The organism is Haloarcula salinisoli, assembly GCF_019599405.1.
Taxonomy (GTDB): Archaea; Halobacteriota; Halobacteria; order Halobacteriales; family Haloarculaceae; genus Haloarcula; species Haloarcula salinisoli.
On record NZ_RKLQ01000001.1, the window covers coordinates 1,381,553 to 1,436,732 of the forward strand.

The window sequence follows — 55,180 nt, forward strand, 5'->3', positions numbered from 1 at the left end:
GACCAGCACGCCGCGGAACTCGCGTTCGGCCTGCCGGATGGACCAGCCCAGATCGACGTTGCCGTTGTCGCGGACGTTCTTGACCTGGACGTACACCTCGTCGCCCGGCTCCCAGTCCAGCGAATCGAGCCGCTGGTCCAGTTCACTGCGGTGAAGCAGGCCGGTGACGCTGTCGCCGATGTCGACGAAGACGCCGAACTCGGCGAAGCCGTCCACGTTGCCGCGGTAGTATCGACCAATGTTCAGCTGGTCGGCGCTATTCCCTCGGAACTCGAACAACGCGTCCTCCTCGTGGAGGTCACAGATGTGTCCGTCGACGGATGTGCCGCAAATGATACACGAACCCATTGCCCGATGCAAGCAGGTGGGGCCTAAAACTGTTGTCGAATTCGCCGCGCGAGAAAATCCCTGATTACCGACAGCTCACTCGAAGACCTCACTCTCCGATTCGAGCAGCTCCAGCCCGTCTGCGACCGCTCTGGCCTGTTCCGGGAACAGCGCGACCTCTATCTCGCTGCCCTGTTCGTCCTCGAAGGCGAGTTTCACGCGTTTGTCGCCATACTCGCGAACGTCGACCCCTTCGATGTCGTACATCTTGACCGTCGCCTGTTTGTTCGACGGGCCGACGTTCTTGACGGCGCCGTCCTTGAGTTCGAGCATGAAGTCGTCGATGTCCAGCGTGAGCATACCTCACCTTTGCGCTCCGGCCTAAAATCCGCTCGCACTCGTACTGCCGGCTATAACAAACTGACGTAATTCGCCACCCCAGGGGGGCGAATATCTTTACGAACTTATACCCGGCAGTATCCCGAGCGCCGTCAGTGCGTCGAAGCCCCGGAAGCCGTAGCCAAAGATGATTGCAGCGGGGAGGGTCCCAACGGCGACCGCTTTCGGCAGACTGAGCTCGTGGACCACGGCCGTGCCGACGACGTATAGTGCCGCGCCCCAGAGCGTGACGACCACGCGCAGCTCCGGGAACGGAAGTCCCGCGACGATGCAGGGCGCCATCGCGTAGCACATGACCTGGACCGTCTCGCTGATACCGCCCCGGTCGGGCGCGGTGGGGACGAGCAGGAGCGTCTGTATCGCCGCGGTAAGATGGACCGTTATGGGCGCGACGAAGACGATGATACCCAGGAGGGCAAGCACGGCCACGCCCGGCGTGAAGTCGCCGATGGCGGGGTAGGGAAAGGGCCCGGTCGAGATGACGCCGCGGCTCGCGAGTTCGACCACGAGGAAGCGGCCCAGTTCCTCGACGAGGACGACCAGCGACGCGAAGATGAGTCCCGGCGCCTGGTCACCGGGGGCGATGCCGGTCCGGAAGAACCGTCGCGGTCTGCGGAGGACTTCCGCCCAGGCGCGCACGATGGCCACCGGTCCGCGGTCACGCCCCGTCCCGGTGGTCTCGACCCACTGTGTCACGGCTGTGTGTGGGGACTCGGTCAGTAAGACAATTGCGAGTTCCGCTCCGGTATCAGAAGGTGTCAGTCACGGCGCTTGCCTGGCTAATCGTCGGCGCCTTCAGTCGTGGCACCTGCGGAGCAGCTGCTCACGAGTGCGGGCACACGGCCCTCACGGCTAATCATCTGCTCCGACGTTCTCCGTGCTCTCCAGACACGGCGGGTCGGGTTCGATGTTGGCGTACTGCACAGCTTCTTCGCCCAGTCGCGCGACCCGCTCGTCGATTCCCTCGTCGGTAATCGCGCCGTTCTCGACGGCGTCGCGAGCGCGTGGGACGGCCGCCTGATGGGGGATAACCCAGCAGTTCAGCGCCCGACAGACCGACCGGAGGTGTTCCAGCGCGGTGATGGGGAACCCGCCGCCGGCGACGGCCAGCAGGCCGACGGTCTTGTTCTCGAACTCGTCGAAGCCGCAGTAGTCGAGTGCGTTCTTCAGCGGCGCCGAGTACGAGCCGTGGTAGACGGGCGTCCCGAGGAGTATCGAGTCGGCCTCGCGGATTGTACGGGTAAGTTCGGGCGCGTCACCGGCCTCGCGGTCGTCCGCGTCGAAGACCGGCAGCTCGTACTCTCGCAGGTCCAGCAGTTCGGTCTTGCCGCCGGCCCCGGCGGCCGCATCGAGGGCGCGTTCGACGGCGACGCGGGTGTAGCTCCCGTCGCGGAGACTCCCCACGACGCCGACGACGTGTGGTCGTGCCATACGTCGACGCAGACAGCGACGGTCCAAAGTGGTAGCGGAAATTCCGGGGCTGCTTGCCGAGCGAGACCATCGGCCGCCAAGCGGTGGCTCACTTTCGTAGGCCTGGCGCTCGTAGTACGATTATGCGACCAACGGTCGCGGATTTCCGACCGGACATCCCGTATCGACTCCGGCACCTCATCGGACCGCGGTTGACCAGACTGGCCAGGCGGGTCGGCCGGCCGGAGTTCAGGCTCCATCGGTCGGGCTACGCCGGGACAGTCGACGTGCCGATGAACGAGTTCGAGCGGGCGCTATCTACCGGTGGCTTCGCGTGGGGACCGGTCAGCTGGTACCATCAGCCGCCTGTGGGGGCGGACCCGAACGGGAGCTGGACCTACCGCAGAGTCCCGTTTTCGGACCGTCAGCTCCACGTTATCCTCAGCAGACGCGACGACGACCGTATCGACGTCTACGCCCACTGGGAGTACAACTGGCGCCGCCATCCGGTCAAGCACGCGAAACAGCTCGGTATCGACCGAGAGGGCGGCTCGACGTCGATGCAGGCGTGGTTCGACAGCCAGGGTATCGACTACGACTCACGCTCGCGGACCCGGCGGAAAGTCAGTCACGCGGTCCGCCGCGTCGCCGCGTCGCTGCTCGGTCGCGGGACCGGCGAGTAGGGGGGTCGCCAGTCCCCCCGTACATCGGTTTTATCCCTGATGTACGGTAACATACATCTATGGCCGACCAGCCTGTTGGACCCGAGGTGGCCGGGGAGAACGTCGCTGGTGAGATACCGGTCGAGGAGCCCGAAGCAGTCACCGACGAGGCTATCGTTCACGACGACGAGACCGAACTGGAGCGGACCATCGGGCTCGTCGGCGGGCTGGCAATCGGCATCGGGACCATGATCGGGGCCGGTATCTTCGTCTTCCCCGGTCTCGCGGCCAGCACGGCCGGGCCGGCCGCCTCCCTGTCGTTCGCTATCGGGGGCGTCATCGCGCTTCTCGTCGCGCTCCCGACCGCCGAACTGGCGACCGCGATGCCACGGAGCGGGGGCGGCTACTACTTCGTTTCCCGGAGCCTGGGAACCGCCGCGGGCGCGATTGTGGGCCTCGGACTGTGGCTGGGGCTGGTGTTTGCCTCCGCGTTCTATCTCGTCGGGCTGGGCCACTACGCGACCGCTGTGCTGGCCGAGGTCGGCATCGAACTCGGCGTCAACCCGGTGGTCGCTATCGCGCTCCTGTTTGGAGTCGTGCTGACGGCGCTGAGCATCGGTGGAACCGAGAACACCGCCACACTCCAGAACTACGTCGTCGGAATTCTACTCGTGGTACTGACAGTGTTTCTCACGTACGGCGTCCTCGATGCACTCGGCGTGTTCGGCCGGGAAGCTCCCCCCAGCGTGTTCTTCTCACAGGGAACGTTCCCGGTGTTGACCACCGCTGCGCTCGTCTTCACCTCCTATCTCGGGTTCGCTCAGGTCGCAACTGTTGCGGGTGAGATAAAACAGCCGAGCCGGAATCTCCCGCGCGCGATGATCGGGTCGGTCCTCATCGTCACCGTGTTCTACGTGGTGACCATCTTCGTCGCGACGAGCGCCTTCGGCGCGGACCGGCTGGGCACCTTCGGCGAGACTGCCATGGTCGAGGTCGCGCGGGAGTTCCTGGGACTGCCCGGCGCGGTCGCGATACTGTTCGCCGGCCTGCTTGCGACCTTCTCCAGCGCGAACGCCTCGATACTTTCGGCCTCCCGGGCCGTCTACGCGCTGAGTCGTGACGCCTTGCTCCCCCGACGAGCGAGCGAAGTGAACCTCCGCTTTGGCACGCCACACGTGGCCCTGCTCGCGGCCGGCGGCCCGATTCTCGTGCTCGTCGCGACCGGCGAGGTCGAGCTCCTCGCGGAGGTCGCCTCCTTTCTGCACCTGGTGATGTACGGCCTCATCTGTGTCGCGTTGCTGGTGTTGCGCCGACGGAATCCGGAGTGGTACACCCCGAGCTATCGGGTCCCAGGGTATCCGGTCGTCCCCGTCGTCGGGGCGCTAGCCAGTTTCGGCCTCGTCGCGTTCATGCAACCGGCCTCTATCGTCGTCGGCGTCGGGGTCATGATTCTCTCGTATCTCTGGTACCGATACTACGCGAGCGGCGTCAGGCTGCAAGGAGCCATCTGACAATGACAGACCGACCATCCATCCTCGTCCCGATACGCGTCCTCGACGGTGAATCGATTCCCGACGGCGTGCCCGAACTCCTGGCGAACGCCCACGTCGTCCTGCTGGGGTATCACGTCGTCCCGGACCAGACCGCGACGGGGCAAGCGAAGATGCAGTTCGAGGAGCGGGCAAACAGGCGACTGGACAGGTACGAGTCGACCCTCGAAGAGGCGGGCGCGACCGTCGAGCGACGGCTGGTGTTCACCCACGACGGGCAGAAGACACTCGACAGAGTACGCAAGAAATGCGACTGTCTGGCCGTCCTGGTCCCCAACGGGACGAGTCCGCCGGACGACGTCCTCGTCGCGGTCAGAGGCACTGCCGGCGTGAGCCGACTCGCAGACGCAGTCGCTGGCCTGTTCGGCTCGACGGACGTCACCGTGACCATGTATCACGTCACCGAGACGAACGAGACCGACGACGATATCGAGACCTTCCTCGATGGGGTGAAAGACCGGTTGACCAGCAAGGGAATGGCACGGTCGGCAATCGAGACGCGAGTCGACCCCGAACAGAAACGGCTGAAAGCGATCGCGACGGCGGCCGAGGAGTACGACGCCCTCGTGATGGGCGAGTCCGACCCATCGCTGGCGACGTTCGTCTTCGGGATGCCGGCCGAGCAAATCGCCGACAGGTTCCTCGGCCCGGTGCTCGTGGTCCAGCGCGAGCACAGCGAGTCATCCTGAGCCGGTTACGTCCGGCTCAGTGTCGCCACACCGTCCGTGAGTGTCACCAGCCCGTCGTCGTCCAGGTCCGAGAGCAGGCCCCGGAGCCACTCGCGTCCGTACTCGCCCTCGGGCGCGTAATCGACCCGCACCCGCGGACCGAGTTCGTCGAGCGCCAGTTCGTCGTACTCGTTGAGCACGCTGATGACGCGCCCCCGCATCTGTCGGCGCGACCCCTCGAAGGTCGGCTGGGTGGGGACGTCCGGCGCGGTGAAATCGCCCGACTGGTAGGCCGAGCACCACTCGCGCCACGGGCACTGTGCGCCGTCGCAGTCCGGCGTCTTCTCGCAGGCCACCCCACCCAGTTCCATGATGGCGTTGTTCCAGACCTCGGAGCGGCCCTCGGGCATGAGTCGCTGAGCGGTTTCCTCGAAGGCACTGTCGTCGTCGGGCACGTCGAACGCGCGGTAGAGCACACGCTTGACGTTCGTATCCACCACGGCGTTTCCGTTGTTGAACGCGAAGGAGGCGACGGCGTTGGCGGTGTAGGGGCCGACGCCCATCAGCTCCGAGAGGCCGTCCGGGTCCCGTGGCCACTGCCCGTCGTGGTCCTCTACTACCTGTCGGGCGGCCTCGTGGAGGTACTTCGCGCGGTTGTTGTACCCCAGCGAGTGGTCGGTCCAGAAGCCCACCACGTCGCCGCGGTCGGCCGCCGCGAGGTCCGCGACCGTCGGCCACTGCTCAAGGAAGTCCTCCCACGCCGCGACGACGCGGTCGAGCTGGGTCTGCTGGCTCATCACCTCCGAGACGAGAATCTCGTAGGGGTCGTCGGTCTGACGCCACGGGTAGTCGCGGTGGTCGGCCTCGTACCACTCGACGAGGGCGGTCTGGACCGCTGGGACGTCGTTCGGGAGATGGTCGTCTCCCGCCTGCTCACTCATTGGCGGCTCTTTGGACCTCGATGATTTGTGTGTGGTGGTCGAGTCGCAAGTCGTTTTTACGGGCTGGCCCTTCGAACAGGCATGACCCTCGACGAACTGCAAGACGAGATGCAGGACCGGTACGCTGACCTCGACGACGACCTCTCGGTGTCGCTGGACCGGGAGACGCGCAACGAACTGGCGATGCTCTCGGTCGCGCTGGACCCCGAGGACACCGACGAGCTACTCCGCCGGGCCGTCCATATGCTGTTCCAGTCGACCGTCGAGCGCGGGACCCTGGATTTCCACCTCCGGTCGGGCTACGACTGTACCTACGACGAGTTCCTCTCGGGGATGACCTTCGACGAGATGGCCGGGGGCAACCAGTTCCCACAGGCACAGGACAACGACGACCGGCGCTACCAGTTCTAGGCGAGCATCGCGACGACCAGTGCGCTCGCGCCGCCAAGGACGACGGTACTCCAGATAGCGACGCGCCCGGCGAAGCTCCGGTCGGGCCCAGGAGCGGTCATCGCGGCCTTGACGGCGATGCTGGCCGCGGTGGCGAGCAAGATAGCGAGCATCGCCGTCGTCTCGTCGATGGCGCCACCGCGGTACAGCAGGACGGCGGAGGTGGTCGCACCGGCACTGGAGACCAGCCCGGAGAGCACAGAGGTGACGTAGAGGCCGGCGGTGCCAAAGCGGGCGCTGGCGACGCTGCCGACGACGACCACCAGCAAGAAGACGCCGCCAAACGCCAACACGCCACGCAGCGAGAACGGGCTGGTCAGGTCCATCTCGACTTCCTCTGACCAGTCGGCGGTGTAGGCCGCGACGGCGACGCTTCCGACGATGACGGCACCCAGCGGGACGAGTGGCGTGAGCAGGAGCCCGCTCTCGATGGTGAAGACGACGGTGATGAGCAGGTTCCGCAGCGCCATCGCGGCGTCGGCGAGCAGGATAGCGGCGACGGCGTAGGAGGAGGCGGCGGGCTGCTGTCGGACGTGGTCTATCATCGTCCCCACGACGGCCGTCGAGGAGGCCAGCCCGCCGAAGAAGCCGGTGACTGCGATACCGCGCCCGCCGTAGGTCTGGACGATGGCGTAGTTGACGAAGCCGATGCCCGCGACGAAGACCACCATGAGCCAGACGACGCGTAGCTCGATAGTCACACTGAGGATATCGCCGGGGATGCGTACTGGGTCGGTGGGCAACAGCGGATAGATGACAAAGGCGAGGATAGCGAACTCGGTTCCGGAGCGGAGTTCCTGCTTGCTGAGCCCCCAGGCGAAGCTGTGTAGCTCCCGCTTCAGAACGAGCAACAGCGACGAGAGGACGGCCACAGTCACGCCCTCCAGGATGTATCCCGCCGCGACGACGGCGCCGACGCCGTAGGCCACGAGCAGTGAGACGGAGGTCGTCAGCGAGAGCGTCTGTTCCTCGGCTTGCAGCCCCTGGACGGCAAGCAGGATGCCCTGGACGATGACCAGCACCCCGCCCAGAACGAGCAGGGTGTCGCGTTCGGTGACGGTAAAGACGGCCGCCAGCAGACTGACCAGCGCGAACGTCCGGATGCCCGCTGACTTCTGGGACCACTCCCGTTCGAGCCCGAGGAACATCCCCAGCGCCCCCGCGAGCAGGATTCGCAGAATCCCCTCGTCTATCCCGGGGGCGGCCAGCTGTATCGAACTCTGCACGGGAGACCTACGGCCTGGAGCGACTAAGCGTGTCGGCCGACGAGGTAGCTTTTTCCTTCACCCAACTGAATCCCGAATCATGGCTGAGTACGACGTGGATATCAACTGGCCACGCGCGTTCTGGATTAGCTTTGGCGTCGTGCTAGCCGCCACGATACTGTTCGTTACGTACTCGTTTATCGGCACGTTCGTCTTCGGTATCTTCATTTACTACGCGACGCGGCCGCTCTACCGCCGGGTCCAGCGCCGTGTGAAACAGCCGACGGTGTCGGCGCTGCTCTCGCTGTTCTTGCTAGCATTGCCGGTACTGGTCTTGCTGTACTACACGTTAGCCATCGCGGTACAGGAGTTCAGCCGCTTCGCCCAGACGACGGACGTCGGACCTTACGCCGACGCCATCGAGCCGTACATCAACGTCTCCGAGGTGGTCCAGAACCCCCAGACACTGCTCTCCGACGCGGGTGGGCCGGGGACCATCGTCGACACGCTGGGGCAGTTCGTCGGCTATCTCGGCGTCGTCGGGACGGGGCTCATCCACGCGTTCGTGATGTTCGCGCTGGCGTTCTACCTGCTCCGAGACGGCCCGCGCTTTGCCGAGTGGGTCAAGGGCTTTCTCGACCACCGCGGTGTGCTCGACCACTACTTCCACGAGGTCGACCGGAGCTTCCACAAGGTGTTCTACGGGAACATCCTGAACGCCATCGTCACGAGCGCCATCGGTGCGATCGCCTTCAGCGTCGTGGATTTCGTCGCACCGGCCGGTCTCTCTGTGCCCTACCCCGCCCTGACGGGAGTGCTCGCGGGGGCGGCGAGTCTCATCCCCATCATCGGGATGAAGATCGTCTACGTGCCGATGGCCATCTATCTGGCCGTCACTGCCGGCCTCGACGGCGAAGGCTGGTGGTTCGTCGCGCTCTTTGTCGGGGTCGCCTTTGTCGTCGTGGACACGATACCGGACCTCGTCGTCCGGCCGTACGTCTCCGGTGGCGGGTCACTCCCGCTCGGGCCGTTCGGGCGGGCAGAATCGACGCCCGAGGCCGACTCGAACCCCGGGCTGCACACGGGGACGCTGATGTTCGCGTACGTTCTGGGCCCGTTCCTCTTTGGCTGGTACGGGCTCTTCCTCGCGCCGATGATACTGGTGCTGGTCGCACACTTCGCCAGATTCGTCCTGCCAGTCATCGTCGAGGGACAAGCCCGCCCCAGCGGCGTCGACCCGACGAACCTCGTGGGTGAGGAAGTGGGTGACCCGGAGATAGACGACGTGCCAGCGGCCCAGCGGGACGAGGACTCGGCTCCCACGCCGGGTGCCGAAGACCCCTCCTAGGCGTCGGCCTCGGTATCGACGTACTGGTTCTCCCAGTCACGGCGAGCGTCGAGTTCACGGCGGCCACGGCGGGTCAGCGTGTAGAAGTTGGTCCGTCGGTCGCGCTGTCCCTTCTCGACGAGGCCCTTGTCGACGAGGGTGTCGAGATTGGGATAGAGCCGGCCGTGGTGAATCTCCTTCTCGTAGTAGGCCTCCAGCTCCTCCTTGATAGCGAGGCCGTGGGGCTCTTCGTGGCCCGAGATAACGTAGAGGAGATCCCGTTGAAAGCCGGTCAAATCGTACATCGTCTGCGTCTACTCATATATCAGGGACAGAACCATTTAAATATGTCGGATTGGCGAGTTTCCAGTCCCAGCGCGTGGCCGAGACTGGTCGTAGCGTGCTTCTGAATCCAGACAGGGGGATATCGAGTGGTCGCGGAGACAGTTCAGTTTCCCGTCATACGGCGGGCTTGTGAGCGGCGGTCCTGTTATCTCCCGGCGCAATCTTTTGCTGGTATGCCAGAGAAAACGCTGTTCGAAAGTGAGCAGTTGATGGGTTGTGAGTCCGTCACGTAGTACCTGCGGACTCGCGGATACGCTGGAATCAGGCTCCGAGGTGACGCTGCGTGCGGGCGACCAGTCCGTGACCACGAGCCCGCCGAGCGAAGTGGAGCTAGAGTGGCCAGAGAGCGCGAGTCGGGGCAGCGAACTCTCCATCGAGTAACCTGGGGCGCGTCGCTGGTTCGTTACTGCAGCTACGTCGTACCCACGGTCGCGTCGCTGTCTGACATTTCTCAGCGAAGTAAGTGGAAAGCGGCCGCCGAAAATGCGGCCGCTTGCCGCCCTGAATTGGTCCCCGCTGACGCTTCGGCCCTCCAAGCGAAGCGTCACTGGATAGAAAGTGAGTGAGTGACTTAAAAGTACCGGCCCTCTGTCGATATGGACGCTGTCTGAAACGTTTCGGCCTTGCAAGTGACGGGCGAGCGTAATCGACTCGATGCCAGATGACTGTCACTGGCCCGTGCGCTGTGAGTGTTCTGTTCGTACATACAGCGGCCCGCAGGGGCGTTTCCACGCGGTTGTGCCGGGGGTGCCGACGACCGCGACTGCTGTGCAGCGGCCGGACAGTCACGGATTCTCTCGCCGTTTGACCCCGTTCAGGTAGCCAAATTCGGGACGGACTCGTGTCTGCGGGCAGTATCTGACCGAGCGCTCGGAACACGTACCTGGTTTGGGACTGAGGAATTTCCTCGTCAAATGTCTTGAGACCACAGGTCGAAGTGATGACATATGAACGGCCTCGAACTGGCGCTTCGCCTGTCGGCCGGCCTCTTGCTCATCCTGGCAAACGGGTTTTTCGTTGCCATCGAGTTTGCACTGACCCGCGTCCGGCAATACTCGGAGTCGGAATTCGATTCGCCGGGGTTACAGCGAGCCTGGGGGATGACCAGCGATCTCGAGATATATCTTACGAGCTGCCAGGTCGGTATCTCCGCGACGAGTATCGCCGTGGGAATCGTCGCAGAACCAGCGCTTGCGAGACTCATCGACCCGTTCTTCGAGAACACGTTGCTCGCGTCCATCGGTGCTGGTGGCGTTCTCGCATTTCTCGTCATCAATCTGCTTCACCTGACACACGGAGAACAGACGCCGACGTATCTCGGCGTCGAACGGACGAAGTTCGTCGCCCGGTACGGTGCGACACCGCTGTACTGGTTTGCCAAAGCCCTGTACCCGGTCATCTGGGTCGGTGATGGCGTCGCCAAGTGGACGCTCCGACGCTTCGGTATCGAGATGACCGGTGCGTGGCTCGAAACTGAAACCGACCGCGTCGAATCCCGGGCCGACCTGCGCCACCGGCTCGGGTCCACGCTCGATAAGGGCGATATCGCCGACGAGCGAAAAACTGAGATACTCAACGCTTTCACCGTCGGTGAACGGCCCGTCAGTGACGTCATGACCGACCCTGGGGATATCGTGTTCCTCTCGACGAGTGCGTCCGTCGAGACCAACCTCCAGCGGATCGGGAACAGCCCCCACACGAGGTTTCCAGTGATTGGAAACGACCCGACGGACTTCCGAGGCATCGTCTACGTCCCTTCGGTCGTCGATGCGATAGACGAGTTGCGACGTGGCGAGGTCACCGTCGAGGATATCGCCGCGGCCCCGATGACCATCCCCAGCGACACGCCGATAAGCGACGCCGTCGACCGGTTTCAGGACGAACACCAGGAACTCGCGCTCGTGTTCGAGGAAACCGAAGCCAATATCCTCGGGCTGGTGACCGCGACAGACGCACTCGAAGCGATAATGGGAGAAATCGAAGACCCCCTCGATATCCAACGTCGGGAGTGACACCTTCGAGCCGAAAGAGGCTTGAGTATGAATATGATATGAATATGTATGACTCAAGGCAAGGAGCGTAAAATTGGTCAACGGGGGCAAGTCACGCTGCCGAAAGAACTACGAGAGAAACTGGGTATCCACGGAGGTGACGAGGTACTGGTCCACGAGGAAGACGGGAAAATCATCATCGAAAGGCCCCTGTCCCGTGAGGAACTCGCTGAGGGATACCGGCGACGCGCAGCGGAATCCGAAGCCATCGCCGAGGAGATGGACAGTGTCTCACGCGAGGCCGACGAGTACCTCGGTGATATCCCTGAGTGGTAATCTATGGACGTTCGCCGTGGAGACATCGTCATTGTTTCGCTCGACCCGACGGAAGGTTCCGAGCAACGGGGAACACGACCCTGTCTGGTCGTGCAAAACGACATCGGGAACGAGAACGCACCGACGACTATCATCGTTCCGCTAACGACCTCGCGAGGGGACGACCTGTATCCGTTCGAGGTATATATCTCGGCAGCGCAGTCCCCACTTCGAGAGGATTCGGTGGCTCTCTGTAGTCAGATTCGCACGGTTTCGGTCGACCATCGTATCAAAACCGATATCGGCTCCGTCCCTGAGTCTCGTATGGACGAAGTCGATGAGGCGCTCGAATACAGCCTCGGTCTGAAGGAAGTCTAGCGGGACTCCCGTTGCTCGACCTTGTTCAGCTCGATGAGCAGGCGAAAGGTTGCCTTCACGAGGTTGGCGTCGACGTCGAACCGTTCTGCGTTCTCGCCGGCGCGGTCCATGACGGCCTGTTCCTGTGACTCGTCGGTCGTCGGGAGTCCCTGCTCCTGCTTGACCTCTGCGATAGTGTCGGCGACGTAGGTCCGCTGGGCGATTTTCTCGACGATTTCACGGTCGATAGTGCGTATCTCCTCGCGCAGTTCATCCAGTGACATCTCTTCGGGGTTCGAGCTCATTGTGTCTGTGTTCCCTCCGTTTGCGTGGTCGTCAACAAGGTTCTGCCGGGTCGTTCGTCCCAGTACTCCCTGACCTGTTCGAGCGCCTGGCGGTCGCCGACGGCGGTAAAGGACGGGCCGGTCCCCGACAGCGAGACGCCCTCGACCTGCGAGATACCCTCGACTATCGGCTCGGTGTCGAAGCCAAGCGCGGCACAGAAGGCCAGTCCGTTGACGGTCATGGCGCGCTGGTAGTCGCCGTCCAGCGCCAGGTCCTCGACGAGCCGGGCCATCGGCGCAATCTGCCGGCAGCGGTCGACGTCCGCGTCCGCCGAGAAAGACTGCTCCGGGGGCGTCCAGACGAGGACGTCCCAGTCCACTTCCTCCCGGGCCAGCAGGTCGTCGCTCTCGTTGTCGGTGACTGTGACACCGCCCAGCATCGACGCAGAGGCGTCGTCGAACGCGCCCGTTATCGTGACACCGACGTCGCGGGCGGCCATCACCCCCAGCCGCGCCATGTCCTCGCGGGTCATCCGGTCGGTGGCCTCGAGCGCGGAAAGCGTCGCCATCACTGTGGCGTTCGCGGCCGCGCTCGAACTCTTCAGCCCGGAGGCCATCGGCACCTCGCTCTCGGTTCGGACCGTCCCCCCCGATACCGCGGGCATCCCCACGGCCCCGCCGTGGGCGTCGATGACGTACTCGACGCAGCGCTCGACGAGGCGCGTATCGGCGTCGGGCGCCCCCGCGACCTCGCCGGTCACGTCCTCACGCTCCGTGGACAGTTCCACGGTCGCAGTGGTGTACTCGTCGATAGCGAACGCCGAGCCCCGTCCCGTCGCCAGCGCGTTCAGAACCGTTCCGGCCGCCGGCGCTCGTGCTTGCCCTTCCATCGGTCATTGGTCTCGCCCGCCGGTATTTACCATCTGCGGTAGTGACTACCCGTCTGTCGACGAGACCGCCCGCCGGGGCCGTCGCTCCGGACGAACCGCGCGGCGAGCGAGCAGGAACCCAATCCGACAGCGCGCCGTTTTTGCCACCGGAGGGTGAACTACTCTGTATGACCAACCGTTCGGACATCCCGCCCGAAACCGTCTCGGTGGAGCTAACCGAGGACGGCATCGCCGTGGAGTACCTCGACGGCCGGACCGCCTTCTACCACGGCGTCCCCACCAAAGCCGAGGAGAGCGTGACCACGGCACCGGGCAAGGACACGCACGTGCTCATCACCGACAAGACCGAAACGTCGGGTGTCATGGTCTACGTCAACGACCTCCGGACCCACGACGACATCATCGAGAAGAGCGGCGTCGGCCGCGTCATCTTAGAGGACGGCGAGGAGGACGAACTGTTCCCCGGCGTCACGGTCACAGACCACCAGATGCGCGTCGAGGTGACCGTCGACTACGACGTGACCGACGGCCGCGTGTTCGTCTTCGAAGAAGACGAAATGGGCGAGCGCAGTTTCGAGATAGTGCCGGCCGAATAGACGAGAATCCGGCGAGGGGATTGTGGAGGTCGCTTGGCGGGGGGTAGCGTTATTATTTCTCCCCTTCTTTTGACGTATAATGGGCGTGCAGTTCCCGTTCGTCTCGGGTCTGATGTTCGGGGCTACGGCGTTGATACTGGCGGCTGCGGCCGTCGCCTATCGACACGACTCGGTACCCGGAACGAGGATGTTCGTCGTGTTCATGTGCTGTGCGGCCCTCTGGGCCGTGACCTACGGAACCCAGCTATTGTTCACAGGGCTCGACGTACAGCTGTTCTGGACGAACCTGCAGTACCCCGCCGGCCTCTTTACGTGTATTACCTTCGGCATCTTCGTGTTGCACTATACGGGTCGTGAGCACAGACTGACGCGGACACGGCTGGCGGTCGCGTCGGTGCTCCCGGCGGTCACGTCGGTCGCTGTCTGGGTCCCAGGCTACCAGTGGCTCGTGTGGCGGGAGGCCTCGCTGGTACGCGTCAACGGGTTCCTCATCGCCGATATCACCCACGGGCCACTGTTCGCCGTGGCGGTCGCCTACAGCTATCTGGTCGTCGTCGGGAGCCTGGGGCTGCTCGGCCTGACGACGCTTCGGACCCGCCAGTTATACCAGAAACAGACGGCGCTCATCACCGTCGCCGCGTTCGTCCCGCTGGTGGGCGGGGCCGTCGCGTACGTGCTGGACATCACGGTCATCGACTACACGCCAGTCGGGCTGGCGGCCTTCGGCGTCGGCGTCGCAGTCGCGCTCTCGCGGTACCGGCTGCTCGACGTCCACCCGGTCCCGCGCAATCGCATCATCGACCAGATAGAGACCGGCGTGGTGGTGACCGACGCCAGCGACCGTATCGTCGATATCAATCCGGCAGCCACCGACGTGCTCAGTTGCAGTGACCCGCTCGGCCGGGAGCTCCGAGATATCGGCGGCATCGCGGCGGAGATGGCGTCGATGACCGCCGAGACGACCGCGGAGGTAAGCGGTGACGAGGACGGAACGTACTTCGAGTGTACGAAATCGACGCTGGCCGCCGAGGGCGGCTTCGAGGACACGCACCTCTACATCCTGACGGACGTGACCGAACGGCGCCAGCGCCAGCAGACGCTCGAAGCGAAGAACGACCGGCTCGACAGCTTCGCAGAGGTGCTCTCACACGACCTCCGGAACCCGCTGTCGGTCGCGCACGGCATCGCAGACGTGGCCCGTGCAGAACCGGCACCCGAGCATTTCGACCGTCTCGACCAGGCCCACGACCGCATGGCCGAGATTATCGACGACATGCTGACGCTGGCCCGCAGCGGTGACCCGGTCGACGACCCCACTGTCGTCGACCTCGAGACTGTCGCCACGGACGCCTGGGAGAACGTGGCAACCGAGGACGCCGAACTGACCGTCGAGGGAACGCGGACACTCGAGGCCGACACACAGCGGCTCAAACAGCTCTTCGAGAACCTCTTTCGGAACAGCGTCGAGCATGGTCGTTCGAGAGACGGCAAAGCCGTCTCTCGTGATGACGAAAATTCCCAAGGGGAATTTTCGAACCACTCGACGAGCCCCGACTCGCAGGCTCGGCAGGACAGCGTGGAACACGGTGCCACGGCGAAAGAGCCGCCGGTCCGCATTCGCGTCGCCCCGACGGAATCGGGCTTTTTCGTCGCCGACGACGGCCCCGGTATCCCGGTCGACCAGCGCGATGCGGTGTTCCGGTCGGGCGTCTCCTCGGCGCCGGGCGGCACCGGCGTCGGGCTGGCTATCGTCAAGACTGTCGTCGACGGCCACGACTGGGCAATCGACGTGAGCGACAGCGAACACGGCGGGGCCCGGTTCGACGTCGAGACCGTGGTGAGGGAGATGTAGCGGCGAACGGACAGAGTGAGCGACCGGGTTTCCGAGCGGGCGAGACCTTATTTGTACGGCAGAGGCGCCAGAAAGCATATTACATGACATCGAAAAGACGTTTCCATGCCCTCCAGGCGACAGTTCGTCGGTGTCATCGGGACAGCGATGGCGCTATCCGGCTGTAGCGCGCTCGAATCGGCGACCTCGACCGAGACCGAACAGTCCGTCTCGACGGCCATCACAGCACGGCTCCTCGGTCCGGAGACCGACCAGCAGCTGTTCGATGGCAGCGAGGTTGCACGGGTCGGCGAGGTGAACGAAGATAGCGGGACTGTCCAGCTCCCGATCACTCTGACTGACGCCGGGCAGACGTCGCTCACCGAACAGTTCCGCTCGGCGAACGTCTCGGAGAATTCCGGCGAGTTCGAGATGCAGCTACTGGACGACGGCGAGGAGTTCCATCGGTTCGGTATCGGTTCCGACCTGGCCACGGCTATCGAGGATGAGGAGTGGAACGGCAAGTTCGTCATCGGAGTCGAGGACCGCGACGCTGCCGAAGCGATGCGGTCGAGGCTGCTAGGCGAGGGCACTGAGACGCCAGAACAGTAGCCCCGGGGACGGCGGCGTCGGGGCACGGCAGACCGGGCGGTCCGCGAGACGGCCCGTTCGCTCGCCATCGGATAGCCGTCTGTGGATTGGTTGCAGAAACGACCCGGTCACTCGCGGGGTGGCGACGGGCATCGTCGGGGATCACTGCAGATACGAGGGGTCCTCGTCGTCGCAGTTCTCCTCGTGTTGTTTCGCGTCCGTCTGGTCGTCGAACATGAGCCCGCAGGTCTCACACTTGTACCAAGTCATCTCGTCGCGCTCGGTAGTGACCACCATGTGAGACACTCTATCGCCGGGAGGTAAATTGTTTTCCCGCGACAGTTCGCGGGAGCGGTGCATGGCAGCCAGGGGTATCACTACCGACCCCTGGCGGTGCAAACTCAACAGTTATCTGAGATGTCAACGGGAACCCTCAAGGGTGCCGGAGAGCTAGCCGATGGTATGAGCGGGAACGGCGGCGAGAGCGTCGAACTCACGGTCGAGGGCGCCCACAAGCGCGACGCCGGCCGGGGTATCGCACGCCTCCCCGAGTCCGTACGCAGCGAACTGGGCGTGTTGAGCGGGTCGCCCGTCATCATCGAGGGCGAGGGGATGACCGTGGTGAAAGTGTGGCCGGGTGATGACGAGGGTGCCACGGTCCGCATCGACTCGGACACGCGGGCCAACGCCGGCGTCAACATCGGAGATACCGTCCGTGTCCGGGTGGGGTCGGTGACGGAGGCGACGGATATCAGCATCCAGCCCCTGGAGCCACTGCCCGGTACCGACGAGTACGCCCACATGGTCCGGACGCGGCTGGTCGACCAGATGGTCCAGGCCGGCGAACGGACCCACATAGACGGGCTCGGGACCTGTATCGTCCGGTCGACCGAGCCCGACGGCGCGGTGCGTGTCACGGCCCAGACGGACGTGACGGTGTTGCCGACCATCGACCAGGCATCGGACAGCGAGGACGCTGAGCGCGCCGAACAGCCCACGTCGGCCACGGCGGCAAACGCCGGGCGGGCCGAGACGGCGACCGGCGTCAGCTACGAGGATATCGGCGGGCTCGACGAGGAACTGGACCGCATCCGCGAGATGATAGAGATGCCGCTGGCCGAACCCGAGCGGTTCCGCGAGCTGGGTATCGACCCGCCCAGCGGCGTCCTGATGCACGGGCCGCCCGGCACCGGCAAGACGCTCATCGCGAAGGCCGTCGCCAACGAGGTCGACGCCTACTTCGACACTATCTCCGGCCCCGAAATCGTCTCGAAGTACAAGGGCGAGAGCGAGGAGCGACTGCGTGAGGCCTTCGAGCGCGCCGAGGACGAGGCCCCCGCCATCCTCTTTATCGACGAGATAGACTCCATCGCCGGCTCCAGGGACGAGGACGCCGACATGGAGAACCGCGTCGTCGCCCAGCTGCTGACCCTGATGGACGGGCTGGAAGAGCGCGGTCGCGTGGTCGTCATCGGGGCGACCAATCGCGTCGACGCCGTCGACGAGGCGCTTCGCCGGGGCGGCCGGTTCGACCGAGAAGTCGAGATCGGCGTGCCCGACGAGAGCGGCCGTCGCGAGATTCTGGACGTCCATACCCGCGAGATGCCCCTGGCCGACGACGTCGACCTGGACCGCATCGCGGCCCAGACACACGGCTTCGTCGGCGCGGACCTGGCCTCCCTGACGACGGAGGCGGCGATGTCCTCGCTCCGGGCCGAGGGCGACCGGGCGAAAAGTGACACCGACGACAGCGACGGGGGAGACAGCGAGGGGCCGGCGGTGACACAGTCGGACTTCGACGCGGCAATGGCTCTCGTCGACCCGAGCGCCATGCGGGAGTACGTCGCCGAATCGCCCGCGGTCTCCTTCGACGACGTTGGCGGGCTCGCGGAGGTCAAACAGACGCTGACCGAGGCCATCGAGTGGCCACTGTCCTACAGCGAGCTGTTCGCCGCGACGAACACCGACCCGCCAAGCGGCATCCTGCTGTACGGTCCGCCGGGGACCGGGAAGACGCTGCTCGCCCGGGCCGTCGCCGGCGAGAGCGACGTGAACTTCATCCACGTCGCCGGCCCGGAGATAATGGACCGCTACGTCGGTGAAAGCGAGGAAGCGGTCAGGGAACTGTTCGAGCGGGCCCGCCAGACGGCCCCCAGCATCATCTTCCTGGACGAGATCGACGCCATCGCAAGCCACCGCGGGCAGGGCAACGAAGTGACCGAACGGGTCGTCTCACAGTTGCTGGCCGAGCTGGACGGCATCACCGAGAACCCCAACCTCGTGGTGCTGGCGGCGACCAATCGGCGGGACATGATAGACGACGCCCTGCTGCGGCCGGGCCGGCTCGAACAGCACGTCGAGGTGCCAAATCCCGACGCCGCGGCTCGCGAGGAGATTCTCGCAGTTCACACCCGCGGCAAACCGCTGGGCGAGGACGTCTCGGTGGCGGAGCTGGCGGCGGAACTGTCCGGCCACTCGGGGGCCGAGCTGGAGGCCGTGGTCCGGGAGGCGTCGATGCTCGCCATCCGTGAAATGGCCGACGAGCTGGGGCCCGCGGAAGCCACCGAACGGGCCGAGGAGGTCCGCATCACCGGCGACCACTTCCGCCGGGCGATAGCGCGGGCTGCCGACCGCTGATACGGCCGGCTGTCCGTTCGAAAAAGAGCGTCGCCACCCGGGAGTGTCGACCGGCGTCAGTTCGGTACAGCCGGCAGTAGGCGTCCCCCGAGCGGTAGCTGGCTCGTGAGAGTGCTGGAACGGGATTCGACGCGGTGGCCGAGGCGTCGCTGTCGAGGAGCGGTGAAAGGCTGTCCGGACAGCCTTTGGCGGACGAGCGACGCCGTGTGGCCGAGCAGCGAGACGGGCTAAGTAACCGGCGTTGACGTGAAAAGCGCCTTGCCGGCGATAGAGAGTTAGCGCCCATGGATAAAAAAGGCGCGGTCAGCGCCGGTCCGAAAGTGCCGGGAACTCCTCGCGGGTCGCTGTTACTTTTTCGGGGCTGATATCGGCGGTGACGAGCGCCGGGTCGTCGTCCGAGCTCGCCAGCGTCGTCCCCCAGGGGTCGTAGACGGTCGACCGGCCGAGCAACGTCGCCTCCTCGAAGCTGCCGACGCCGTTGGCCGCGGCGACGTACAGCTGGTTCTCGACGGCCCGCGCCCGGGGAAGCAGCTCCCAGTGTTCGACGCGCGGATAGGGCCACGCGCTGGGGACCAGCACCAGGGTCGCACCCGCCTCGACGAGTCGGCGATACAGCTCCGGGAACCGGAGGTCGTAACACGTCGTCACGCCGATGGTAAAGCCCTCGAAATCGACGGTCGGCAGCGATTCGCCGGGGACGAGCAGCTCCGATTCGGCCGAGTCGTATCCAAAGAGGTGGCGCTTGCGATAGACCGCCCGCTGCGTTCCGTCTCGGTCGAGAAACACCGACGTGTTGGCCAGCCCGTCGTCGGCCGGTACGTCGAAGCCAGCAGCCCCACTCAGTTCGAGGTCCTCGACGAGACTGCCGGCGAGTATCGCGATATCGTGCTCGGCCGCCAGCCCCCGAAGTCCGGTGAGCGTCTCGCCGTCGAGCCCCTCGGCGTTGCGCTGGTAGGCCTCGAACGCGAAGTAGCCGACGGTGAAAAGCTCCGGGAGGACGACGAGGTCACAGCCCGCGTCGGCGGCTCGCTCGACGGCCTCAGTCGCGCGTCGGCGGTTACCGGAAATATCGGCCGACTCGATACGCAACTGAGCGAGTCCGAGCTTCATAGAACCGATTACGTGTCTATCCCGATAAAAATAAGCGGTTGCGCCGGGCCGGCGTTGGTATGTCGACACCGAACCGACGACAGTATCTTCGCCTCGCCGGTGGGACAGTGACGACGGCTCTCGCCGGTTGCACCGGAGACTCCCTCGGTAACGGTGATGCCACGGACAGTGAGAGCGGGACTGCGAACCCGACCAGCACCGAAGCGCAGTTACCCAAGGTGGAGGCGTCGTCTGAACTGGACACCACCCTCACCCTCGCTATCGGGGGCCGCGCCGACGACTTCGACTCGCTCGTCGTGGACATCGACCGCATCGAGTACATCGGCCAGAACGGTACCGACGACGTGACGGTCTCTATCGGGGACACCGGAGTCGACCTGACGACCCTGTCGGACAGCAAGACCTACCTCGACACCGAGCCGTTCCCAAGTGGGACGTACGCGAGTGTCGACATGTACGTCTCCGTGCAGGACAACAGCCTTTCGGACGGCGGCACCGTCACCTTCGACTACGAACCACCGGCCTCGGACGAAAATACGATAGAGATATCCGACGACAGGTTCCAGAATCTGCTCTACACGATAACGGCGTACAAACCGCTCGGGGAGAACACGTACAGGTTTGGGATGAGTTATACGATGGGGTCCGGAGCCCCCTGAGCAGTCGCAGTGCGAAGTCACGCGAACCACGTGTGGCCGGTCGAGAAGCGGCCTGGGGTCAGCCCTCCGTTTCGAGGTACTCCCTGAGTGCCGCTTCGAGGTTCTGGAGCTCCTCGTCGAGATTCTTCTTGAAAAAACGCTCGACGCCGGGGAGTTTGCCGTCGACGATGAATCGATTTGTCACCTGCGTCCCGCCGTCGTCGGTGGGCTCTAGTTCCTGCTCACCCTGGACCCGCAACACCTTCGACCGGCCGATAAACCGGACGTACTCGGGTTCACGCCGCTCGACGTCCTCCGTCTCGATGGCGATAGTCCGGTCGATGACGGGAATCGGGAGCGACACGTGCCACGTCGCGCGGTCCGCGTCGTGTATCTCCCAGTCTTTCACGACGCTGATGGGCCGGGCACGCTGGTCGGGGTCGCCGATGAACTCCCAGACGCGTTCGGGGCTGGCCGCCACTGTCATCGTTCGTTCGACCCGGACAGTCATACCGTTAGTCGGGCGTGCACCCCGATGAATCCACCGACTGGCCCCCCGGTGACCGACTAGCTCGTGGTGACGCGCCAGGTGGTTGAGCGGGCCCGTCCCCACTTCTCGATATCTACTTCGTCGGCTTCTTCGGCAAGGCGCGGCAGTCGGGCACCGACCTGTTTCGACGAGAGCCCGAGCTGAGAGGCGATGTTCTTCGCGCGGAAGTAGCTCTCCCCACGCGAGACACTCTCACGGAGGTACTCCAGAATGCGGCGGTCCTCCTCGCTGAAATCCACCATACCCGAATTACGTGCCGAGCGTTCTTAATGGTTGCTTTTACCACATCACTCGGCGTAGACGTGGATGGCCACGAGCGCCAGTGAGGCGGCCACTATCGCGACCCCGAAGGCGAGTCCGCTGTTGGTCAACAGCCCCGCGGTGTCGAGTCCCTGTGCGTCGCGGATGGCGTAGTTGTAGCTGCTCACGGCAGTCACGCCCGCACCGAGCAGGGCCACGATGCCAAACAGCGCGCCGAGCCCGACGCCCATGTCGGTTGCCGACTCAGTTGTCATGGCGGGGAGTTCCGCCCTGGCGCACTTAGTTCATTCGGGGCGGGCCACAGGGCATATACCATCCTGGCAGAGAGGAAGGTGCAATGAGCAAGCTGGCCGGTGCGGTTCGTGGACTGGGACGAGTACGACAGGTCGGCATCGCGGCGGCCGTCTTCCTGGCGGTCGTCGTCGGTGGGTTCGGGCTCGGCGTCATCGGGACACCCGGCGTCGAAACCGTGGACAATCGCTTCACGTCGGTCTCGGAGAACACGACGACCGTCGAGACCGCGATTACAGTGTCGAACCCGAACCCCATCGGCGTCTCGCTCGGTGGGACCAGCATCGACTACACCGTCTCGATGAACGACGTCGCCATGGCCAGCGGCGAGAAACAGGGTATCAGTCTGGGACGCGGGAACACGACCCTCCAGTTCAACACCACGATGCGGAACAGCCGGATTCCGCCCTGGTGGGTCAGCCACATCTCGAACGGCGAGCGGACGCAGGTCACTATCGACGCGAACGTCACTGACGCCCTGGTGGGAGACCGGTCGGTCAGCCTCACACAGAACCGGACCATAGAGACCGACATCCTCGGGCAGTTCAACTCCACCGAGACCCGTCCAGTCAACGCCAGCAAACCGTTCGTCTCCGACCCGGTTCTGTACATCAACGAGACACGCGGGTCGTGGGACCGGGACGCCGTCACGCAGTCGGCGACGCCCATGGATATCGAGTTCGACGTCTACAACCCCAAGCCGGTGCCGTACGCAGTCACCAAAATCGGCTACCGGACGTATATGAACGACGTCCAGGTTGGCTCGGGTGAGACCGACAGCGGGACGATTATTACGCCGGGCGAACGCGAGACCATCGGTGTCCGCAACGTCATCCGGAACCAGCGGCTCGACCAGTGGTGGGTGTCCCACCTCCAGCGCAACCAGAACACGACGCTGTACATCGACTTCTACCTCGTCGTCGAGGGGGGCGGCGAACAGTTCCGCATCGACCTCGACGCCATCGACTACGAGAAACCGATAGAGACAGACATCTTCGGTAACAAAGACCAGTATCCGACCGGTGGGGGGAGCGAATCGAGCGGCAACCAGACGGCGGACGGTGAGAGCGGCACCGACGGTTCCGGAACGGACGGCGACGCCTCGGACGGCACGGCAACGCAGACTGACGGTGAGAGGGCAACACCGACCGACGACGGCGGGCTCGTCGGCGACACGCTCTGACTACTGTATCGTCGTGTGTTCGGACTCCTCGTCGAGCGCGAGGTTCGTCGCGATTTCTGCGTTCCGAACGGCGTATTCCGCGGTCTGTTGTAGACTCACCAGCACCTCGCGGACCTGAAGCAGCGCCTCGTTGTCCATCTCCGGGAGGTCGTCGAGTATGTCCTGTTCCTTGTCGTCGATGCCGGCGTAGCTCTTGCGGACCTGGATGGCGGTGTCGTAATCGCGCTCGACGGCCGCCTGTACGGCGAGTTCGGTTATCTCGTTGACCGCCTCGGTGAAATCGCGGATGCGTCGCATGGTCGAGCTGTCGACGTCCAGCGAGTGGTCGTTGGTCTCCAGCGCGATTTCGGCGATATCCTCGGCGTTGTCGGCCGTGAGTTCGAGGTTCTTCGCGATAGAGCGGTAGCCGATGAGCGGGAACCCGTCGTCCAGGCCCACCGCCCGCGCGAGGTTCGGGTTCTGGTACGAGGTGAAGATGAGGCGAAGCAGCAGGACGAATATCTTGTTGGCCTGTCGCTCGCGGTTCAGGGCTCGCTGGGCGAGGTCGGGGTTGCCGTGGGCCAGCGCTTTGACGGCCTCGTTGCGCATCGTCGAGCCGGTCGATTCGAGCCGTTCGAGCAGGTTATCGAGCGTGAAGTCCTCCGGGTCGACCGAACACCGGATGGTTATCCTGTTTGGGGTCTCCTCGATGACACCCAGGCCCATCAGCTGGGTCTCCGCGTTGTAGACGGCGTTGATGTGCGCGGATTCGAGGGTCTGGTCTTCGGGCGCCTCGACGTGGATGATGCGCCGACCCAGCACGTACTGTGCGACGATGGCGCGCTCGACGGCGTCAGCATCCAGATTCTCCGCGTGGATGATGGCCTCTGACTCCTCGGTCTGGACCGATTCCGGCATCACCGTCAGCGTCCCTTTCCCACCCATCCGTAGCGACACTTCGTCGCCTTTCTCGACGTCGTGGGCGCTCGCCCACTCGGCGGGGAGCGTCATCGCCAGCGTCGACGGCCCGAGTCGTTGAACTTTCCGCGTTTCCATATGGCCTTGGTTATACGTGGGACACCTTAATCTTCACCATACAGCATATTATCTGCCGCATGATATACAATCGTTTAGAAAGGGGGAGGGCCAGTCCATGACCGTCAGGCCAGTACCTCGACGAGCCGACGTTCGTACCGGCCCACCCGGACCTTGAGCCAGCCAGCGAGTTCGGCGTCGAGGTCCGGGTCGCCGGTGTCGACGTGCAGCGCGCCCAGCTGGTCGAGCTTCCGGCGGGAGGCGACCACCTCGATACCACAGCGCTCGATGACCGCCGGGGAGAGTTGCTGGTTCCCCCGGCCAAAGACAAAGCCCTGGCCGCCGATGGGTGAGACCACGATGACGTTCCGGTCGCCCAGCGCCGCGAGGATGTCAGACTCTGCGGCGTCCAGCGCGACGACCTCGCCGTCCCGCCAGACGTCGACGCCAAGCGTCGTCCCCTCGAAGCCCAGCCGTTCCTTGATAGCACCGACGGTGCTGCCCGGCCCGAGGAGGTAGGTGACGCCGTCCTCGACGCTCTCTGCGACGCCCTCGGCGAGCGTCTCCACGGTACCCCCACCCAGCTGTTTGGCCGACTGGCGCTGCTCGGCGACAGGGACCGTCGCCACGGCCCGAAGTTCCGTCACCACCTCACCGCCCCGGAACGCGTCCTCGTCGATGTCGTTGACCTCGGCGGGCTCGGTCTCCTCGAAGGTCGCGACGATACGTCCGGCGGCCCGGGGCGAGACGCCAAAGACCGAGGAGTACACCTTCACCCCCGCCGGGACGCCGAGCATAGGGGTGTCTGCGTCGAGTTCCTCGAGCGTCTCGGCCACGTCGACCGCGGTGCCGTCGCCCCCGACGAAGAGGATACAGTCCACGTCCCGCTCCACGAACGCCCTGACGGCCACACGGGTGTCCGCGCTCGTCGTCTGGTCCGTGTCCGCCGGCTCCCCGACGACGGCCGGGTCGAAGCCGGCGTCCCTCGCGATGGTCGCGCCCATCGGGTCGCCGTAGGTCACTACCTCGATATCCCGGCCGACCTCGGCCAGCGAGTCGAGTGCTTCGCGAGCCCTCTCGGGCGCTCGCTGCTTGGCACCCCGCTCCCGTGCCTCCGAGACCTTCCCGTCGGTCCCCTTCAGTCCGACCCGGCCACCCATCCCGGCGATAGGATTGACGACGACAGCGATACGGCGCATACATCGCGTACTGCGCCCGGCGGCAAAAGGCGCACGGGAGCGTTATACGGAACGTTGTAGATTATTTCCGGATAGCACCGAGGGTGCATACCGGCACATCACTACAACGTTCCGTATCATTCAAGACAGCGGCCACAGAACGAACGGGTATGCTAGAACCCCTCGCGACCGGCGTCCAGCCCGACGTCATCAACGCCGCCGGCGCCTTCGTCAGCCTCGGTGGTATCGCCCTGACCTTCGGCTGGCTGGCGTACCTCTACCGGTAGTCAGCACCGACCGTCTCACTCTTCGACGGGGTCGACCCGCTCGCGAAGCCACGCCGCGGCCTCCTCGACGGCCTCGGCGTCGGTCCCCTCGAACCGCACGGTCACGTACTCGCCGGGATAGCTTCCGACTTTTACCGGAAACAGCTGCCTGACTTTCCCCATCCGGTCGAGCAGCGCGCTCTCGGGCTCGGCCGCGTCGACGGTGACCACGTGGCGGGCCTCGCCGGCGAAGTCGTCGGCCACCTCGGCGAACATCCGCTTCATCTCCGTAGGGACCCCCGGCAGGACGTAGCAGTTCTCGACCACACAGCCCGGCGCGACCCCCTCGTGGTTGGGGAGCATACGGCTTCCCGCCGGCAACTCGCCGGTCCCCTCAGTCAGGTCTTCGTGGCTGTAGCCGCCGTACTCGGCCAGCCACTCGATTGCCGCGTCGCTCTCGACTACCTCGCGGCCGAAGGCCGCGGCGACCCCGTCGACGGTCACGTCGTCGTGGGTCGGGCCCAGCCCGCCGGTGACGATGACGGCGTCGTAGTCGGCGTGGTACTCGTTGACGACGCGGGCGATATCGGCGGTCCGGTCGGGCAGCGTGGTCATCCGCTCGACGGTGACACCGCGGTCCCGTAGCTGTTCACCCAGCCACGCGGCGTTCGTGTTGACCGTCTCGCCGACGAGCAGTTCGTCCCCGACTGTGACCACCGCGACGCGCATGGGTCGCGGTACGGCTGCCGGCTACAAATACTGTCTGCCCGCGATAACGGTCGTGTTTAGTTCAGCGAACAAGCGTGCTAACAGCCAGCCGGGGCTTTCTGGCTCTCCGAAGTGAACTCTGGGAAAATAAACACTGCCGCGAAAACAAAATACAGCGCCGTGAGCGAGGGTAGTCAGCGACGTCGCCACAGCGCAGCACCGGCCAGCAGCGCGACCACGGCCGCAGCGACACCGAAGCCGGGCCCGCTCCCGCTGGAGGTGTCGGTCCCGGCCGCACCCGGGGTGGTGGGCGTCGAAGCCGCGTCGACGGTCACCGTCGCGGTACGGTTGTCGTCGTCGGTCTGTGCGGTCACCCGAGTCTCGCCAGCGGAGGACGGCGAGATATCACCGGAGACGGTCGTCGACGCGCCGGCCGCCAGCTCGACCGACTCGCTCGTGACCTGCGTGCCACCGAGCGACAGGCGCACACTCTGGGAGCCAGCCACACCGCCCTGGTTCTCGATAGTCGCGGACACCGTGGCGCTTTCCCCGGCCGTCACGGACGACGGGGCGTCCAGTGCCGTGAGAGCGAACGAGGCGGGTTCCAGCACCGACAGGTCGGCCGACACCGAACTGCTCGTCGATTCGGCCGACAGCGTCGTCGTCCCCGAGTTGTTCACGACACCGGAGACCGCTACCGTGGTCGTGTCGTTGGCGGGCAGCTCCGCCCACGTCGTGCCGACGGTCTGACCGTTCGCTGTCAGTCGCAGCCGTTCGCTGACTGTGACATCTGCGGTGTTGTTGACCGTCACGTCCACGTCGAAGGACTCGCCCCCGGTCGCGTTCGCAGGCGTAGAGACGTTCTCGACAGTGATGGAATCGGCAGGGACAACCTCGACAGTGCCCGCCGAAACGCCGTCCACGGCGAGGTCGTAGGTGCCCGGTTCCTCAGGTGTCCACGACAGCGCCGTCGTGGTCTCGGTATCGGGTTCGACCGAGACCAGCTCGCTCGTGACGTTCTCGCCGTCGACCGAAAGCGTAGCGTTGCGTGCCCCACGAAGACGATCGTCGTTCGCGATGGTCACTGACACCGGCACTGACGCGCCGGCGCTGACCACAGAGACGTTCGCTACTGCGCTCTCGGTCGTCAGCTCCGGCGGTTCGACTACTTCGACCGTGCCAGCGGAGGCGTCGTCGACAGCCACGTCGTAGGTGCCCAGCGACTCGGGCTGCCAGTCGACAGTGACGTTCTGCTCTACGTCCGGCTCACCGGAGACGGTGACTTCGGAGACCGTCTCGCCGTCGATTCGCAGCGAAACCGTGTCCTCACCGGCGATATCCCCGGTGTTGACGACCGTCGTCACGATATCGACCGGGGCGTTCTGGGCCACGAGGTCCTCGTCTATCGAGACCGCCGTCGCCGTGATGTTGGGCGGTTCGAGAACGGTGAGCGTCTCCGTTTTCGTTTGGCCGGCGATAGTCGCCGTGACCTCGGCAGTGCCGGTCTCGCTGGTCGAAACCGTACCGGCGTCGACCGACGCAACAGAGCTGTTGGTTCCGTAGCTGGCAGTCTCCGACGCCGTGACGGTACGGCCGTCGACCAGTTCGAGCGTGACGGTCGCGTCGGTCGTGTCACCACGTGCGATTCGGGTGACCTCGATGGAGAACGAGACGGTCTCGACGGCCCAGCGGTGGACCGGGTACTCGTCCGTCGCTGCCCAGGCCGGTCCGAAGTTCAGCCCGTTCATGTTCTCGCGGGCGGCCTGTCCAGTCATTTCGTCGGTGGTGAGACCGGTGATTGGACCGGTGACGGACTCGGTATCGTCAACACCGAAAGCCTTGCTTGCCGACACCTGGCTGTTCCAGTATACTTCACTGAGCTGGGCCTCCCTCTGTGAGATGTAGCCAGCAACCGCCCCAGCATCATCGTCGCCGCGTACGTCGCCTGTCGTGTAGGCGCGGGCAATCGACCCATCTTGACGAATATCACCGACCGCACCGCCAACCTGGTTCGTCCCGGTCGCAGTCCCCGTGAAGTAACCGCGAACCAGCCGTGCCTCATTATGTTCGCCGACCAGACCACCGACGTTTTCAGTACCGTTCACCGCCCCGGTAGCAAACACGGACGCAACGACGCCGCCGTTCGTCGTTCCGACGACCCCGCCGACGTAATCAACGCCGTCCACGTCACCGGTCGCGTACGAGCGACGAATCTCACCACTGTCACCGCCAAAGCTACCGGCGAGACCCCCGGCACTTCGTTTCGTCGCGGTCACGTCCACATTTGCGCCAGACGCCGCGATTTGGCCGGTATTCGCCCCGGCCAGACCACCGACACTGACAGTTCCCGAGACGGTACCGGTCACCGTCACGTCGGTCACGGTGCCACTATTTCCGCCAACGGCAACGCCGACACTCTGTTTGCCCGCCATCGACGCATCGGTTATCCTGACGTGTTTCACTGTCCCGGTACTATCGCCGAACAGTCCCACGTCGTTTCTCGTCGGCCGGTCGACGGTGAGTCCTGAAATGGTGTGGTTCTGCCCGTCGAAGGTTCCGGAGAATCGACCACCTTCTGCCTCGTCGGAGTTGGGATTGTTACCGATTGGCCTGAATCCAGCACCGGTGTTCCAGTTCTCGGTCTCGCCGGCGTCGATGTCGTTGCCGAGGACGTAGTGGGCGTCCCGGTCCTGGTTCATCGCCTGGAGCTCGTCGACGGTGGTGATGACGTACGGGTCCTGGGCGGTCCCGCTGCCCTCCATCTCGTCGAGCGTCGATTCCTGTGCCGCGGCCGACCCCGAGAAGCCTGCGGCGCCGATGCTCACGAGCACTACCATGGTCAGTGCTATCGAGCCTGCTCGATTAGCCGTAGCTGTCATGCGCTCAAATTACATGCTAAATACGCTGATATAAATGACCAGCGTCTGGATATTTCGGGCAGTGGGTCAAAAAAAAACCGCCAGAATCAGTTGTTACGCCGTGACGAGGATTTCGGGGTTCTCCTGCTCGTCAACGTAGTTGCTGTCGGTCGGTGGCTGGACCTCGACTTTCAGCGTGGCAGTATCCTGGTCTTCTCGAAGGTCGGTGACGACATCTGCAGAGTCACCGCTTTCTTCGTCCTGGAAATCGACGTCCACAGTGTTGTCGTCATCTCCGGTTCCTTCGGTGTGTGCCGATTGGTCATCGTACAGCGAAGCCGTTCCTTCGGTGATGACGACCTGTGCTCCGTTGACTTCTTCACCTTCATCGGTGACGACCTCGAACGTCAGCGTTTCGGAACCGCTAGTAAGGTCTTCAACTGTCATTTGGTCGTCCTCGACCTGCACCGTTACCTCGGTGTTGTCGAATTGCGGCAGCCCGCCGAGGATGCTCGTCATGATGGCCAGACTCGCCACGCCGACGACGAGTGCGATGACCAGTCTGATTGGCAGTCCTTCGATACCACGGTTGTCAGTCCACAGCTTTTTCAGCGAACGCATACTTTTTTTCGTCTCGTCTTCTGACTTAAACTTTGGAGCCAAGGTTGAAATATGAGACCGAGGCAAGCCACACTGTGAGCTTCGTAATCGGACGAGAGGAGGGTGTCGATTCCGGGCCGGCAGGCGACCTCGGGTCCTACCGCGCCCTCGACGGGAGCGAGGGTGCGCCACTGCATATCGACCTCGACGGTCCCCACGCCATGCTCATCGTTGGGAAGCGTGGGTACGGGAAGTCCTACACCCTGGGCGTCATCGCGGAGTCGCTCGCGCGATCGAAGGGTGTCGCTCCGGTCATCATCGACCCCATGGGCGTCTTCGACACGCTGGGCGAGGAGGCCGACGGCGAGCCGGTGCCCACGACCGTCATCGACGACCCGGCCGTGACGCCGCGGTCGCTCGACCCCAAGTCCTGGTGTGCACTGCTGGGACTGTCCCCCGAGAGCGGCGCGGGCGGGCTGGTCTGGCAGGCCGCCGGGAACTGTGACTCGCTGGCGGAGATGCGCGCCCACGTCGAGGAGACCGACGCGCCCAAGACGGACAAACGGGCCGCGACGAACCACATCAGCCTCGCCGAGTCGTGGGGCGTCTTCGACGAGGACGGGATGACCGCGGCCGACCTCGGTTCGAGCGAGATTACGGTCGTCGACGTCTCCGGGCTCGACGCCGCACCGATGAACGCCGTCGCCCGTGGTATCGGCGAGGCGCTGTACCGCGCTCGGGTGGACCGGGACATCCCTCGGCTCCCGTGGGTACTCATCGACGAGGCCCACACGTTCTTCGAGGGTGTCGCACGGTCGGCGCTTGAGACCATCCTCACGCGTGGCCGCGCCCCCGGTGTGAGCCTCATCATGGCGACCCAGCGACCGAGCGTCGTTCCTGAGGTGGCCGTCTCCCAATCGGACATCCTCATCTCCCATCGCCTGACCTCAGAAGTGGACCTGGAGGCGCTGGACGCCGCCCAGCCGACGTACATGAAATCGTCACTGGGGGAGCGACTGCCGACCGGCCCCGGGGAGGTCGTCATCATCGACGACTCGACCGAGACCGTCCACGCTGCCCAGATACGGCGGCGGGCCACGCCCCACGGAGGGGACAGCCCGAACGCCAGCGACGTCACCCTGGAGGAGTGAGACAGATCGGTATCGTGATGTCCCGGGCCGGGTCGGCACCGTCCGGTACTTGCCGAAATCGGTCCGTCTGAGAGGTTTTAATCGCCTCTAAAATCTGAGGTTTAAGTACAAGGAGGCGCGTAATCAGGCCATGACTGATATCGATCGAATCGAACAACGACTGGCCGCCGTCGAGCGGACCGTCACCGACGGCGACCACGAGTTGAACGATATCGCCGACCTCACAGATCTCGCGGACGATATAGAGCGAGTGGAACAGCGTCTCGACTCTATCGAGGAGCGGGTGGCCGAACTCGAGGGGGTGTACGACGCGCTGGATGGCTACGTGAGCAACGTCCGGTCGGTCAACGAGAACGTCGAGCAGCAGGCGGGCGCGGCGTACGCGGCCGTCGACCGGCTCGAAGAGCGCGTAGACGAGCTCGAACATGCGGTCGATCCCGACCTCGCCGCCCAGTCCCCGTCGAGCAACGCAGACCGGGGCGCCGAAAGCGCGACGATTCAGACCGAGGCCGCAGGTTCGCGCCGGACGGACCTCGAACAGACGGTCGACGATATCGTGCCGGAGGAGGAGAGCAACGACGACGACGAGGACGGCCTGATGTCGTCCCTGACAGGGGTGCTCGGCGACGAGGAGTCGAAAAACGGGAGCAGTGAGGAGCCGGTGACGACGACCCCGGCAGAGTCCGGCAACCTCGATAATGGTGAGTCACCGACAGAGGACAAGTCGGACGACGATGGCGACGGATTCCTCTCCTCGCTGTTTAAATAATACGCGTAGGCGTCGCTGTCTTGCTGACGGTCGCTATTATGAGCGCCTCCGTTCCGGCGATAGAGATCGGTACGATGACCAACAGCGTGAAAATCGTCGAGCAATAGCTCTCGGAGCAGTCAACGGCGTCCGTGTCGCTTGTGCAAAACGAGCAGGTCCCGCCGGACCGTGTCAGGGGCCCACAGCGGCCGGTCACACTCACGTTCCCAGACGATTCGTTGACCTCTGTGCCGGTAGCGAAGTTCCGCATCGAGCGCCACTCGAATAACTTCAGCATCCTTCGCGACCGACTGGAGGGCGGTACCAACAAGCAAACTACCATCGCGGACCCCATCGTCAACAACGAGTTCGAGAACACGACATCGCTATCAGGCACCGGTAAGCGGAGTACCGTCTCGGGCTGGCCCGGCATAACGAGACGGCGGTCGTCGTGCTGTCCCGCGCCTAATTTTAAGTCCGAAGACGGGGCGAGTCCCAGCATGTCGGATAACGCTAGCTCATTGCAGTCCATGCTCGGCCTCGATTCCTTCTCTATGTTCGGGGACGACGAGGACGAGGGGCCGTGTGGCTGTTCCGTGTCCTTCGACGACGGGACACTGGTCGTCGACGCCGACGACTGCTCGGGCGACCTCGCCGAGAGCGTCGAGTGTCGGCAGACGGTCATCGACGAACTGACCGACAGGGGGGTAGAGCGGATACACGTCCACCGGAACGGACGTGAGTACCGCTACGAGCAGGACGGTGTCGACCTGTTGACCAGTGCCGGACGGTTCATCGAAATGGTCGGCGAGCGGGACGAACAGGTGGCGGCCGAGGCGGCCCGGGACCCGCTCAGTGTCGCGACGGACCTCCGTTCGCGTGTCGGTCCCATCGCCGATATCGGTATCGAGTCCGAACTCATCAGCGCCGGCAGTGGCGTGGGCTCCTACGAGCAGGTGTTGTCTCCGTTCGTCGGACTGACGGTCGCAAACTACTACGTGGACCGGTCGATGGCCGAGGACGCACGCCTGGCGGAGGTCCGCGAACTGGAGACCGGCAGCGAGGCCAGAATCTACGAGCGGTCCGATAGCGTCCCCTTTTACTCGCTGGACCTGGTTGACCTCACGCTGTCGAGCGAGGAGCGGTCGGTGCTCATGGACGCCTACGAGGCCATCGCCGACGGCTTCGTCGAGGGCGAACGGGCCGCCTCGAGGGCGATCAAACACGTGGCTGACGAGGATGTCGACCCTGTCTTGACCGCCGTGCTCGAGAAACACACGCAAGGGTACGGTATCCTCGAGGACATCTTCGCGGACCCGAGCGTCACGGACATCTACGTCACCTCGCCGGTCGGCGCGAACCCGGTTCGCGTGGTCGTGGACGGCCAGGCGATGACGACGAACGTCTACATCACCGAGAAGGGCGTCGGCGCGCTCGCCTCGCGTATCCGTCGGACAAGCGGACGGGCGTTCTCGCGGGCGAGCCCGACCGTCGACGCCAAGGCCGACCTTGAGAACGGGACCGGCGTCCGTATCGCGGGGGTCACCGACCCCGTCTCGGAGGGCGTCGCCTTCGCCTTCCGCGAACAGGCCGACGACAAGTTCACGCTGCCGGGACTGGTCGCCAACGGGACGATGCCGGCCGAGGCCGCGGCGTTCCTCTCGGTGGCCATCGAGCGCAACGCGGCGGCGCTCATCGCCGGGACGCGTGGCGCCGGGAAGACCACCCTGCTCGGGACGCTGCTGTACGAGCTCTCACCGGACACCCGGACGGTCATCATCGAGGACACGCCGGAGCTGCCGGTGAACCCGTTACAGTCTGTGGACCGGGACATCCAGGCGCTCCGGACCGGTTCCGGGAGCGGCCCGGAGATTTCGGCCGCGGACGCGCTGAAGACCGCGTTGCGCCTCGGTGACGGGGCGCTGGTGGTCGGTGAGATTCGGGGCGAGGAAGCCCAGGTCCTCTACGAGGCGATGCGCGTCGGTGCCAACGCGAACGCCGTGCTCGGGACCATCCACGGTGACGGGGCCGACTCCGTCTTCGAGCGGGTCGTCTCCGACCTCGGCGTCCCGCCCTCGTCGTTCGGCGCGACGGACCTCGTGGTCACGGTCCAGGCGTACAAGACCCCCAACGGGCGAAAGCGGCGACTGTCGGCCATCGAAGAGGTCATGGTCCGAGAGGACGGCATCTACTTCGAGTCCCTGTACGAGATCGAGGGCGACCAGGCCAAATCGACGGGCCGCATCGACCGGGGTGAGAGTCGGCTCATCCATCGCCTGACGGGCCCGGCCGAGGAGTACGCGGACATCCGGGCAGACATCGACGAGCGCAAGGAATTCATCGAGGACCTCGCGAAAGACGGCGTGACGGGGCCACACGAAGTCGCCCCGGCGTACGCGGACCACAAGCAGGAGTGAGTATCGATGGGAACACTAGCTAGCCTGGTGCTGGCTCTGGCCGCGATGTATCCGGACGACGTCGACGTGAGCGACGAGCTCGTGGAGGCAATCGCCTTCATCGAGCCGGCGTACACGGCCGAAGAGCTCGTTCGGGCCGGCTACGTCGCGGGCGTCCTCGCCTTTTTTCTGCCCCTGCCGCTCGTCTACACGCCCGTCCCGCTGGTTGCCGTCCTCGTTATCTGTGTGGTCGTCTCCTTCCTGGTCATGCACGGGGTTCACACGGCCCCGCATCTCCTGGCCTCCCTCCGACGGACACGGGCACTCGGTGAGACGCCGGACCTCATCGGTCGTGCCGTCCTGCGGATGCACATCCAGCCAGCGACGGAGAACGCAGTTCGTTTCGCCGCCGAGACCGGTGACGGCCCGCTCGCGGCCAGCCTGGAGTCACACATCGACCGGTCTATCGGGACACCCGATTCGGGGCTCATCAGCTTCGCCGAGGACTGGTCGGAGGACTTCCCGGCGTTGCAGCGTTCCTCGCACCTCCTCTCGGCTGCACAGGAAGCACCCGATGGCGAGCGCGACCGAACGCTCGACCGGGCGATGGCCGCGGTGCTCAACGGCACCCGGGAGCAGATGGCGGAGTTCACCGCGGCCATCCGTAGCCCGACCACCGCGCTGTACGCGTTCGGTGTCATGCTTCCACTCGCACTGGTCGCGCTCGTCCCGGCCGCCTCGCTGGCGGGCTATCCGGTCTCCATCTGGTTCTTCGTGGTTGTCTACAACGTCGTCTTGCCCGTGATGCTCATCGCAGCCAGTGTCTGGTTGCTGGTGCGACGACCGGTCGCGTTCCCGCCGCCTGACGTCAAGCGCTCCCATCCCGACGTCCCCGACCGGACCTGGCCACCGTTCGTCTACGGTGCACTCGCCGGAGTCTGTGGGGCGGCGGTGGCGATCATCGTCGGTTCCAGGCATCTCGCACCGCTGGCCGGCATCGGCCTCGGGGTAGGATTCACCCTGGTCGGGTACTTCAGGCCTATCAAGGAGGTCCGCGAGTACGTCAAAGACGTCGAAGAGCATCTGGTCGATGCGCTGTACATCGTCGGTCGCCAGGTCTCGGACAACGAGGCCGTCGAGTCGGCCATCGACCACGCGGGCCACCGTGTCCCGGGTGAGACGGGCGACGTGTTCGACGACGCCGCCGGTATCCAGAAACGGCTCAAGACAACCGTCGAGGAGGCGTTCCTCGGACAGTACGGAGCACTCAAGGACATTCCCTCGGTTCGAACGGAAGGGACCGCTGCCTTGCTGGCTATCGCGGCCGACGAGGGCCAGCCGGCCGGGAAGTCCATCGTCTCGATGGCCGACCACCTAGAGGAGCTACGGGAAGTCGAACGCCGGACCAAACGCAAGCTCGCGATGGTGACCGGGACACTCACGAACACGGCCTCCTTCTTCGGGCCGCTCGTCGGCGGGGCCACCGTGGGACTGGCCAGCGGGATGGTCGGGTCGGGGGCCGATGTGGTCGAAGGTGGCTCCGCGCTGCCGACGGACCAGCTCGGTATCGTCATCGGCGTCTACATCATCACGCTCGCGGTGATCCTGACGACGCTGTCGATGGCGCTCCGTCACGGCCTCGACCGCTCCGTTATCGGGTACAGGGTCGGCCGCGCGCTCATCTTCGCGGTACCGATATACCTCATCGCAACGGTCGCTGTCGGCGTCATCGCCGGTACCGACGCGCCAGTGTAGACTGACCGCATTTTATTTGCCGAGTCGTATATGAAATGACCCCCATACTGGTTGTATTTAAAATCGACTGACTGAAGGTAGCATACCCATATTTTCGCGGAACGTTCAGCGGTCGCCGATCAAACTTGTCCGGGCTGGTAGGGATTCGTAATTAGAATAAACCCGAGTTGGCGAGCGAATATACCCACTGTATTCGATCACTTCAAATAGCAACCAAAACATATGCAGTTATCAATCAACAAACGGGTCGAGAACCGTCGGTGGCCACGAACCGGTGCTCGTCGTCGGCACTGCGTGTGTGAGTGGCGGCGACACGCTTCGCGCGTTGGGCTGACCCCCGGTGCCGATATCCCGAAGGAGGCATCGGCCGTTGCTCGATCTCGATGTTGACAGGCAGAACGCCGAGTCCTGATTTCGAACTACCGTTCGGTCGCGACAGTACCGGGGTAATCGGTTCTACCCGGCATAACTTTGGAGTGCTACTGTACGGACGAGCCCCGGGTGCTGTTCCCGGGTGACCACCCACTGTGAATCGGTCGGGCTATCGCCACGATAATCGCAGATATAATTTATATTGATTTAAGTTGCCCGAGTATGAGAAGTGGCTCATGCACCGTGGAGGGTTCGGAGAGCGGACGCCGGCGTGGGGAGCTGAGTCCGCTCCGGCAACGGGTCCGTCGCGAACGCCGCGATGGAACGAGGGCCGAGATTGCGTCCGGTTGCGGGCTCTGAGGCGTTGGTACCAATGAACCCGGACTCCGGGCTATCGATCGCGTCGGACGACAGCAGACAGATACCGTTCACGATTATCGGGATTCTGTTGCTGGTCTCGAGTACTACCCTCGTGTTCTATCTGGACACGCGACCCGAATCGGGGTCAATCACCACCACCGTTAGCCCGATGGACCGCGCGTCGGCGTCGGCGAAGACGGCCGTGAGCGACGGTATCTCCGAAGGGCTACAGAAGACCGCAGCGGAGCCGCTGAACCGCACGGCAGACACACCCGTCGGGCGGGCAATCGACGAAGCAGACGTGCGTATCGAAGGCGAGGAATCCACGTACGAGACGTTCGGTCCATACGTCCGTCTCCGTATCTACCAGGAGACACAGCGGAATCTCGACAGGGGGAGCCAGCGGATAAACGAAAGCACTGTTACGCGCGCCTCGCTCCCGGCGCTCAGCAACGAGGAAGACGAGATAGCGGCGGCCATCAGCAAGGTCGACCTCGAGGTCGGCCGGTATCAGGACGACATGGAGAGTGGTGCTGTCAGAGCCACTGTCAGCGGCATCAACGTCAGCGTCGTCCGTAACGGAACGGTAGTCGATAACAAGACTGAGACAATCACCGTCACCACCGGCTCGGCGGTATTCGGACTCCACGAGCGGACAACGACCTACGAGAAGCGACTGAACACCGACTTCTTCGATACCAGTGTCGCCGACGCGGAGGGGTTCAGCCAGAAGTTCGCGAAGCGGCTGTATCCGCTCGTGTGGAGCAAGGCCTACACGGAGCGGATGCATCCGAACGCGCGCCCGAGCGAGCAGGCGACGGCAGAGACCAAGTTCGCGTTCCACAGCCTCGTCGAGAATCACGAAGCCGAAACAGTCGCCAACGCCGCCATCTTCTCGGTACAGCAGCGGGTCTTCGGTTCGAAAGACCCCCAGGCGGAGGCCGTGATGTCACCCGCGTGGGCCTGTGTGGGAGCACGGACGATCGAGACACTGGCGGATGCGGACGGGCGTGGCCAGGCTGGGGGCGGAACCCCGTCCGAACCCACGACCGAGCGGACCGCAGCGGCGACTGCGTCCGCGTCGACGACAGGGCCGTTCATGACCCGCGGCGGCGCCGGGTTCAACTACTCGTTCAGTGACGAGAACTTCTGTCAGACCTCGCGGTTCCCGTTCGGTGAGGTCAGTGGACCCGCCCCGAGCAATCTTCGGGACATCACGGACCAGATGCTCGGCGGCATCGACCGGCCGATAACGCGTCGGACGGCGGAGATTCCGATCGAACGCTTCGCCCAGCCGGCCTTCCAAGAGGTGGTCGGCGCGGACCAGCCCGGATTCTCGGCAGACGACATCGAGGGCGCGGCTATCGAAGAGAACGCGACCGAAGCTGGGAACCACCCGGCGGTCGATAGTAACTACGCGAACGGCCCGAACCAGAACCCGTCCTACGGTTTCACCCCCACAGAGCTGGTCGATACCACCATCGATTCGACCTATCGGGTAGACGTCAGCGCCGGGCTGGAAAACACCAGTTCGAGCGGGAGTTTGCCCGATGCGGACGAACCAGACCGCCACTCGGGGTGGCGCTCAGTATCGACGGAGACGACACAGGACAGCGTGGATACGTCTGTCAACTGGACCGAACTCCCGAACGGGGACAGCCAACAGCGTCTCCACGAGATAACGGTCAGCCTCGATATCGAATACACGGAGGTCGAAAAGTGGGTACGCACCGAAGATAACGTGAGACACACGGCTACGACAAACGCGAGTAGCTCGAAGCGCTACCAAACCACGATCGTGATCGAAGGGGGGTTCGCCCCCGGACACGATGTCGAGGATCGAGATATCGCCAACATGTACAGGGCCAACGGGGCGCCGGGGCCGACCGAGAATTTCAATCCCGGCCTCGACGCCTCGATATCGGAACTCCTCGACGGTGTCGAACCCGACACCCTCGAGAGCGATATCGAGAACGAGACGCTCAATGCGAGTGCGATCAGACAGCGCTCAGATTTCACTGACCAGATCGAAGACAGTCTCGGCGACCCCTCGACGATCGGACCGGAGACGTTGCTGGCCGGGAACCGGAGCGCCCTCGAGAGCTGGATGGTGAGTCAACTCCAGACCAGCCACGACGGCATCGTCGACGATGTGAACAATACGACGGTCACGCGCCGCCGAATCCTGACCGGTGAGGAGCCCCTCTCGGTGATGCGCTCGGATCTCGATGCCGTCGACGACGACTACGTCTATCCCAACAGCACGTTTCTGACGCCGGCACATTACGCCCGTGCCGAACTCGTCAACGACTACGTCGACAACACGAACGACTGGATGACCCGATACGTGGAGAAGCGAAACAGCGGTCGAGAGCAGATCAACCAACAGCTCGGGCCCGACGGGGAACGTATCAACGAAGGATTCAGCCAGGCGCTGTTCTTCGCACGCGAGGCGCTCTCTGTCTCGAGCATAACAGAGACCAGAGCGAAAGTCGAGGAGACGCCCTTGCTCGGCGAGATCAGCTATCGGGTCGACGGCTCGCCGACGTATCTCTCTAGCTCGCCGGTCACGCGGACCAGCACGCCCGACGCCCGTCCGGCGAGGGACGGCCCGGATACGCCGAACGCAAGCGAACACGCGGCACTCGCGGTCCGCAACGACGTGTGGCTCCCGGTTCCGGGGCTGCCGCTCGTTCCGTGGCCCGAGTTCTGGTTCGTCTCGGCAAACACCGTGACCCTCGATGTCGAAGGTGAGTACGCCCGCTTCGAAGTCACGGCAGACACGACCAAACGCGGGCGCACGTCGACGTACCGCCGGCAGGACGAGCCCGTCACGATGGAGATAGCCCAGCAGGAACGCCGCGTCGGGACGGTCGACCCGGTCAACTTCACGAGCAGGACTGACATCGTCGTTGCCACCCCCGGGCCGGTGTGGTATCCCAATGGAAGCTACGGTCCGGGAGACCGAGTCGGGAACGGAACCGACCATCGACTCGTCGAGTGTACCGCTGCGTGGGGAGCGACCGGGCCGAGCTTTGACCTCTCCGCGGTCGACTACGACGACTGTCCGAACCTCCCCAGCGCCTCGAGTAACACGTATCGGTATCTCAACCGCACCGCGGACGGAGACATCACCGTCGAGGAGACTGGGTAGGACCGTCGGGCTGGCACGGTGGAACCGGGACTCTCCAAACCGAGTTACCGTCTGTCGGACTGTGAGTGTCACAGAAGCTATCGCTACCAGCGGTATCTGACAGGACAGTCACAGGTTCCTGTTGTCGTCGACGGTGAACTCGGGGTCGCGGTCGGTCTGTGACGCCAGCTGCGTCGCGAGAAAGTCAGCGGTCGTCTCGGAGGTCGCCTCGTAGTGGGCTCCGTCGAACGGGAAACCGTGGCCGCCGGGAACCACGCGATGGTCGACGGTGGTCAGCGGGTCGAGCGCCTCGGCCAGTACCGCCGATTGCTGGGGCGAAACCACGTGGTCGTCTTCACCGTGGAGCAGAAGTGTCGGTGGCATCGACATGTCGGCCTGCTCGACCGGCGAGGCGAGGTCGTAGGCGGCGGGCAGGTCCTCGGGCGACCCGCCCAGATACGTCTGCCGGCGGTCGTCCAGTCCCATGCGGAAATCGTAGATGCCCGCGTACCCGACCACCGCCGACAGCGCCGACGAGGAGCCGGGGTACATATCGGGCTCCAGCGCCGGGTCGTCGGCCGTCGCCGCCGCGAGCACCACCAGATTCGCGCCGGCGGAGTGACCCACGGCTGCGATGCGCTGTGGGTCCACCTGCTCGCACTCGGTGCGACACCACTCGATAGCAGCCTTCACGTCGACCAGCGCCGCCGGGAACGTGTGCTCGGGCGCGAGTCGGTACTGTGGTTCGACGACGAGATACCCATCTGCGGCGAGGTCGATGGCATGGCGGGCGAACTCGCCCTTGTCGCCGACCGTGAAGCCGCCGCCTCGCACCAGCACGACAGCGGGTTTCGGCGCGCTGGTCGCCGTCGATTCGTACACGTCCAGCCGGAGGGTCTCACCGTCGACCTCGTGGAACGGGACGTCACGCCTGACGGTGACCGTCGTCTCCTCGGGTGGGTTCACGGTAGAGAGTCCGGTGGGTCGAGAGAAAAAAGCGTCGGGGTCGCCAGCCGACAGCAACCGGAGGACCCACTGCGGTTTCAGGGGCTATGGATGCGCGAAGTACGCGACGGACTCCTCGTCGGGGTCGACGCGGTCGACGCGGGCGAAGCCGATTCGCTCGAACTGGAGCATAACGTCTGGCTCGTAGTCGAGATAGCCCGGCTCGGCGATGCCGGTCACGTCGCCGTCCATCGTCCGCAGTCGGAGTTCGGGGCCGTCGGCCGGCGCCCAGTGGACCACGTCGACGCCCTCCTCGCGGACCGCCGTGATGTCGTCGCCGACGTACTCGAAGGCGTCGCGAGTGTGTCGCACGCAGCCATAGCCCTTGAGCCAGACGCGGTCGCCGTGGTCGGGCAGGTCGTCGCCCTCGACGACGACCCCCGCCGTGACGGGAATGTCCCGCCGGCCACGGTCCTCGAAGTCGGGGTGCAACGGCGGTTCACCGGCGTCGGGCCCGCCGACGACCTGGCGTTCGACGAGCCCGCCAGATTCCTCGTCGTCGCGGACGAAGAACGCACGGTCGGTGTCGTCGTCTATCAGCTCGCGGTTGTTGGCGTACACCGACGAGATAGCGAGGTCGACGTCGGAGGTCGAGGTGCCCAGTTCGACCATCGCGTCGACGAGCGCCTCACCCCGAATCCCCCGCCGTCGGAGGCTCGCCACGGTCGGCGCGCGCGGGTCGTCCCACCCGTCCAGTTCGCCCTCGGCGACGAGCTCGCCGATGGTCGAGGTCGACATCGACACGTCGTAGGCGTCGACCTGCACGTGGCCCCAGTGGACGACCTCGGGGTACTCCCAGCCGAAGTAGTCGTAGACGAAGCCCTGGCGTTTCGCGGAGTCCTGCAGGTCGATACCGCGGATGATGTGGGTGATACCGAGCAGGTGGTCGTCGACGCCGCTCTGGAAGTCCAGCATCGGCCAGCAGCGGTAGTCGGCCGCTTCCTCGCGCGGGTGGGGCGTGTCTATCATGCGGAACGCGACGAAGTCACGCAGCGCGGGGTTCTTGTGGGTGATGTCGGTCCGGACCCGCAGCACCATCTCGCCGCTCTCGTACTCGCCGTCGACCATCGCCTCGAACTCCTCGGCGACGGTCTCGGTGGCTTTCTCGCGGTGGGGACAGGCTTCGCCGCTGTTTTTCAGCTCGGAAAAGTCCCCCTGCGGACAGGAACAGGTGTAGGCCCCGCCCAGGTCGATGAGTTCGCGGGCGTGGTCGTAGTAGACGTCGACGCGGTCGCTCGCTCTGACCACATCGTCCGGCTCGAAGCCGAGATACTCGATGGCGTCGAGGATTGCGTCGTATGCGTCCAGGTCCGGGCGCTTGGTCTCCGGGTCGGTGTCGTCGAACCGGCAGACGAACTCGCCGTCGTATCGGTCCTTGTACGTGCCGATGACGGCGGCCATCCGCGCGTGACCGATGTGCCACGGGCCGTTGGGGTTGGGGGCGACCCGCATCCGCACCTCGCCGTCCTCGGCGTTTGGAAGGTCCGGTAGCGGGTGGTCGTCGCCCTCGTCCTCGCTCTCTATCTCCTCGAGTTTCTCCGGAGCGAGTTCGGCGATTCGCGCCCGGCGCTCCTCGCTATCCATCCCGTTGACCCGCTCGACCACGGGTGCGATGATACCGGGGATCTCGTCACCGTGCTCCCGGAACTCGGGGTTCTCGCCCATCAGCGGCCCCATGATAGCCCCGACCTGTGCCTCGCTGTCGTGTTTGACAGCGTTGAGGAGGGCGTTCGTCTCGGCGGCCTCCTCGATACGCTGGCGTACGGCGTCGTCCATGGTCGAAGGGTCCGGCGGGAGGGCTAAAACGCCGTCGGACCACCTTTTTCACCCGGGGGTTCGCGCTCGCGGTGGCGAGCGCTCAACCCCGGGTGAAAAACGTGGGCGAAAAAGTGCTGACCGCTCGGCTTCGCCTCGCGGTCAGGGAAACGCCTCGCTACGCTCGGCGTATGCTACCGGTTTATTCACCCACCAATGTGTTGCCCGACCCGCTCCAGCGCCGCCAGTCCGGTCACCTCGCCGGATTCGTCGGGGACGGTCCACACCGCCAGTTCAGGCAGTGACTCCCGTAACGCCGCCAGTGACTCCTCCTGGACGGCCTGCTTTCCCAGACAGCGCTCGCAGTCGCCGGGGTCCTCGATGACCTTGTTGACCACCAGCGTTCGTACCGGGACCTCGAACTCCCGCAGCTGGGCGACCAGCCGTTCGCTCTCGCGGACGGCCATCGTCTCTGGGATGGTCACGACGCGGAACTCCGTTCGGGCGGGGTCTCGGAGCACTTCGCCGACCCGTTCCATCCGGTCGCGCATCTCGGTGAAGCTGTCGGCCTCCTCGCGGCGTTTGCGTCCCATCGGCCCGAACATCATCGTCCGCGCGGTGTCGACCTTCCGGCGGACCTGGTCGCGCAGGTCGAGGGCGGTCGCCAGCCCGCGGTCCATCATCTGTGGGAGGTCGAGCAAACGCAGCGTGTGGCCGGTCGGCGCGGTGTCGAAGACGACACGGTCGAACCGGTCGTCCTCGACGTAGGTCGCCAGCCCGTCGATGGCGGCGAGTTCGTCGCTACCCGGTAAGACGCCCGAGGTGAACAGCTCGGCGACCTGGTCCTCGTCTAGGTGGATCCCGGCGTCGTCGAACTCCTCGGCCAGTGTCTCGAAGATGGCCTCGTAGCGGTCGATACCCGCCTGCGGGTCGATTTCGACGCCCCAGAGCCGCTCGCGTATCTCGACCGGTTCGGAACCGATGGACCGCTCGACCGCGTCGCCTAGCGAGTGGGCCGGGTCCGTCGAGACGACCAGTGTCTCGAACCCCTCGCGGGACAGTTCCAATCCGGTCGCCGCCGCCACGGTCGTCTTTCCGACCCCGCCTTTGCCGCCGTAGAGGACGAACTGGGTCACGGCTCCCCGTTAGTATCAGACAGACATAACTCTCCGGTGCCGGTGGGGCCGTTAGACGGTCTCTCATACCACCATACAGACTTTTGTACCGTCGGAAAAACTGCGAAATATGGTGCAAAACGCAGGTGTTCGGACGTACGGACTCGTGGCAGTCGCACTGATGGTCGGCCTCGCTGGGTGTGGCGGGATACTCGGCGGCGGCGGTGGCTGTGGCCCCGGCGAGACGGAGATAGCCGAGGCGAGCGGAGAGGTGTCGGTGACCGGCGAAGTCACCGAGACCGGCCAGGGGTCGTTCACCATCGACGACGGCACCGATACGGCGTTCGTCCAGAGCACGGACGACGTCTCCGAGGGCGACTGTGTGACCGTCGAGGGTGTCGCGAGCGATACGAGTAGTATGCCCGGTGCGAACGTGACTATCGCGGCGGAGTCCATCTCGGTTAACTAGCGACCAGCCGCGAACTCGTCTGGCGGCGTATAAAACCGACGCCGCTCAGTACTCGCGTTCGACCAGGTAGTCCGCGATACCGGAGAGCAGGTCACGCGCCTCGTTGTCGGGGAGGACTTTGAGGTTCTCCTTGCCGCTGGTGACCAGTTCCTGGGCTCGAGAACGGGCGTACTCGATAGAGCCCGCCTCGTGGAGCGTCTCGACGGCCTCGTCGATTTCGGCTTCCGAGACGGCCTCGACGGAGTCGGTGTCGACCAGGTTCGCGACGTCGACGCCCTGTTGCTCGGCGTGCAGCGTCACGAGCGTCTGCTTGTTCTCGACGAGGTCCGACCCGCGCTGTTTGCCGAGCTTCTCGGATGGCGTCGTCAGGTCGAGCAGGTCGTCCTGAATCTGGAACGCCCGCCCGACGTCGAGACCGTGGTTGTACAGCGCCTCGACGGTCTCCTCGTCGGCACCCAGCAGCGTCGCCGGGATGGCCGCCGCCGCGCCGTACAGCACGGCGGTCTTTAGTTCGACCATCTCCAGGTACTCGTCGGGCGTCACCGCGTCGCGGGCCTCGAACTCGATGTCGAGCGACTGGCCCTCACAGATACGCGTACAGGTCTCGGCCAGGCGCTTGTTCGCGGCGACGGTCCGGTCGTGGGCCGCGCCGGTCGAAAGCAGGAACTCGAAGGCCTTGGAGTACAGTGTGTCGCCGGCCAGGATAGCCGTCGAGAGGTCGTACTCCTTGTGGACGGCCGGGACCCCACGTCGGAGGTCGTCGTCGTCCATGATGTCGTCGTGGATGAGCGTGAAGGTCTGGATGACCTCGATGGCGATGGCCGCCGACAGCAGGTCGACCTCCCCGTCCTCGAGCGTGGGGAACGCACGGTAGTCGGCCCCTCGCGGTTCGACGGAAAGCAGCGACTCACCGACCAGGAGGAGGACGGTCGGCCGGAGCCGCTTGCCGCCGGCGTCGAGCAGGTATCGAGTCGCCTCGTAGAGCCCCTCCGGTCGGGTGACCGGCAGCGCCTCCGGGAGCGCCTCGTTGATCCGCTCGCGACGGGCGAGGATAGCTTGTTCGACCTGCTGGTGGCGTTCTGACATGCTTATTCGGTGAGCTGAATCATATTCCCGTTGCGGGTGATATGCAGGTCGCGACCGACCTTGAGGCCAAAGTCCTCGGCGAGGTCCACGTAGGGCGCGAACCCTTTGAGGCTCTGGTGGGCCGGGATGACGTGCTGTGGCTGCAGTGCCTCTAGCATCTGGTAGTGCCCCTCCTCGCGGAGGTGGCCCGAAACGTGGATGTCGTCGTAGATGCGGGCGCCCTGCATGCCCAGCAGCTTCTCGGACTGGTAGCGCTGGCCCTCGTTGGTCGGCTCCGGGATGACCCGGGCCGAGAACAGGACCTTGTCACCGTCGGACAGTTCGTAGGGCGTCTCGCCACGGCCCATACGGGTGAGCATCGCGCGGGGCTCGCCCTGGTGGCCCGTGACGATGGGCAGGAAGTTCTCCTTGCCCTCGTTCATGATTCGCTTGAACGTGCGGTCGACGGACTTGCGGTGGCCGTACATCCCGAGGTCGTCCGGGAAGTCGACGAAGTCGAGTCGTTCCGCAGTCCCCGAGTACTTCTCCATCGAACGACCCAGCAGGACCGGCTGACGGCCCATGTCCTCTGCGAACTCGACGAGGCTCTTCACGCGGGCGATGTGGGAGGAGAACGTCGTGGCGACGATACCGCCGTCGTAGTCCTCGATGCTCGTCATGACGTCCTTGAGGTGGGTCCGGGCGACGTTCTCGGAGGGGGTTCGGCCCTTCCGGCCGGCGTTCGTACAGTCCTCGATGTAACAGAGGACGCCCTCGTCCTCGCGAGCGATCTCGCGGAACCGCTTCATGTCGATGGGGTCACCGATGACCGGCGTGTGGTCCATCCGCTTGTCCAGCCCGTAGACGACGGCGCCCTCGGGGGTGTGCAAGACCGGGTTGATTGCGTCGATGATGGAGTGGGTGACGTTGACGAACTCGAGTTCGTTGCGCTCGCCGATCTGCATCGTCTCGCCGGCTTCCATCTTGACGAGGTCGTTCTGGACCCCGAACTTCTCCTCGCCCTTGATCTGCTGTTTGACCAGCTCGATGGTAAACGGCGTCGCGACGATGGGGGCATCGTAGCGGTGGGCCAGCTTCGAGATGGCACCGATGTGGTCGAGGTGACCGTGGGTCGGGACGATGGCCTTCACGTCGCCTTCGAGTTCGGACATGACCCGGTCGTCCGGGATAGCGCCCATGTCGATGAGGTCGAGCGAGTGCATCCGCTCGGTCTCGACGTTGTCGTGAATCAGTACCTTCGAGAGGTTGAGGCCCATGTCGAAGATGACGACGTCGTCGCCCGCTCGAACGGCCGTCATCTGTCGGCCCACAGCCTCGTATCCGCCAATTGTTGCGATTTCGACTTCCATGGTTGTAGCTCCGAGTAGGAGCCGCCCGCGAGCACGCGGTCGGGGCTGGCAACGACGGTAACGGCTGAAACGGCGTCTCGGTTCCTTGAGCGAGGCCGGCCGGGTGTCGCCCGTAGCCTCGCTGTCCGTCGCGGAAGGGACTCGTGTCCCGACGACTGTTCCCGTCGTCTGCCGGCCGCCGACCCGTCGCGGGCGGCCGTGCGCTCGGTTACCGACGGATACAACGCCAGTTCTTAAAACGATGTGGGTTCCGAGTCGTCGACGACTACGAGTCCTCGAGCGCGTCCGAGAGCGGGTCGCTATCTGATTTCGTCTCGAAGGGCGTCGATTCCCCGGACTCCTCGTCCAGGTCCTCGGAGGGTTCCTCGTCACCGCTGTCCGCTTCTGGTGTCTCCTCGTCTCCGGAGAACAGTCCCGAGACGTCCTCTGCCGACTCTTCTCCTCCGTCGTCCGTCTCGCCGAAGAGGTCGTCGGCCGTCCGGGGACCGTCCGACGACTCCTCGTCGCCATCTCCCATCTCCCAGCCAGACGACTCCTCGGCCCTCGGGGACTCCGCAGCCGGCTCCGTGGTCCCGGACTCGTCGGCGGCCTCGCTTTCGGCGGGCACCGCCGTCTCGAACTCCGAGGGGTCCGGCGGCGACCACTCCTCCGGCTGTGTTTCGACCGGTCCGGAGTCGGTCTCTGCTGTCTCGGCCGGTTCGGGGTCGGTCTCTGCTGTCTCGGCCGGTTCGTCCTCCCCGCCTGTGGTCGACTGTTCGACCCACTCGTTCGAGTCGGTCGTCTCCGGTGGGGACTCGTCGGGCGCGTCCCCACGCTCGTCGTCCAGGACGGGTTCGTCGGGCGGGGGCGCTGCGTCCGCGGTCGCGTCCGCTGGTGATGCGGGTTGGCTCTCCGGCTCGGGGGATTCCTCGACGACGGTCTGTTCGTCGGTGGCTGGCTCCGACTGGGAGTCAGGCGCGGGCTCGTCTTCGGTGGAGTCCGGTCCCGGCTCTCCCTGGGCCGTCTCGGTGGCGTCTTCGGCGCCATCGGACGGTGACTCCTCGTCCACCGTGTCGGTGGCCGCCGTGGCTGCACCCGTGGTCCCGGCGATGTCCCCGGGAGTATCATCGTCGGTGGCCGCCACCTCGTCGTCGGTCGCGTCGCCGTCGGCGGGCTCGGTGGCTGCCACGTCGACAGTCTGGCCCTGCACGAGGCCGGCCGTCGTCGCGTCGGCGACGAGTTTGTACGCCAGACCGACCAGGCCCGACAGGAGGAGCAACACGCCGATAGTTATGAGCGCGATAGCGGCCACCACGGGACCAGTCGCCGCCCCGGCGGCGCCACCGGCGACGTCGGTGAGTACACGACCGCCCACGATGACTCCGGTGCCGACGAAGACGCCGGCGACCAGCGTCACCGCGAGGAGGTAGCCGACGAAGCGGACACCGTATCGATAGACATCTGATAACCCAGCAGCAGACATAATCGGACAAATGATAACTGCAGTAAAATAGGTTACGACGGGATTACGTCGTCCCGTCGCCGGCGACGGTCGTCCCGGGGTCGCCACCGGCGAGGAAGGTGCCGAGTGCCGCTGGGCCGAAGACGTGGGCCGGCGAGGAGAGCGCGAGCAGCGCCCGTATCTTCCCGGCCATCCCGCCCGAGACGTCGGTCGCCTCACTGGCGCCCAGTGCCGACGCCACCTCGTCGAAGGCCGTTATACGGTCGATAACCTCGCCCTCGTCGTCAAGGACACCCGGGACCGTCGAGCAGACGCCGACCCGGTCGGCCTCGACCGCCGGGGCCAGTTCGACCACGAGTTCGTCGCCGCTCAGGACTGTGGTGCCCTCGCCCCGGTGGGCCACGAGGTCACCGTGGAGGACGGGGACAAACCCCTCCGCGAGCAGTGTCCGAACCTGTTCGGTCGGGAGGTCGAGGGCCCCCGCAGCGTCGCGGCTCGCGGCCGAGAACGGGTGGACCGGGACGGCGGGGACGCCCCGCTCGGCCAGCGCCGTGACGACGGCGTCGTTGAGCCGTTTCATCGCGCCGTGGATGGCGGCGACCCCGGCCGCGTCGTGGGTGCCATCGGTCGTGCTGACGCCGTAGTCGGCGGCGTGGTGGTGGCCGAAACTGCCGCCGCCGTGGACCACGACGAGGTCGTCGTCGCTGGCTGCGACGGCGTCGGCGGCCGCCGCGAGCGCGTCGTCGTCGACAGTCTCGGGCTCGTCTTTCTCGGTGACCACGCTCCCGCCGAGTTTCAGAACGACGGTCACTCCGCCCGGACCCCCTCGGTGTCCAGCGCCGCCCGGAACGCCTCGTCACAGCCCGGCGTGTACTTCAGTGCCGTCAGTGCGGCGTCCGTCTCGTCGAGGGCGACGACACAGCCCCCGCCGCCGGCGCCGGTGAGCTTCGCACCCATCGCGCCAGCGTCGCGGGCCGCCCAGACCATCGTATCGAGCGAGCGCGAGGATACCCCCAGCGCCCCGAGTAAGCCGTGATTGAAGTCCATCAGCTCGCCCAGCGTCTCCGTGTCCTCGGTGCCGAGCACGGACTCGCCCTCCCGGACGATATCACCGATTGCCTCGACGGTGTCGGCCGCGAAGTCGTACTCCTCGCGGAGCTCGCGGACGCCCGCGACGAGTTCGCCAGTGTCCCCGGCCCCGCCGTCGTAGCCGATGACGAACGGCAGGTTTCCGACCCCCTCGAGGCGGCGGCAGTCGTCGCCCTCGACGCGGACCGCCCCGCCCATCGCCGAGCAGAACGTATCCGCGCGGGAGGCCTCCCCGTCCTGGACCGCTGCCTCTACCTGATAGGCCCGGTCGGCTATCTCCGCGCGCGGCAGTTCGACGCCAAGTTCCCGACAGCCCGCGTCGATGGCCGCACAGGCGACGCCAGCGGACGAGCCAAGCCCCGCACCGAGGGGAATATCGCTCTCTATCCATATCTCGAAGCCCGCATCGGGTGCGTCTGCTGCGTCTCTGACCTGAGCGACGGCCTCGTTGACGTAGCCCGTGGCCGCCTCCACCAGGGAGTTCTCGGCGTCGACGTCGGGGTGGTCGGTGTCGTCGCCGACGTACTCGACGGTAAAGCCGTCGAGCTGGAGGTCGTCGGCGTGGACGACCAGCCCCTCGTCGATCTCCTCTGCCGTGACGCGAGCCCGGCGCTCGATGGCACACGGGACCGCCGGTTCGCCGTAGACGACTGCGTGCTCCCCGAACAGGTACACCTTGCCGGGAGCGCTCGACGTGACCATACCCCTGCCTGTGCGTGCAGGGTGTTAGGTGTTTTCGGAGACGACTGCGGCCGCTCGACACTCCCCCCTCGGTCACCGATACGCTTCGAGCAGGTCGTCGAGCAACAGACAGCGCGGGTCGGTCACCGGGTAGGCCGTATCGATGTACTCCTCTGCGGTCTCGATGTCGCCCCGGACGGCGTACTGCCTGACACGGGCCGCGTTCTCGTAGAAAGCCTCGTTCAGTTCGGCGGCGTCGTGGGCGTCGGCGGTCGCCGGCCCCGAGGTGAACAGTTCGCTCCGTATCTCCTCGAAGTCGACCATCTCGGCCTCGTACTCCCCGAGTTCCGAGAGGACGTACTCCACGGCGAAGCGCTGGAACTCCGACTTGCTCGAGAAGACGTCGTCCTCGACCATCTCCTCGACGCGGTCCATCACCGCCTCGGGGAAGCGAACTGTAGATTTGACCACGTTGTTCGACCCAGACAGTGAACCAGTATAAATCCACCTCAGCGTGCAAGCTTTCCGACAGATTCGCCCCGACGGTCGACCGCACCGATAGGTCCCGTCGGACGTGCCCGGCGTTGCCGTACCAGCCCGGCCGTGCCTGCTGGGCACTAGTTCCGTCAACCACGGACACGCCGGGCTGGCACGCTCTCTGTCCGCAAACCGGTCGGGTGCCACGATTCGTGCATCTCGTGTACACCTGAAAACATTTACCGGCCCCTCGAAATACCCGAGTATGAACCGACGCCGACTGATTGTGTCCTGCAGCGGGTGTCTCGCCGCACTCGCCGGTTGCCTCACCGAATCCACCGAGACGCCAACCGGACCTGCCGGGTCGGGGAACGAGTCACCAACCGAGCCTCCCGGGACGACGCCGACGGGCCAGCCCCCGGCCGTCGGTGTCGAGAACGTCGTCGCGCAGAAAGCCGTCACGTACAGTTCTGTGTACGGGTCCGGCGGCGTTCGGACCGACCCGAACACGCAGTACGTCGTCGCCTCGATAACCGACGCATCGAAGCGGAACCCGCCGGAGTTCGTCCTCGAGACGGACAGCCAGACGTTCGAGTCGGGGCTCTCGAACACTCGGGGCTACACGCGGTACGGCGTCGCGGGCTACACCCGACCCTATCTCGTCTTTCCGGTCCCGTCCCCGTTGTCGGTATCGAACCCCCGCATCAGACTGACCGAGAGGGACGGTGCGGGGTACACCTGGTCGCTGCCGGAGCGCGCGACCGAGACGCTCGCGGCGCCAGCTCCACGGTTCGAACTGGAGTCGCTGACCGTGCCCGACAGCGTCGGCCGGCGCGAGGACCTGACAGTTTCGCTGACAGTTCGAAACGTCTCCGACACCGACGGCCGGTTCCTCGCGGCCGCCTACTGGCCGACGACCACCGTCGACGACGACGAGTCACACGTCGTCGAGGCGACCGTCCCGGCGGGCGAAACGGCAGCCCGCTCGCTCGATATCTACGCCCGCGGCGCCGAGACGGCCGACGGCGTCGCCACGCTGACCGTCGAGGGCCACGTCAGCGCCAGCCGCACGGTCCAGGTCGACGAGCGCAGGCGAACCGACGACCGGACGACCGAGGCGCCTCCCTGAGTCTAGGGCCGCTCGCCGACACAGAACGACATCTCCTGGCGCGGGTGGGCCGTGAGCGACGGCATCAGTTCCAGGGGCGTCTCGCCCAGAAAGTCCAGTTCGTACTGCTTTGCCGTCGTCGCGACGATGAGCTGGGCCTCGAGCATCGCCAGGTGCTTGCCGATGCAGTGGCGCGGCCCGCCGCCGAAGGGGAAGTAGGCAAAGCGGGGCCGCTCTTTGGCCCGCTCCGGTCGCCACCGCTCCGGGTCGAACGTGTCGGGGTCGTCGTAGAACCGCTCGGAGCGATGGACGCCCCACTGCGGGAGCATCAGCGTCTGGCCGCTGTCGATGCGGTAGTCCGACAGCGTCACGTCCTCCGTAGGTTCGCGGAACATCACGTACACGGGCGGGTAGAGCCGCATCGCCTCCTGGATGACCCACTCCAGATACTCAAGCTCCCGAACGTGTTCCATCCCGGGACGGTCGTCGCCGACGACCTCGTCTATCTCCTCGTGGACCCGCCGCTCGACCTCGGGGTGTTCCGACAGCAGGAACCACGTGTAGGTCAGCGTCAGCGCCGTGGTGTCGTGGCCCGCCAACAGCATCGTCATCATCTCGTCGCGCAGTTGCTCGGGCGACTCGACGCCGTCGTCCCGGGCGCGAATGAGCACCGAGAGGAAGTCCATCGGGCCGTCGTCGCCGCTGCCGGCCGTCTTCTCACGGACCGCGATGATGTCGTCGAGAATTCCATCGAGCGTCTCGACGGCCGCGTCGAACTCCGCGTCGTCGGGCATCGGCATCCACTCCGGCGCGGCAAAGCGAAGCGGGTCCGGCTCGAAGCGCTGGCCCAGCGGCAGCAGCTGCTGTTCTATCGTCTCGACGCGCTCCTCGCTCAGCTGGACGCCCATCATCAGGTCGAGGATGACGTCGAGTGTCGTCCGTGTCATCGCCCGCTCGACGTTGACCACGTCGCCTTCGCCCCAGTCGGCCAGCCGGTCCTCGGCGTGGTCCGTGATGCGGTCGGCCATCCCCGCCAGCCGACGCATCGAGAACGCCGGGTTCGCCAGCTGGCGCTGTTGCTCCCAGGTGTCGCCCTCGGAGAGCAGCAAGCCATCGCCCAGCAGGTCCCCCAGCGCGTCGCCCTGGAAGTCGGGTTTCCGGAAGCGGTCGGCCTCCGAGACCAGCACCCGCTCGATAGCGGTCGGGTCCGACAGCATCACCGTCTCCATCGGGCCCATGTCGAAGTAGGCCACGTCGCCGTAGGCATCTTCGAGCGCCGAGATGAATCTGAACGGGTCCGAGGCGTAGGTCCGACTGCTCCCGAACAGCGGTTCGCCCTTCGGTCCGGGTGGCGTTTCTGCCATCGACGCGAGTTAGGACCGGACACTCTTGAATTACGTGCCAACTCCGACGTGTTGGGATATCGGTAGTCGTGACTGCACCACCGGACGCCTCGCGGTTACAACCACCGCGTGGGGTCTAGGTCCCAGTCGGTGTTTGTACGGGCCCACGTCCCGCCCAGCCCGCCGACGGCGCTCAAGCCGACGGTGTAGCCGAGGAAAAATAGGAAGACGAGCGCGAGGAAGATACCGTATCCCGGTGCCGACGGCGGGATGCCGAATCCCAGCATCCCAGCGACGAACAGGGACGGGACGAACAACGCAAGCAGTGGAATCATCGCGGCGACGCCGGCGAGCGTCCCGAGCCACAGGCCGCTGCGGTAACCGCCGCCGTGGCGGTACGCCGCCGCAGCGCCGCCGGCGACCGAGGAAAACGGGACAATCGAAAGCGCCAGCGTCACCAGCGCACCCAGACCGGCATCGACGAACGTCTCTCGCATCCTGTCTGTCGGTGTCGGTAGCGGGGGTAATATACTGTGGGGTCACACCCAGCTGGCGACGGCGCCGCTCACAGCTCCATCTCGTACTTCGCGTAGTTGCCCAGCCACCCGCCCAGTGCGCTCAGCCCGACAGTGTAGAGCGCACTGACCACTGCGGCAAAGAGGAAAAACAGGAGTCCGAGCGCGCCGAACGCCCCCGGAGCACCTGAACCGAAGTAGAACACCCCGAAGAAGAGAACGAAGAGCCCGAAGAAGACCGCGCCGGCGAGCAGACTCATGACCCCTGCGATAGTATGGGTTGGGAGGGGTGAAAACGCGGTCACAGCGTCCACTGGGGCACCGAGTCGCTGACTGTGGGAGCGGGAGAACGGAAAAGGAAACTCGGGCTTACAGCTCGGACTCGAAGTCGTCGAGCCCGTAGGACGGCTCGGCACCGCGGCGGTCGAGCGTCTCGTTGGCCAGCAGCCAGTAGACGACCGACAGCGCTTTTCGCCCCTTGTTGTTGGTCGGGACGACAAGGTCCACGTTGGACGTGGTGTTGTTGGAGTCACACATCGCGATGACCGGGATGCCGACCGTGATGGCCTCCTTGACGGCCTGGGCGTCGCCGATGGGGTCAGTGACGACCACGACGTCGGGCTCGATGTAGCCGTCGTAGTCCGGGTTCGTCAGCGTCCCGGGGATGAATCGGCCAGTTCGGGCTCGGGCGCCGACGGCGTCGGCGAACTTCTCGGCCGGGAACCGGCCGTACTGGCGCGAGGAGGCCACGAGAATCTGCTCGGGCTCGTAGTTGGCCAGGAAGTCCGCGGCGGTGCGGATGCGCGAGTCCGTCATCGAGACGTCCAGCACGTAGAGCCCGTCGGTCCGCACGCGGTGGATGAACCGCTCCATGTCCTGGGTCTTCTGCTGGGTCCCGATGTGGACACCGGCGCCCAGATAGTCCTCTACGGGGATGAGGAGGTCGGCCTCGCTCTGCTCGTCGGGCATGACGTCCTCGTCGAGCTGTGGGGCGTCCTCTTCCTCCTCGTCGGCTGTCTCGGCCTCGGTCGCCTCGTCGGCGGCGTCGGCGGGCTGTTCGACGTCTTCGGTCTCTGCGTCGGCGTCGGGCTCGGCGTCCTCCTCGGACGGGTCGAACTCCGACTCCTCAGCGTCGAGACCTTCTTTGTCGTTGCCGCTCATACTGCGTTGTCCTCGATACGGATGAGTTCGTTCAGCTTGGCAGTTCGCTCGCCACCGACGGCGCCCGTCTTGATGAACTCGGCGCCGGTCGCCACGGCGAGGTGTGCGATGGTCGTGTCCTCGGTCTCGCCGCTCCGGTGGGAGACGACTGAGGCGTAGCCGTTCTCGGTCGCCAGTTCGATGGCGTCGACGGCGTCCGACAGCGTCCCGATCTGGTTGGGCTTGATGAGGATGGAGTTGCCAGCGTCCTGCTGGATGCCGGTCTGCAGGCGGGAGACGTTCGTGACGAACAGGTCGTCACCGCAGATGAGCGTCTGGTCGCCGACCCGCTCGGTCAGCTCCGCGTGACCCTCGTAGTCGTTCTCGTCGAGGGGGTCCTCGACGTAGACGAGGTCGTACTCCTCGACCTTCTGGGCGATGTAGTCGATCATCTCGTCGGTCGACTTGACGCCGTCGTCGAAGACGTAGCCGTCCTCCTCGTCGTCGTACAGCTCCGCGCCGGCGACGTCCAGACCGAACTGGATAGCGAAGCCGACGTCGTCCGCGACGGTCTCGACGGCCTCGGCCATGATTTCGAAGGCCTCGTCGTCCGAAACCGACGGCGCCCAGGCGCCCTCGTCGCCCTTGCCAGCCGGGATGCCCCGGTCGGCGAGCATGTCGTGGACTTCCTGGTGGACCGCCGCGTTGGCGAAGACGGCCTCCTCGACGCTCGGCGCGCCGATGGGAGCCGACAGGAACTCCTGGATGTTGGTGGCGTCCGCGGCGTGTTCGCCGCCGCCGACGATGTTGCCCAGCGGCGTCGGGAACTCGTTGCCACGGAAGGTGCCACCGAGGTGCTGGTACAGCGGTGCACCGAGCACGTCCGCGCCAGCCGCAGCGGCCGCCATCGAGATGGCGACGGCGGAGTTTGCGCCGATACTGGAGAAGTCGTCCGTACCGTCGGCCGCGCGGAGCGCGTTGTCGACGTCGCGCTGGTTGCCGGCGTGAACCTCGCCGACGAGGCGGGGAAGCGCGTCTTCGCGAGCGTTCGCGATGGCTTCCTGAGCCGGCAGCTCCAGAGCCTCGTATTCGCCGGTGCTTGCGCCGCTCGGTGCCTTGCCGCGACCGAAGCCCCCACTCTCGGTGAGAACGTCGGCCTCGACTGTCGCGTTGCCACGCGAGTCGAGGACGCGGCGGAGTCGGATGTCAGTGATTAGCGTCATTTGTGGTCACCTCGTTTGACGGTGAACGGAAGGACG

The 55,180-nt window shown here is 65.2% G+C and carries 56 protein-coding genes and 1 pseudogene (2 of these 57 cut by a window edge); 23 read left to right on the forward strand and 34 right to left on the reverse strand.

Annotated features, from left to right (window positions below; genetic code table 11):
- The 4 genes from EGD98_RS07145 to EGD98_RS07160 form a co-directional block, all read right to left on the reverse strand.
- On the reverse strand, positions 1–348 hold the start of the coding sequence (locus EGD98_RS07145) for an OB-fold nucleic acid binding domain-containing protein (RefSeq protein WP_220587653.1). The gene continues 1,884 nt to the left of window position 1, outside the view; the window shows 348 of its 2,232 coding nt (coding positions 1–348); the start codon lies at positions 346–348; its stop codon lies off the left edge, out of view.
- Between the two features lie 75 nt (positions 349–423).
- On the reverse strand, positions 424–687 hold the full coding sequence (locus EGD98_RS07150; protein ID WP_220587654.1) for a hypothetical protein: 264 nt from the start codon (positions 685–687) through the stop codon (positions 424–426).
- A gap of 96 nt (positions 688–783) precedes the next feature.
- The gene (locus EGD98_RS07155) at positions 784–1,422 is read right to left on the reverse strand and encodes a YIP1 family protein (RefSeq protein ID WP_220587655.1); all 639 of its coding nucleotides are present in this window, start codon (positions 1,420–1,422) and stop codon (positions 784–786) included.
- 156 nt (positions 1,423–1,578) lie between these two features.
- Positions 1,579–2,157, reverse strand: a complete 579-nt coding sequence (locus EGD98_RS07160) for an NADPH-dependent FMN reductase (RefSeq protein WP_220587656.1) — start codon at positions 2,155–2,157, stop codon at positions 1,579–1,581.
- A 122-nt stretch (positions 2,158–2,279) separates the two neighbouring features.
- On the opposite strand from EGD98_RS07160, the gene EGD98_RS07165 reads away from it, so the two are divergent.
- The 3 genes from EGD98_RS07165 to EGD98_RS07175 are packed head-to-tail and all read left to right on the forward strand — an operon-like array spanning position 2,280 to position 5,037.
- On the forward strand, positions 2,280–2,819 hold the full coding sequence (locus EGD98_RS07165; RefSeq protein ID WP_220587657.1) for a hypothetical protein: 540 nt from the start codon (positions 2,280–2,282) through the stop codon (positions 2,817–2,819).
- Positions 2,820–2,878: 59 nt separating this feature from the next.
- Complete coding sequence (locus tag EGD98_RS07170; protein ID WP_220587658.1) at positions 2,879–4,309, forward strand: APC family permease; 1,431 nt, start codon at positions 2,879–2,881, stop codon at positions 4,307–4,309.
- A gap of 2 nt (positions 4,310–4,311) precedes the next feature.
- On the forward strand, positions 4,312–5,037 hold the full coding sequence (locus EGD98_RS07175) for a universal stress protein (protein WP_220587659.1): 726 nt from the start codon (positions 4,312–4,314) through the stop codon (positions 5,035–5,037).
- A 5-nt stretch (positions 5,038–5,042) separates the two neighbouring features.
- On the opposite strand, the gene EGD98_RS07180 is transcribed toward EGD98_RS07175, so the two are convergent.
- Positions 5,043–5,957 carry an HhH-GPD family protein gene (locus tag EGD98_RS07180; protein ID WP_220587660.1) on the reverse strand — a complete coding sequence of 305 codons (915 nt, stop codon included), beginning with the start codon at positions 5,955–5,957 and terminating at the stop codon, positions 5,043–5,045.
- A gap of 81 nt (positions 5,958–6,038) precedes the next feature.
- On the opposite strand from EGD98_RS07180, the gene EGD98_RS07185 reads away from it, so the two are divergent.
- Positions 6,039–6,368, forward strand: a complete 330-nt coding sequence (locus EGD98_RS07185; RefSeq protein ID WP_220587661.1) for a ribbon-helix-helix protein — start codon at positions 6,039–6,041, stop codon at positions 6,366–6,368.
- Here the strand turns inward: EGD98_RS07185 and EGD98_RS07190 are convergent.
- A complete protein-coding gene (locus tag EGD98_RS07190) occupies positions 6,365–7,633 on the reverse strand; it encodes an MgtC/SapB family protein (protein WP_220587662.1) in 1,269 nt (422 codons plus the stop codon). The two genes, EGD98_RS07185 and EGD98_RS07190, sit on opposite strands and share 4 nt — an antisense overlap.
- Before the next feature lie 79 nt (positions 7,634–7,712).
- Between EGD98_RS07190 and EGD98_RS07195 the strand changes: the two genes are divergently transcribed.
- Positions 7,713–8,960 (forward strand): AI-2E family transporter, encoded by a 1,248-nt coding sequence (locus tag EGD98_RS07195; RefSeq protein WP_220587663.1) that lies wholly within the window; start codon positions 7,713–7,715, stop codon positions 8,958–8,960.
- On the opposite strand, the gene EGD98_RS07200 is transcribed toward EGD98_RS07195, so the two are convergent.
- Positions 8,957–9,244, reverse strand: a complete 288-nt coding sequence (locus EGD98_RS07200; protein ID WP_220587664.1) for a PadR family transcriptional regulator — start codon at positions 9,242–9,244, stop codon at positions 8,957–8,959. The two genes, EGD98_RS07195 and EGD98_RS07200, sit on opposite strands and share 4 nt — an antisense overlap.
- A 256-nt stretch (positions 9,245–9,500) precedes the next feature.
- On the opposite strand from EGD98_RS07200, the gene EGD98_RS21140 reads away from it, so the two are divergent.
- The 4 genes from EGD98_RS21140 (at position 9,501) to EGD98_RS07220 (ending at position 11,968) form a co-directional block, all read left to right on the forward strand.
- Entirely contained in the window at positions 9,501–9,665 is a 165-nt protein-coding gene (locus EGD98_RS21140; protein ID WP_328762290.1) for an amphi-Trp domain-containing protein, read from the forward strand.
- A gap of 566 nt (positions 9,666–10,231) precedes the next feature.
- Positions 10,232–11,296, forward strand: a complete 1,065-nt coding sequence (locus EGD98_RS07210; RefSeq protein ID WP_220587665.1) for a hemolysin family protein — start codon at positions 10,232–10,234, stop codon at positions 11,294–11,296.
- Positions 11,297–11,344: 48 nt separating this feature from the next.
- On the forward strand, positions 11,345–11,611 hold the full coding sequence (locus EGD98_RS07215; protein ID WP_220587666.1) for an AbrB/MazE/SpoVT family DNA-binding domain-containing protein: 267 nt from the start codon (positions 11,345–11,347) through the stop codon (positions 11,609–11,611).
- 3 nt (positions 11,612–11,614) lie between these two features.
- Positions 11,615–11,968: a type II toxin-antitoxin system PemK/MazF family toxin gene (locus EGD98_RS07220; protein ID WP_220587667.1), complete on the forward strand. Its 354-nt coding sequence runs from the start codon at positions 11,615–11,617 to the stop codon at positions 11,966–11,968.
- Here EGD98_RS07220 and EGD98_RS07225 read toward each other — a convergent pair.
- Both EGD98_RS07225 and EGD98_RS07230 read right to left on the reverse strand, forming a co-directional pair.
- Complete coding sequence (locus EGD98_RS07225; RefSeq protein ID WP_220587668.1) at positions 11,965–12,252, reverse strand: chorismate mutase; 288 nt, start codon at positions 12,250–12,252, stop codon at positions 11,965–11,967. The genes EGD98_RS07220 and EGD98_RS07225 overlap by 4 nt on opposite strands.
- On the reverse strand, positions 12,249–13,121 hold the full coding sequence (locus EGD98_RS07230; protein ID WP_220587669.1) for a shikimate kinase: 873 nt from the start codon (positions 13,119–13,121) through the stop codon (positions 12,249–12,251). Before EGD98_RS07230 ends, EGD98_RS07225 begins: the two co-directional genes overlap by 4 nt.
- A 167-nt stretch (positions 13,122–13,288) precedes the next feature.
- Between EGD98_RS07230 and EGD98_RS07235 the strand changes: the two genes are divergently transcribed.
- The 3 genes from EGD98_RS07235 to EGD98_RS07245 all read left to right on the forward strand — a co-directional run bounded on the left by EGD98_RS07235 (position 13,289) and on the right by EGD98_RS07245 (position 16,160).
- On the forward strand, positions 13,289–13,717 hold the full coding sequence (locus tag EGD98_RS07235) for a DUF5796 family protein (RefSeq protein ID WP_220587670.1): 429 nt from the start codon (positions 13,289–13,291) through the stop codon (positions 13,715–13,717).
- 79 nt (positions 13,718–13,796) lie between these two features.
- Positions 13,797–15,569, forward strand: a complete 1,773-nt coding sequence (locus tag EGD98_RS07240; RefSeq protein ID WP_220587671.1) for a sensor histidine kinase — start codon at positions 13,797–13,799, stop codon at positions 15,567–15,569.
- A 105-nt stretch (positions 15,570–15,674) separates the two neighbouring features.
- On the forward strand, positions 15,675–16,160 hold the full coding sequence (locus tag EGD98_RS07245; RefSeq protein WP_220587672.1) for a hypothetical protein: 486 nt from the start codon (positions 15,675–15,677) through the stop codon (positions 16,158–16,160).
- Positions 16,161–16,301: 141 nt separating this feature from the next.
- Here the strand turns inward: EGD98_RS07245 and EGD98_RS21010 are convergent, their stop codons facing one another.
- A complete protein-coding gene (locus EGD98_RS21010) occupies positions 16,302–16,436 on the reverse strand; it encodes a DUF7128 family protein (RefSeq protein ID WP_268899124.1) in 135 nt (44 codons plus the stop codon).
- 165 nt (positions 16,437–16,601) lie between these two features.
- On the opposite strand from EGD98_RS21010, the gene EGD98_RS07250 reads away from it, so the two are divergent.
- Positions 16,602–18,776: a CDC48 family AAA ATPase gene (locus EGD98_RS07250; protein ID WP_220587673.1), complete on the forward strand. Its 2,175-nt coding sequence runs from the start codon at positions 16,602–16,604 to the stop codon at positions 18,774–18,776.
- Positions 18,777–19,079: 303 nt separating this feature from the next.
- Here EGD98_RS07250 and EGD98_RS07255 read toward each other — a convergent pair whose 3' ends face one another.
- Positions 19,080–19,886 (reverse strand): carbon-nitrogen family hydrolase, encoded by an 807-nt coding sequence (locus EGD98_RS07255; RefSeq protein ID WP_220587674.1) that lies wholly within the window; start codon positions 19,884–19,886, stop codon positions 19,080–19,082.
- A gap of 59 nt (positions 19,887–19,945) precedes the next feature.
- Here EGD98_RS07255 and EGD98_RS07260 point away from each other — a divergent pair, with 59 nt between their 5' ends.
- On the forward strand, positions 19,946–20,545 hold the full coding sequence (locus EGD98_RS07260; RefSeq protein ID WP_220587675.1) for a DUF4382 domain-containing protein: 600 nt from the start codon (positions 19,946–19,948) through the stop codon (positions 20,543–20,545).
- A gap of 58 nt (positions 20,546–20,603) precedes the next feature.
- Here the strand turns inward: EGD98_RS07260 and EGD98_RS07265 are convergent, their stop codons facing one another.
- Genes EGD98_RS07265 through EGD98_RS07275 form a run of 3 tightly spaced genes read right to left on the reverse strand, consistent with a single transcriptional unit; the run spans position 20,604 to position 21,589 of the window.
- Positions 20,604–21,035: an SRPBCC family protein gene (locus tag EGD98_RS07265; RefSeq protein WP_220587676.1), complete on the reverse strand. Its 432-nt coding sequence runs from the start codon at positions 21,033–21,035 to the stop codon at positions 20,604–20,606.
- A 56-nt stretch (positions 21,036–21,091) separates the two neighbouring features.
- Positions 21,092–21,316, reverse strand: a complete 225-nt coding sequence (locus EGD98_RS07270; RefSeq protein WP_166970245.1) for a DUF7123 family protein — start codon at positions 21,314–21,316, stop codon at positions 21,092–21,094.
- A 45-nt stretch (positions 21,317–21,361) separates the two neighbouring features.
- Positions 21,362–21,589 carry a DUF7525 family protein gene (locus tag EGD98_RS07275; RefSeq protein ID WP_236039237.1) on the reverse strand — a complete coding sequence of 76 codons (228 nt, stop codon included), beginning with the start codon at positions 21,587–21,589 and terminating at the stop codon, positions 21,362–21,364.
- 83 nt (positions 21,590–21,672) lie between these two features.
- On the opposite strand from EGD98_RS07275, the gene EGD98_RS07280 reads away from it, so the two are divergent.
- Complete coding sequence (locus tag EGD98_RS07280; RefSeq protein ID WP_220587677.1) at positions 21,673–22,809, forward strand: LEA/WHy family protein; 1,137 nt, start codon at positions 21,673–21,675, stop codon at positions 22,807–22,809.
- Here EGD98_RS07280 and EGD98_RS07285 read toward each other — a convergent pair whose 3' ends face one another.
- The 5 genes from EGD98_RS07285 to EGD98_RS07305 all read right to left on the reverse strand — a co-directional run bounded on the left by EGD98_RS07285 (position 22,810) and on the right by EGD98_RS07305 (position 29,454).
- Entirely contained in the window at positions 22,810–23,844 is a 1,035-nt protein-coding gene (locus tag EGD98_RS07285; protein ID WP_220587678.1) for a phosphate signaling complex PhoU family protein, read from the reverse strand.
- 104 nt (positions 23,845–23,948) lie between these two features.
- Positions 23,949–25,022 (reverse strand): ATP-NAD kinase family protein, encoded by a 1,074-nt coding sequence (locus EGD98_RS07290; protein ID WP_220587679.1) that lies wholly within the window; start codon positions 25,020–25,022, stop codon positions 23,949–23,951.
- Positions 25,023–25,303: 281 nt separating this feature from the next.
- Positions 25,304–25,996: a competence/damage-inducible protein A gene (locus EGD98_RS07295; protein WP_220587680.1), complete on the reverse strand. Its 693-nt coding sequence runs from the start codon at positions 25,994–25,996 to the stop codon at positions 25,304–25,306.
- Positions 25,997–26,169: 173 nt separating this feature from the next.
- Complete coding sequence (locus tag EGD98_RS07300) at positions 26,170–28,812, reverse strand: CARDB domain-containing protein (RefSeq protein WP_220587681.1); 2,643 nt, start codon at positions 28,810–28,812, stop codon at positions 26,170–26,172.
- 135 nt (positions 28,813–28,947) lie between these two features.
- Positions 28,948–29,454 carry a hypothetical protein gene (locus EGD98_RS07305; RefSeq protein ID WP_220587682.1) on the reverse strand — a complete coding sequence of 169 codons (507 nt, stop codon included), beginning with the start codon at positions 29,452–29,454 and terminating at the stop codon, positions 28,948–28,950.
- A gap of 74 nt (positions 29,455–29,528) precedes the next feature.
- On the opposite strand from EGD98_RS07305, the gene EGD98_RS07310 reads away from it, so the two are divergent.
- From EGD98_RS07310 to EGD98_RS07330, 6 genes and pseudogenes are all read left to right on the forward strand, one after another.
- Positions 29,529–30,584: an ATP-binding protein gene (locus tag EGD98_RS07310; RefSeq protein ID WP_220587683.1), complete on the forward strand. Its 1,056-nt coding sequence runs from the start codon at positions 29,529–29,531 to the stop codon at positions 30,582–30,584.
- A gap of 130 nt (positions 30,585–30,714) precedes the next feature.
- Entirely contained in the window at positions 30,715–31,353 is a 639-nt protein-coding gene (locus tag EGD98_RS07315) for a DUF7310 family coiled-coil domain-containing protein (protein WP_220587684.1), read from the forward strand.
- 38 nt (positions 31,354–31,391) lie between these two features.
- Positions 31,392–31,679: pseudogene (locus EGD98_RS21245) on the forward strand (DUF7311 family protein); the annotation flags it as partial.
- 153 nt (positions 31,680–31,832) lie between these two features.
- On the forward strand, positions 31,833–33,749 hold the full coding sequence (locus tag EGD98_RS07320) for a type II/IV secretion system ATPase subunit (RefSeq protein ID WP_220588049.1): 1,917 nt from the start codon (positions 31,833–31,835) through the stop codon (positions 33,747–33,749).
- A gap of 6 nt (positions 33,750–33,755) precedes the next feature.
- Positions 33,756–35,483 carry a secretion system protein gene (locus tag EGD98_RS07325; protein ID WP_220587685.1) on the forward strand — a complete coding sequence of 576 codons (1,728 nt, stop codon included), beginning with the start codon at positions 33,756–33,758 and terminating at the stop codon, positions 35,481–35,483.
- Positions 35,484–36,228: 745 nt separating this feature from the next.
- On the forward strand, positions 36,229–39,369 hold the full coding sequence (locus EGD98_RS07330) for a DUF7286 family protein (RefSeq protein ID WP_220587686.1): 3,141 nt from the start codon (positions 36,229–36,231) through the stop codon (positions 39,367–39,369).
- A gap of 108 nt (positions 39,370–39,477) precedes the next feature.
- On the opposite strand, the gene EGD98_RS07335 is transcribed toward EGD98_RS07330, so the two are convergent.
- From EGD98_RS07335 to EGD98_RS07345, 3 genes are all read right to left on the reverse strand, one after another.
- On the reverse strand, positions 39,478–40,314 hold the full coding sequence (locus tag EGD98_RS07335) for an alpha/beta fold hydrolase (protein WP_220587687.1): 837 nt from the start codon (positions 40,312–40,314) through the stop codon (positions 39,478–39,480).
- Positions 40,315–40,398: 84 nt separating this feature from the next.
- Positions 40,399–42,129, reverse strand: a complete 1,731-nt coding sequence (locus EGD98_RS07340; RefSeq protein ID WP_220587688.1) for a glutamate--tRNA ligase — start codon at positions 42,127–42,129, stop codon at positions 40,399–40,401.
- 185 nt (positions 42,130–42,314) lie between these two features.
- A complete protein-coding gene (locus EGD98_RS07345; RefSeq protein ID WP_220587689.1) occupies positions 42,315–43,244 on the reverse strand; it encodes an ArsA family ATPase in 930 nt (309 codons plus the stop codon).
- A gap of 109 nt (positions 43,245–43,353) precedes the next feature.
- On the opposite strand from EGD98_RS07345, the gene EGD98_RS07350 reads away from it, so the two are divergent.
- Positions 43,354–43,692: an OB-fold nucleic acid binding domain-containing protein gene (locus EGD98_RS07350; protein WP_220587690.1), complete on the forward strand. Its 339-nt coding sequence runs from the start codon at positions 43,354–43,356 to the stop codon at positions 43,690–43,692.
- Positions 43,693–43,737: 45 nt separating this feature from the next.
- Here the strand turns inward: EGD98_RS07350 and idsA3 are convergent, their stop codons facing one another.
- The 6 genes from idsA3 to EGD98_RS07380 all read right to left on the reverse strand — a co-directional run bounded on the left by idsA3 (position 43,738) and on the right by EGD98_RS07380 (position 49,809).
- Positions 43,738–44,778 (reverse strand): geranylfarnesyl diphosphate synthase, encoded by a 1,041-nt coding sequence (idsA3, locus tag EGD98_RS07355; protein WP_220587691.1) that lies wholly within the window; start codon positions 44,776–44,778, stop codon positions 43,738–43,740.
- A 2-nt stretch (positions 44,779–44,780) separates the two neighbouring features.
- The gene (locus EGD98_RS07360; protein ID WP_220587692.1) at positions 44,781–46,127 is read right to left on the reverse strand and encodes a ribonuclease J; all 1,347 of its coding nucleotides are present in this window, start codon (positions 46,125–46,127) and stop codon (positions 44,781–44,783) included.
- A 265-nt stretch (positions 46,128–46,392) separates the two neighbouring features.
- Positions 46,393–47,589, reverse strand: a complete 1,197-nt coding sequence (locus tag EGD98_RS07365; protein WP_220587693.1) for a putative sodium/potassium/calcium exchanger — start codon at positions 47,587–47,589, stop codon at positions 46,393–46,395.
- Between the two features lie 43 nt (positions 47,590–47,632).
- Positions 47,633–48,379 carry an isopentenyl phosphate kinase gene (locus EGD98_RS07370; protein ID WP_220587694.1) on the reverse strand — a complete coding sequence of 249 codons (747 nt, stop codon included), beginning with the start codon at positions 48,377–48,379 and terminating at the stop codon, positions 47,633–47,635.
- Entirely contained in the window at positions 48,376–49,359 is a 984-nt protein-coding gene (gene mvk / locus EGD98_RS07375) for a mevalonate kinase (protein ID WP_220587695.1), read from the reverse strand. Before mvk ends, EGD98_RS07370 begins: the two co-directional genes overlap by 4 nt.
- A 72-nt stretch (positions 49,360–49,431) precedes the next feature.
- Entirely contained in the window at positions 49,432–49,809 is a 378-nt protein-coding gene (locus EGD98_RS07380; protein ID WP_220587696.1) for a ribbon-helix-helix domain-containing protein, read from the reverse strand.
- A gap of 271 nt (positions 49,810–50,080) precedes the next feature.
- Here EGD98_RS07380 and EGD98_RS07385 point away from each other — a divergent pair, with 271 nt between their 5' ends.
- Positions 50,081–50,944, forward strand: coding sequence for a hypothetical protein (locus tag EGD98_RS07385; RefSeq protein ID WP_220587697.1), 864 nt, complete (start codon positions 50,081–50,083; stop codon positions 50,942–50,944).
- Positions 50,945–50,946: 2 nt separating this feature from the next.
- Here EGD98_RS07385 and EGD98_RS07390 read toward each other — a convergent pair whose 3' ends face one another.
- The 6 genes from EGD98_RS07390 to EGD98_RS07415 all read right to left on the reverse strand — a co-directional run.
- Positions 50,947–52,287 (reverse strand): cytochrome P450, encoded by a 1,341-nt coding sequence (locus EGD98_RS07390; RefSeq protein ID WP_220587698.1) that lies wholly within the window; start codon positions 52,285–52,287, stop codon positions 50,947–50,949.
- Between the two features lie 95 nt (positions 52,288–52,382).
- Positions 52,383–52,763: a DUF5518 domain-containing protein gene (locus EGD98_RS07395; protein WP_220587699.1), complete on the reverse strand. Its 381-nt coding sequence runs from the start codon at positions 52,761–52,763 to the stop codon at positions 52,383–52,385.
- Between the two features lie 68 nt (positions 52,764–52,831).
- Entirely contained in the window at positions 52,832–53,041 is a 210-nt protein-coding gene (locus EGD98_RS07400; RefSeq protein ID WP_220587700.1) for a hypothetical protein, read from the reverse strand.
- 109 nt (positions 53,042–53,150) lie between these two features.
- Entirely contained in the window at positions 53,151–53,942 is a 792-nt protein-coding gene (gene rpsB, locus EGD98_RS07405) for a 30S ribosomal protein S2 (RefSeq protein ID WP_220587701.1), read from the reverse strand.
- Positions 53,939–55,144, reverse strand: a complete 1,206-nt coding sequence (gene eno / locus EGD98_RS07410) for a phosphopyruvate hydratase (protein WP_220587702.1) — start codon at positions 55,142–55,144, stop codon at positions 53,939–53,941. The genes rpsB and eno overlap by 4 nt, the downstream gene beginning before the upstream one ends.
- Positions 55,141–55,180: the 3' portion of a DNA-directed RNA polymerase subunit K gene (locus EGD98_RS07415; RefSeq protein WP_135303168.1), read on the reverse strand. It continues 140 nt past the right edge of the window; only the last 40 of its 180 coding nucleotides appear in the window; its start codon lies beyond the right edge, outside the window — the gene reads right to left on this strand; its stop codon occupies positions 55,141–55,143. The genes eno and EGD98_RS07415 overlap by 4 nt, the downstream gene beginning before the upstream one ends.

Bases quoted from the DNA above. Each gene is read 5' to 3' on its own strand.
- EGD98_RS07330 (WP_220587686.1), top strand. From the start codon at position 36,229: ATGAACCCGGACTCCGGGCTATCGATCGCGTCGGACGACAGCAGACAG.
- EGD98_RS07235 (WP_220587670.1), top strand. From the start codon at position 13,289: ATGACCAACCGTTCGGACATCCCGCCCGAAACCGTCTCGGTGGAGCTA.
- EGD98_RS07340 (WP_220587688.1), bottom strand. From the start codon at position 42,129: ATGGACGACGCCGTACGCCAGCGTATCGAGGAGGCCGCCGAGACGAAC.
- EGD98_RS07165 (WP_220587657.1), top strand. From the start codon at position 2,280: ATGCGACCAACGGTCGCGGATTTCCGACCGGACATCCCGTATCGACTC.
- EGD98_RS07230 (WP_220587669.1), bottom strand. From the start codon at position 13,121: ATGGAAGGGCAAGCACGAGCGCCGGCGGCCGGAACGGTTCTGAACGCG.
- EGD98_RS21010 (WP_268899124.1), bottom strand. From the start codon at position 16,436: ATGGTGGTCACTACCGAGCGCGACGAGATGACTTGGTACAAGTGTGAG.
- EGD98_RS07395 (WP_220587699.1), bottom strand. From the start codon at position 52,763: ATGCGAGAGACGTTCGTCGATGCCGGTCTGGGTGCGCTGGTGACGCTG.
- EGD98_RS07360 (WP_220587692.1), bottom strand. From the start codon at position 46,127: ATGGAAGTCGAAATCGCAACAATTGGCGGATACGAGGCTGTGGGCCGA.
- EGD98_RS07255 (WP_220587674.1), bottom strand. From the start codon at position 19,886: ATGAAGCTCGGACTCGCTCAGTTGCGTATCGAGTCGGCCGATATTTCC.
- EGD98_RS07265 (WP_220587676.1), bottom strand. From the start codon at position 21,035: ATGACTGTCCGGGTCGAACGAACGATGACAGTGGCGGCCAGCCCCGAA.
- EGD98_RS07350 (WP_220587690.1), top strand. From the start codon at position 43,354: ATGGTGCAAAACGCAGGTGTTCGGACGTACGGACTCGTGGCAGTCGCA.
- EGD98_RS07185 (WP_220587661.1), top strand. From the start codon at position 6,039: ATGACCCTCGACGAACTGCAAGACGAGATGCAGGACCGGTACGCTGAC.
- mvk (WP_220587695.1), bottom strand. From the start codon at position 49,359: ATGGTCACGTCGAGCGCTCCCGGCAAGGTGTACCTGTTCGGGGAGCAC.
- EGD98_RS07195 (WP_220587663.1), top strand. From the start codon at position 7,713: ATGGCTGAGTACGACGTGGATATCAACTGGCCACGCGCGTTCTGGATT.
- EGD98_RS07280 (WP_220587677.1), top strand. From the start codon at position 21,673: ATGAGCAAGCTGGCCGGTGCGGTTCGTGGACTGGGACGAGTACGACAG.
- EGD98_RS07245 (WP_220587672.1), top strand. From the start codon at position 15,675: ATGCCCTCCAGGCGACAGTTCGTCGGTGTCATCGGGACAGCGATGGCG.
- EGD98_RS07305 (WP_220587682.1), bottom strand. From the start codon at position 29,454: ATGCGTTCGCTGAAAAAGCTGTGGACTGACAACCGTGGTATCGAAGGA.
- EGD98_RS07270 (WP_166970245.1), bottom strand. From the start codon at position 21,316: ATGGTGGATTTCAGCGAGGAGGACCGCCGCATTCTGGAGTACCTCCGT.
- EGD98_RS07220 (WP_220587667.1), top strand. From the start codon at position 11,615: ATGGACGTTCGCCGTGGAGACATCGTCATTGTTTCGCTCGACCCGACG.
- EGD98_RS07200 (WP_220587664.1), bottom strand. From the start codon at position 9,244: ATGTACGATTTGACCGGCTTTCAACGGGATCTCCTCTACGTTATCTCG.
- EGD98_RS07285 (WP_220587678.1), bottom strand. From the start codon at position 23,844: ATGGAAACGCGGAAAGTTCAACGACTCGGGCCGTCGACGCTGGCGATG.
- EGD98_RS07390 (WP_220587698.1), bottom strand. From the start codon at position 52,287: ATGGCAGAAACGCCACCCGGACCGAAGGGCGAACCGCTGTTCGGGAGC.
- EGD98_RS07210 (WP_220587665.1), top strand. From the start codon at position 10,232: ATGAACGGCCTCGAACTGGCGCTTCGCCTGTCGGCCGGCCTCTTGCTC.
- EGD98_RS07240 (WP_220587671.1), top strand. From the start codon at position 13,797: ATGGGCGTGCAGTTCCCGTTCGTCTCGGGTCTGATGTTCGGGGCTACG.
- EGD98_RS07295 (WP_220587680.1), bottom strand. From the start codon at position 25,996: ATGCGCGTCGCGGTGGTCACAGTCGGGGACGAACTGCTCGTCGGCGAG.
- EGD98_RS07215 (WP_220587666.1), top strand. From the start codon at position 11,345: ATGACTCAAGGCAAGGAGCGTAAAATTGGTCAACGGGGGCAAGTCACG.
- EGD98_RS07365 (WP_220587693.1), bottom strand. From the start codon at position 47,589: ATGTCTGCTGCTGGGTTATCAGATGTCTATCGATACGGTGTCCGCTTC.
- EGD98_RS07260 (WP_220587675.1), top strand. From the start codon at position 19,946: ATGTCGACACCGAACCGACGACAGTATCTTCGCCTCGCCGGTGGGACA.
- EGD98_RS07315 (WP_220587684.1), top strand. From the start codon at position 30,715: ATGACTGATATCGATCGAATCGAACAACGACTGGCCGCCGTCGAGCGG.
- EGD98_RS07180 (WP_220587660.1), bottom strand. From the start codon at position 5,957: ATGAGTGAGCAGGCGGGAGACGACCATCTCCCGAACGACGTCCCAGCG.
- EGD98_RS07320 (WP_220588049.1), top strand. From the start codon at position 31,833: ATGTCGGATAACGCTAGCTCATTGCAGTCCATGCTCGGCCTCGATTCC.
- EGD98_RS07250 (WP_220587673.1), top strand. From the start codon at position 16,602: ATGAGCGGGAACGGCGGCGAGAGCGTCGAACTCACGGTCGAGGGCGCC.
- EGD98_RS07150 (WP_220587654.1), bottom strand. From the start codon at position 687: ATGCTCACGCTGGACATCGACGACTTCATGCTCGAACTCAAGGACGGC.
- EGD98_RS07275 (WP_236039237.1), bottom strand. From the start codon at position 21,589: ATGACAACTGAGTCGGCAACCGACATGGGCGTCGGGCTCGGCGCGCTG.
- EGD98_RS07175 (WP_220587659.1), top strand. From the start codon at position 4,312: ATGACAGACCGACCATCCATCCTCGTCCCGATACGCGTCCTCGACGGT.
- rpsB (WP_220587701.1), bottom strand. From the start codon at position 53,942: ATGAGCGGCAACGACAAAGAAGGTCTCGACGCTGAGGAGTCGGAGTTC.
- EGD98_RS07300 (WP_220587681.1), bottom strand. From the start codon at position 28,812: ATGGTAGTGCTCGTGAGCATCGGCGCCGCAGGCTTCTCGGGGTCGGCC.
- EGD98_RS07160 (WP_220587656.1), bottom strand. From the start codon at position 2,157: ATGGCACGACCACACGTCGTCGGCGTCGTGGGGAGTCTCCGCGACGGG.
- EGD98_RS07400 (WP_220587700.1), bottom strand. From the start codon at position 53,041: ATGAGTCTGCTCGCCGGCGCGGTCTTCTTCGGGCTCTTCGTTCTCTTC.
- EGD98_RS07290 (WP_220587679.1), bottom strand. From the start codon at position 25,022: ATGCGCCGTATCGCTGTCGTCGTCAATCCTATCGCCGGGATGGGTGGC.
- eno (WP_220587702.1), bottom strand. From the start codon at position 55,144: ATGACGCTAATCACTGACATCCGACTCCGCCGCGTCCTCGACTCGCGT.
- EGD98_RS07225 (WP_220587668.1), bottom strand. From the start codon at position 12,252: ATGAGCTCGAACCCCGAAGAGATGTCACTGGATGAACTGCGCGAGGAG.
- EGD98_RS07170 (WP_220587658.1), top strand. From the start codon at position 2,879: ATGGCCGACCAGCCTGTTGGACCCGAGGTGGCCGGGGAGAACGTCGCT.
- EGD98_RS07325 (WP_220587685.1), top strand. From the start codon at position 33,756: ATGGGAACACTAGCTAGCCTGGTGCTGGCTCTGGCCGCGATGTATCCG.
- idsA3 (WP_220587691.1), bottom strand. From the start codon at position 44,778: ATGTCAGAACGCCACCAGCAGGTCGAACAAGCTATCCTCGCCCGTCGC.
- EGD98_RS07385 (WP_220587697.1), top strand. From the start codon at position 50,081: ATGAACCGACGCCGACTGATTGTGTCCTGCAGCGGGTGTCTCGCCGCA.